Genomic DNA, 56387 nt, shown 5'->3' on the forward strand with positions numbered 1-56387 from the left:
ACGGCTGGACCGACAAGCGGGGCATCGTGACCTTCGACCGGCTGCGGATCTGAACGGGCCGGATCGCCCGTACCGCACATCAGGCCCACGGCGGAAGCCGCAGGCTGCCCCATCCAGCCCGGCGGACGCCCAGAGCGTCCAGAAGCCCGAACGGCCACGCGCCAGGCGGCATCGCCCGGAAGGCCGACGGTTCCCACCGAGGACAGCCGAAGCGTCGGCCGGGCGGGGCGTCGGGCTTCCGGGCGATGCCGTGGCCGGTCCTCGCTGTCAGGCGGTGGCGGGTTCGGCTTCGGCCGCTGCCGACGCTGCGACGCCGCCGCCCACGCTGTCGTTCCGGCCGCCGCCGCGTACGAGAAGGACGCTGAGTGCGGCGAGAATTCCGACCACTGTCAGGCCGACCAGGCCCCCCTTGGTGGAACCCGTCGTGGTCTCCAGGATGCCGAAGGCGGTCGGGGCGACGAAACCGCCCAGGTTGCCGATGGAGTTGATCAGCGCGATGCCCGGGGCGGCGGCGCGGGCGTCCAGGTAGTTCTGCGGAATGGTCCAGAAGATGGGGGAAGCCGGCTTGAAGCCGACCGCGGCGATGCAGAGGGCGCCGAGACCGAGCCACGGCGAGACGTACACGGCGAGAAGCGTGCCGAGGCTGCCGATCAGCAGCAGCGTGATCAGCAGGGGGCGGCGCTTGCCCAGGCGGTCGGAGATCCGGCCGGAGACCCAGACGGCGACGATCGCGCAGAGCCAGGGGACGGAGGTGAGCAGACCGACCTGGAAGTCCGAGAGGTCGCCGATGTCGTCGACGATCGAGGGGAGCCAGAACGTCACCGCGTACAGGGCGACGTTGATCGCGAAGTAGATCCAGAGGAAGAGCAGCATCTGCGGGTCGGCGAGCAGCTTCCAGCGGGAGACCTTCGCGGTGCCGCGCTCGTTCTCGCGGGCGGCCTGCTCGGCGTCGATCGTGGCGACGAGCCCCCGCTTCTCCTCGTCGGTGAGCCAGTCGGCGCTCTCGATGCTGTTGTCCAGGAAGCGGAAGACGACGAAGCCGAGGACGACCGAGAAGATGCCCTCGATGAAGAACATCCACTGCCAGCCGGCGTGGCCGAGCAGGCCGTGCATCTCCATGAGCGCGCCGGAGATCGGGCCGACGATGACGGTCGCCGTACCGGAGCCCATCAGAAAGATGGAGGTGGCGCGGCCGCGGTGGGAGTCGGGGAGCCAGCGGGAGAAGTAGTAGATGACCGCGGGGAAGAAGCCCGCTTCCGCGACGCCGAGGAGGAAGCGCAGCACGTAGAACGTCTCGGCGCTGTTCACGAAGGCCATGGCGGTGGCCACGACCCCCCAGCTGATCATGATCCGGGTGAGCCAGATCCGTGCGCCGAATCGCTCCATCAGGATGTTGGAGGGCACCTCGAAGATCGCGTAGGCGATGAAGAAGATGCCCGCGCCGACGCCGAACGCGGCGGCCGACAGACCGGTGTCGGCGCTCAGTTCGTCCTTGGCGAAGCCGATGTTGACCCGGTCCATGTAGTTCACGACGAACATGATGAAGAACAGCGGTATGACACGCTTGAAGATCTTCTTGATGGCGGACTCGACGGCCGGGGGGTGCTGCACGGCGCCGTTGACGGCGCTCCGGGGTACTGCGGACACGAGCGGCTCCGATCGTGAAAGCGGGGGGGAGGGCAGGGGCGGGAGTCGCCGGGGCGGGGAACGGGCTCCCGGCAGAGAACTCCCGCAACCAGAGCCGGGGGCCGGGAGGGACGGACCCCCCGGCTCCCGTCAGGCAGCTGGTGTCACCATCGGGGCACGGCCGGGGTTTCCCAGGCCGGGTCGGCGACGCGCATCGCAGCCGCGTCGTCGCGGTCGCGCATCGTGCCGTCGTCGTCCAGCCAGCGCTGGTGCAGGGCGGCGAGCCTGTCACGGTCGAGGGTGACGCCGAGGCCCGGGGCGTCGGAGACGGTCACCTTGCCGTCCGTGAAGGTGACCCGTTCGTCCAGCACGTCCTCGGACTGCCAGGGGTAGTGCGAGTCACAGGCGTGGTGCAGATTCGGGACCGTGGACGCCACGTGTGTCATCGCGGCGAGCGAGATGCCCAGGTGGGTGTTGGAGTGCATCGACACTCCGACGCCGAAGGTGCGGCAGATGGCGGCGAGGTCGCGGGTGTTGCGCAGGCCGCCCCAGTAGTGGTGGTCGGACAGGACGACCTGGACGGCGTCGCGGGTGAACGCCTCCTTGACCTCGTCGAAGGTCGTCACACACATGTTGGTGGCGAGCGGCACGTCGGTGCGGGCGGAGACGGCGGCCATGGCGGGCGTGCCGAGAGTGGGGTCCTCCATGTACTCCAGGACGTCCTGCAGCGCCTCGATGACCTTGATGGAGGTCTCGACGGACCAGGCGCCGTTGGGGTCGAGTCGCAGCGGGTTTCCGGGGAACGCCTCGGCTAGGGCGCGTACCGCCGCAATCTCCTGCTCGGGCTCGAAGACCCCGCCCTTGAGCTTGAAGGAGCGGAATCCATAGCGCTCGGTGAACTTGCGCGCCTGCTCGACGATGCCGGCCGGGTCGACGGCCTCGCCCCAGTCGTCCGGCTCGGAGTCGACGCCCTTCGGGTGCTCGCCCCACTTGTAGAAGAGGTAGGCGCTGTACTCGACAGCGTCGCGGACCTTGCCACCGAGCAGGGCATGGACCGGCAGGCCCTGTGCCTTGCCGAGCGCGTCCAGGCAGGCCACCTCGAAGCCGGAGACGATGGACAGCCGCAGCTTGTCGGCGGTCTGGACACCTCGCAGGCCGCCCACGTCCACCTGGTTCGCCACCCGCTCCTCGGCCACCGCGACCTCGTCCGCGACCGTGAACAGGCCGTTGAGGTCTGCGACGGACCGGCCGACCAGCTTCTCGGCGAACGGGCGGGCCAGCTCCAGGTACTTGGTGTCACCGTAGGTCTCGCCGAGACCGGTGATCCCGTCCGCGGTGGTGACCTCGATGATCAGGCGGGGGGTGTACGGCTGGTGCACGCCCTGGGTGTTGAGCAGCGGCGGGTCCGCGACGAGGATCGGGGTCAGCCGGACGTCGGTGATCGTCAGGTCGGTCATCGGGTGGCTCCAACGAGGTTCAGGCCGGTGGTGAGCAGCGCGTCGAGTTCTGCGAGGTCTGCGGGGGCCGGGTCGGTGAGCGGTGCACGAACCGGTCCCACCGGGCGGCCGCGCAGCCGGGCTGCCGCCTTGACCAGGGACACCGCATACCCGGGGCGTCGGTCGCGCAGTTCCACGAAGGGGACGTAGAAATCGGCGAGCAGCTTGTCGACGCCGCTGTCGTCGCCTGCCGACAGGGCCTGGAAGAAAGCGGTGGCGATCTCCGGGGCGAAGGCGTGGACGGCCGAGGAGTAGGCCGGGATGCCGACCGTCGCATAGGCGCGGGCCTGGAGCTCGGCTGTCGGGGCGCCGTTGAAGAAGAGGAAGCCGTCGGGGGCGGCGAGGGTGGTGCGCTGGAGCCGGTCGAGGTCGCTGTGGCCGTCCTTGAGGCCGATGACGCCGGGGATCCCGGCGATCCGGCGGACGGTCCCCGCGTCGTAGATCACCTGGTCGCGCTGGTACGCGACGAGTGGCAGCCGGGTGCCGTCGGCGATCCGACGGAGTTGCTCGACCAGGCCGTCCTGCGGGGCCTTGTTGAGGTAGTGCGGCAGGACGAGGAGCGCGTCGGCTCCGGCCTCTTCGGCGATGCGGGCGAAGCGCAGCGCCTGGGCGTAGCCGTAGCCGGTGCCGGCGACGACCGGAACACGGCCCGCCGTCACCTCCACCGCGGCCGCGACGACCCGGCCGTACTCGTCCTCGTCGAGGGCGCTGAACTCCCCTGTGCCGCAGGCCGGGAAGACTGCCCCGGGGTTCGTGTCGAGTTGTCCGGCCAGATAGCTGCGGAAGCCGTCGAGGTCGAGCGAGCCGTCGGCGTGGAAGCTGGTGAGCGGGAACGACAGCACGCCGCGGGCCATGCCGTCGCGCAGCCGCGCCGCAGTGTCGGCGAGGGTGGTCCGTGTCACGATGCTGTCTCCGTATGTAGATGACGTTCGCACATGAGGATGGACAGTAGGCCGGGGAAACCGCTCCGTCAATGGGTCCGGGCCGGCGGTTCCCCTGAAGCGGACGTGCGGACCCGCAGGTGGGGGCGGTACGTACGATCGACCCATGTCCGAATCCGTTGTGCCCGTCCCGCCGCATGAGTCCGGCGTGCGCGAGGTGAAATCGGCCGCTCGCACGGTCGAACTGCTCGAACTCCTCGCCGCCCGCGGCGACCGGCCCGCCCGGTTGCAGGAACTCGCCGCCGAGTTGGGCGTGCCGCGCAGCTCCATGTACGCGCTGCTGCAGACGCTGATCGCACGCGGCTGGGTGCGCACCGATGCCACCGGCTCGCTGTACGGGATCGGTCTGCGCACGCTGCTCACCGGCACCACCTATCTGGACACCGACCCGGTGGTCCGCGTGGTGCGCCCGTATCTGGACGATGCCTCGGAGCAGCTCGGCGAGACCATCCATCTGGGCCGCCTCGACGGCACGGACGTCGCCTACCTCGCGACCCGCGAGTCGCACGAGTATCTGCGCACCATCAGCCGAGTGGGGCGCTGGCTGCCCGCCCACGCGGGCGCACTCGGCAAGGCGCTGCTGGCCGAGCACCCGGACACAGAACTGCCGGACGCACCGTACGAGGCACTGACCCCATGCACCCACACCACGCTGGCCGCGCTGACCGCCGACCTTGCGCAGGTGCGGGCTCGCGGCTACTCGATCGACCGTGAGGAGGGCGTCACCGGGATCGTCGGATTCGGCTTCGCACTGCGCGTGAACCGCGAGGCGCCGGCAGGGGATGCGATCAGCTGCTCGGTGCCGGTGGCGCGGCTCACCGAGGAGCGCGAGCAGCGGATCGTGACCGTGATGCAGAAGGTGCGCGAGGAGATCGAGGCAGGACTGGCGCAGGGCGGGGGTGCGGGCGGGGTCGACTGGCGCTGAGCGGCCCGGCTCCCGCGTCCTCACCCACGGGTGGGAACCTCACCGCATCGGGTGATCCGTCCCGGCGTGTGCCGCAGCCCAGGAGCCATGACGAAGTCGCCGGGCCCGCCCGGACGAGCGACGGGACGCCGGAAGACAGCCGCCTGCCGGCAGCGCACTTCCGTCGCCTTCGCGTCGCACGAACTACGCAGTCCGATCATCCCCCTGCGCACCCGGCTGGAGGTGGGGGCGGCGCACGGTGTCGGGAGTACGCCGCCCTGGCGTGGGACGAACTGCAGGCCGCGGCCCGCAAGCTGCTGCCGCCTACTTCGGGTCGCGGTTGAACACCGACTTGGACCAGACGTAGCCGAGCACGGCCAGCCCCAGGCACCAGACCACGGCCAGCCACCCGTTGTGGCCGATCTCGGTGCCGAGGAGGAGCCCGCGCAGGGTCTCGATGGCCGGGGTGAACGGCTGGTACTCGGCGATCGGCTGGAACCAGCCCGGCATCGCGTCGACCGGGACGAAGGTGCTGGAGATGAGCGGCAGGAAGATCAGCGGCATTGCGTTGTTGCTGGCAGCCTCGGCGTTCGGGCTGACCAGGCCCATGCCGACCGCGATCCAGGTGAGCGCCGTGGCGAAGAGCACGAGCAGACCGAACGCCGCGAGCCACTCCAGGAGGGTGGCATCGGTGGAGCGGAAGCCGATGGCCACGGCGACGGCGCCGACGATGACGACGCTGATGATCGACTGCAGGACACTGCCGACGACGTGTCCGATGATCACGGAGCCACGGTGGATCGCCATGGTGCGGAAGCGGGCGATGATGCCCTCGGTCATGTCGTTGGAGACGGAGACCGCGGTGCCGATCGTGGTGCTGCCGATGGTCATGAGCACGAGGCCCGGGACGAGATACGCGATGTACTCGGAGCGGTCGGCGCCGCCGCCGCCGATGCCCGCGCTCATGATGTCGCCGAAGATGTAGACGAAGAGCAGCAGCAGCATGACCGGGGTGAGCAGCAGATTCAGCGTCAGGGACGGGTAGCGCCGCGCGTGCAGCAGATTCCGCCGCAACATCGTGGACGAGTCGCGCACGGCGAGGGAGAGGGAGCTCATCGGACATCCTCCTTGGTCTTGCTGGGCGTGTCGGAGCCGGTCAGGGCGAAGAACACATCGTCGAGGTCGGGGGTGTGCACGGTCAGCTCGTCCGCCTCGACGCCGGCCGAGTCCAGCCAGTCGAGGATCGAGCGCAGCTCGCGCTGGCTGCCGTCGCTGGGGATCTGCAACGACAGTGCTTCGTCGTCCCGGGAGGCCTCGCCCAACTCGGAGGCGGCCGACTGGTACGCCGCCGGATCGGTGAAGCGGAGCCGGATGTGTCCGCCGGGGATGAGCCGCTTGAGTTCCTCGGCGCTGCCCTCGGCGGCGATCTTGCCGTCGTTCAGCAGTGCGATGCGGTCGGCGAGTTCGTCGGCCTCGTCGAGGTACTGGGTGGTGAGGAAGACAGTGACACCGCCCGTGACGAGTTCGCGGATGATGCCCCACATGTTGTGGCGGGCGCGTGGGTCGAGTCCGGTGGTGGGCTCGTCGAGGAAGATGATCCGGGGGTTGCCGACCAGGGTCATGGCGATGTCGAGGCGGCGCTTCATGCCGCCGGAGTAGGTGGAGGCGGGCTTCTTCGCGGCCTCCACGAGGTCGAAGCGCTCCAGGAGTTCGGCGGCGACCTGCCGGCCCTCGCGCTTGGACAGGTGGTGCAGGTCCGCCATGAGGAGCATGTTCTCCTCGCCGGTGATCAGCCCGTCGACGGCGGAGAACTGGCCGGTGACACCGATCGCGGCCCGCACGGCCTGCGGGTCGGCGCCCAGGTCGTGGCCCGCGACCTGGGCCTGACCGCCGTCGGCGGAGATGAGCGTGGACAGGATCTTCACGGCGGTGGTCTTGCCGGCGCCGTTCGGGCCGAGCAGCGCGAACACGGTCCCGGCCGGGACGGCCAGGTCGATGCCGTCGAGCACGGTCTTGTCGCCGTACGACTTACGCAGCCCGACGGCGGAGACAGCGGCCGACGACTGCCGGCCGTCGCTCTGCCTGGGCGTGGGCATGACAGATGAAGACATGAGGCCTTCCCCTTCGAAGGAGTGGTGAGCGGTGAAGTGGCCTTGGCTGTAAGGCGGTCGGGCGGGTCAGGCCCGTGCGCGGCGGATGTCGATGTTGCCGTAGCGGGTGCGGGCCTTGACCTCGACGGTGTCCTCGGACTTGTTCGGACTGTCGGACGCAGTGAGCGCGTTGCGCACCTGCCCGTTGCCCGAGCTGGCGTCGAGCCAGGCGGCCGTGCCCTCACGGATGCCGACATCGATGGCGCCGTAGGAGGTCTCCAACTGGACGGTGCCACGGGCCACATCGCCCACGCGCAGGGTGCCGTGCGCGGTGGTCGCGGTGACCGAGCTCTCGGCGCGCTGGATGTCGATGTCGCCGTTGGCTCCGCTCACCCGCAGCTCGCCGATCGCGGCGCCGACGGTCGTGGTGCCGTGCGAGTTCTTCAGGACGGCCGGGCCGTCCACGACACCGACGCGCAGGCTGCCGGAACTGGTGGTGATTTCGGCCAGGCCCTCGACCTGGTCCACGGTGATCGATCCGTGTGACGCGGTCAGCTGCAGCGGGCCCGTCGCATCCAGGCGGACGTCACCCGACGACGTCTTCACGCGGACCTCGCCGAGCCGGCCCTCGCCGAGCACCTGGGTCCACGAGCCGGTCGTGTCGACGCGTGAGCCGGTGGGCAGTTCGACCGTCACGTCGACGCTGCCGGTGGGCCCGACGAGGTAGCGCCCCTTGGGTGTCCTGATGGTCAGCACGCCGCTCGCGTACGTGACCTCGGTCTGCTCGGCGACCCGCACGTCCTTGTCCTTCTTCGGGTCGCGGGGCCGCACTTCGACGACCGTGTCGAGGCGGTCGCTGGCGAAGAACTGGATGGAACCGGCGGCCACGTGAGCGGTGACCGAGATCGGCTGGGGAGTGTCGAAAGAAGGCATGGCTGTCCCGTCCTCTTGGGTCTTCGCGGCGTCCCTGCTGGTGGGACGTGGTGTGAGTGAAGTGGGGCGGGCGGGGCGCGGCTAGCGCACCCAGCCCGTGAAGCTCTGTCCGACGGTGCGGGTGGTGCGGGTCTTCTCCGACGTACGCGGCTGGGTGCCGCCGTCGACCGCGGCCGATACCGCTCGTACCAGCCACGCGTTGACCGACAGGCCCTCGCGGCTCGCGGCCTCCTCGGCGCGCGCCTTGAGGTGGGCGGGCAGGCGGAGATTGACGCGGGCGGTGCCGCCGTCGTCGCCGTCGGCGGGCGCGGGGGCCGGGGCCCTGAGCGGCTCGGCGGGCCCGCTCCTGTCCTCGTACGCCTCGTCGCCCGCCGGCCGCGTCACCACGAAGTCGGGGTCGAGCCCGCGCAGTCGTACGTCGACAGAGCCCGGGGCGAGTTCGCGGGTGATCTCGTCCATCGCGGCGGAGAGCACATTGAGCATCGTCAGTCGGGTCGCCGACTCCAGAGGAGCGGTGAGCCGCTCGGCCAGCTCGCGTGCTTCTTCGCCGCCGGCTTCGGCGGCCACCGCGAGTTCGCGGCGGAGGTTGTCGACATACGGCGTGAGGTCCATGACGCCATAGTGGCACCATTATGGCGTCACACGCAAGCCCGTCAGGGGATCGATTGCGGGTCAGGACCACCCCAGCGACGCCGACCTGCGAAAAAGCGCTGACATCAACCTGCATCGACGCGGCACCACACGGAATCCCGACACCACCGGACGCGACCATCGAGGACCTGACCACTTCCACTGGCATCAAGGGACCCACCGGAAGTGACGACTGGCTTCCGGCAGCCCATCACGGGCCCCCTTCAGTCGCGCGCCACAAGGGATCACCTTCACCCCTCGCCCGCAAATCCCCCGGCGATACATGCACCACAACCCTCGGCGCACACCCCGGCCGCGCCGAGTCACCGACCTGCACACTCGCGGCCCTCTTCGCACCATGACGCCATTAGTGGCACACATGCCGTCAGAAAGTGGCTCCCCATGGCGCCATATGTGTGCCACCATGACGCCATGGGGAGCGCAGCCTCGGCCCCGTAGCCGAGGAGTGCGCGTTTCACAGAGTGAGCCATCAAAGGGGTCGGACCATGGAGACAGCACAGAGCCAGCAGCAGACGGCACCCGGCGCCTTCACCGCCTTCGCCCGCTTCGTGCTCTGCGGCGGCGGGGTGGGAGTCGCCTCCAGCTTCGCCGTGGCTGCCCTCGCTTCCTGGCTTCCCTGGGTCGTCGCCAACGCTCTGATCACCGTGGTCTCCACGCTCCTCGCCACCGAGCTGCACGCCCGCTTCACCTTCGGCGCGGGCGGGCGCGCGACCTGGCGCCAGCATGTGCAGTCGGCCGGGTCCGCGGCGGCCGCGTACGCGGTGACCTGCGTGGCGATGCTTGTCCTGCAGCAGCTGGCGGCGGCGCCCGGCGTGCTGCTCGAGCAGGTCGTCTACCTGTCCGCCTCCGCACTCGCCGGTGTCGCGCGGTTCGCGGTGCTGCGTCTGGTCGTCTTCGCGCGGAACCGCTCGCAGGCCGCGGCGACCACCCGCCCCGTGCACGCGACCGTGGCCCCCGCCGCGGCCTCGGCCGACCCTGGAGTGCTCTGCTACGCCGCCTGACCGTTCCGCCGGACGGCGCACCGCACGGGCCGGAGGGCCGGAAAGCACCCCATAAGCCATGGGTTTGCAACTCCCCGAGGTGGCCGGCCGCCGAGAGCGGGCAGTCGCTGGACCTCGACGGCGACGGCGCCCGCGCCGCGGGAACCGTCGCCCATGCCTTCGACGCCAAGACCGGCGGCACCTGCTCGGTGCAGCTCCAGATGGCCGGGACAGCCGCGGAGGATCCGGTCGCACATGCCGTCCGTCGACCGCCCGTCCCGCTCGTACACGGTCTTCCAGTGCCCGAAACGCTCAGGCAGATCCCGCCACGGCACCCTGGTCCGCTCACGGAACAGGATCCCGTTGCCCCCGCAGGTGACTGACCCAACGCCCGACCCGCTGCCCTCACATGGGCAGAGGCGGCTTCAGCCGGGCCGCTCCGCAAGCGTCAGATCTCTTCGCCCCTCGACCATGCCAATGACGCGAACCGGATGACACGCATCATGCAGGCCGCCAGCTGTACATGTCAGCAACGCCGCGGGCACAGGAGATCGACGGGGAGACGCCGCGCCTGGCGGCTTCCACGGGCGGACGCCGACATCTTCGCGGCCCGGTCGCGTACGAGCTGACGCTGTCCGAGGCCATCCGGCGGCAGATCGGACCCCACTACCACATGCGTCTACGCAGACATCCGCGACGAGATGCCCACCGGGCGCCGCCGGGCGCGCAATGGGTGCCCCTCACATACGGGGTGCGCGGTCGGCTGTGTCAGCCGGCGCCTTCAACAGCCGGTCCAGTTCGTTCCCGGCCTCGTCGTACCCGGCGTCGGCGATGCGCTGCAGCTCGCGGAGGTCGCCGGTCGCGACCGCACGCCGAGTGAGCAGCAGCCCGGCACGCATGGATCCCTCGTCCAACAGCTCGCTCAACTCCTCGACGTCACCAGCCGCGTCGACCAGGTCGGCCAGCCGGTCCAAAGCGGCCTCGTTGCCCTCGTCGGCCAGCTCGCGCAGGGTCTCCCGATCACCATTCATGTTCGCCATGACGCCATGCTGCAACCCTGCCCCAGGGGCAGGGTCAAGTGCGACGATGACCGGGTGATCACCATCGGGCAGCTGGCCAGGTACGTCGGCGTATCGATCAAGACCATCCGCGTCTATCACGACAAGGGGCTGCTCCCCGAGCCCGAGCGCGACGCGTCCGGCTACCGACGCTACGGCGCAAACGACGTCATCGACCTGATCAAGATCCGCACCCTCGCCGAAGCCGGCGTTCCGCTGGCCCGCATCCGGGAGCTGAGAGCGGCGACCGCCGAGGACTACGAGCAGGCGCTGCAGGAGATCGACGACGAGCTCACCGCCCGCATCCGAAGCATCCGGGCCGTGCAGAAACGCCTGCACCGGCTCGCCACCGGGCAGCCGGCACCGCTGCCCACCGAGGTCGGAGCCCACCTGGAGCACCTGGCTGACTGGGGATTCTCCCGTCGCTGGGTGGAGCTCCAACGAGACCTGTGGATCCTCGTGTTCGCCACTCACCCGGACCGCGCGATCACCCTGTTCCACGACCAGGTCCAGAGCCTGTCCGACCCCGCTCTGCGGCAGCTCTTCCTCGACTACGACCACGCGCACGACCTCGTGCCCGACGACCCCCGCATCTCCGACCTCGCTCGCCGGATCGTCGAGGCGACCCGGCACCGCTACGGGTCCGACGAACCACCCGAGCTGGACGCCACCTCAGAGATCCCCGCCCTCATCCAGGGCACGGTCAACGCCTCGTCCCCGGCATGGCAACGCCTCGACACACTCATTCGCGCGCAACTGAAGACGTGACCTGACGTACGCGGTGAACGCGGTGCCGGCCGACCATGCCTGCTCGCCGCCTCCTCTCCTGCCGCCCCCTTCTCTGTCGCCCCCGGCGTCGCGCCTCCGCTACGGGGTGAAAGTTTGGGGCCGGTCCCGGCCGGTGCCACAGCCACTGGTTCCGGCCGGCGGCCGTAGCCTGCAAGGGCTTCGGGAATCGGCTCGATTCGCCACAGCACGAGAGCGGTCGCACCCGGCCTGCCGGGCGAGAGATACACCGTGGCGCCACGCGGATCCTGAACCACCCGCGCTTCGCTCTTGTCCTGGAATTCAGAGCATTATGAGCAGCCGTGTCTGCGGCTTGAGCTTTCTGTTCACCGAACGACTCTGCACGTACACCTCCAACTTGGGGTTGTTCCCTGCCTTCACGGAAACGGTCCCCCGGATACCCGTACCGAACAGAAGGCTGCGTGCCGCATCGCCCGTATAGGCGCGATCGGTGTCCTTCTCGACCACGATGACTTCCTTGTCGGGCTGAACTTGAACCCGGGTGCCCAGCTGGTAGTAACACGAACCGCGTTCGTACGTCACGCCCGGATGCGAATCGACGAAGGGTCGAATCTCGATCTCCTTGTCGACCTTCAGGAGTCGATACTTGTCGGCCGGAATCGGTTCGAGGTTCGCCCGCACCTCGTCAACCGATATGTCCTGGCCGACGGCGAACAGGTTCTTCGTGCCGCGTACCCCTTGCTCGCGGCCCCGGAGAAAGCTGGTGGCGGCAGCACGCACGGTGCCGATCGCCTCCTCGACACCCTGCTGGGAATCCGCATCCCAGATCGCGATGTTTCCGGCCGGGAAACCGTAATTCTGGGCGGTGCGCTTCGCCAGGGAGTTCGGGACGAGGATCGCGGACGTCCAATGGCCCGGAAGCCCGCCCATCTTCGCCGCGATCCTGTTGAGCCAGGGGCCGAGGATGGCCATGTCGCCGTCGTGCCGCCTGTCGCCACCGGAGGCGTTCTCCTCGCCGTCCGTCACCACGATCTGGAGGAAACTGTGCTCGCCGTATTCCTCCCATATATGACCCAGGTCGTCCAGGGACTTCAGAGAAGCCTCGATAAGGGCCGTAGCGCCATTGTTGACCCTGTACAGACCCCGCATGGACGGCAGATGCTTCACATCCATGTCCCAGACCAGGTTCTCCACCTTGTGGTCGAAGGAGTAAAGGCTGATCCGGGTCTCATGGCCGAGGCTGTCCGACTCGGCCTTCAGGCCCGCTACGAATTCGTCCACGACGCGGATGAGCTGACCCTGGTGCTGACGCATGGAACCCGAACAGTCCACTACCAGCGCGACGTGATTCACCTTGTGCTGGATCTTGTTGGCGGACACGTTTCTGCTCCTTCTCCGAGGCTCCCCAAGTAACGCTCGAACTCTATGGGCAGGCACTGACAACGGCGTTTGACGCACGATCACCTGCCGCCGCCGGACGACGTGTTCGGCACCCAGGAGACGTACGCCCATGAGGTCGGATCAGCGTGGTGCGGCCCGTCAACACCTACGGCCCACGGCAGAGGCGGTCACGCCGCACGGATAGCCGGAGATCCGCAAGGCCTAAGGGCTGACCGGGGCGCCGGACGAAGGCCGTGGTGGCAGCGAGCGCCTCACCGCCGCCGCCAGGCGCGCATCGCCGGCGCTCGCGGATACCGGCGACGAGGTCGACGGCGACGATGCCGCACAGCTCCCAGGAAGGCCGCCAGGGCGAGGAGGCACGATCCGTACGGTCCTCCCCCGACTGGCCACGGGCGACTTCCCCGAGACGGTCCCCGCTCTGGGTCCGCCGGACGAGCACCGCACGCCGACGTCCTGACGCCGGCACCGGTGCGGACGGAGGGGCGGGCACCACCAAGGTGGCACCGACGACGAGAAGTGCGGATCGGCGCGCCCTGTCGGCAGCCTCCCGGATCTCCAACGCGCCCATCGGAGTCGGCTCCTCCGCGACCACGGTTCGCATGCTTTTGATTCACGTCATTTCGATGACGCGCCACGTGGCGCGGCGATCCTGGAGCCTGGTGGCAAGGGGGCCCGACCTGCGGCTTTCGAATTTTCGGTGGTCCGCTTGACGTGTTTTTGCGGTGGACAACAGGTGAAGGCGGACGGAGTCACCTGACCAGCTCTTTCGCCAGGGGCGCTGAGTGGCGCGGCGGTGACGCCACCGGATCGCTCGGAGTCGTGACGCACGAATGACGCCGGCGGTACCCAAGGGCAAAACAGACGCGAGGTCGATGTGCGATACGGGCGCTACGTGTGATCTCTTGACGCACGCCCCAACCCAGGATGAGCGCCCCTCAGGGGTGCCGCGGCAGGGGCGCGGAAGCAAAGACATCGCCGTATGGCATTCGAAATGCCATACTCGTCCCATGGCTGACGAAGACACCGAATTCCCCCCCGGCGACGGCCCCAGCAACGGCATCTCCGTCTCCCTCAGCGCCGGCACCCTGCAGGCGATCCGCGAGCGGGTCGGCAAGCGGGGCGTCTCCGCGTACTTGGAGAAGGCCGCGCAGCGGCAGATCGAGCGCGACAATCTGGACGAGCTGATCGCCGACTTCGACAAGGCCAACGGACCGACCGATCCGCAGGCCGTAAGCGCCAAGCGCGCCAAACTCACCTGCACCACCACCTCCGGCGCCGAGGCGGCCGCGTGAGCGGCGCCCTCATCCTGGACAGCGAGGGCCTGGCCAAGGCAGTGCAGCGTGACCGCGAAGTCCACGAGTGGCTTACCGCCGCCCGCGACGCCGACCTTCCGGTCATCACCTCGGCTGCAGTGCTGGTCGAGGTGATCCACCCCCGGATCGACGACGCCGCACTGAGATGGACCCTGTCCCGGCTGCGCGTAGAGCCGGTCACCCAGCCCATCGCCCAGTCCGCCGCCACCCTGCTACGCACGGCAGGACTGCACGGCCACAAGTACGCCATCGACGCCATGCTCTGCGCCACCGCCGTCGCCCATCCCGGCCGTGTCACGATCCTGACCTCCGACGTCGAGGACATCACCATGCTCACAGCCGAGCATCCCCGCGTGAGCGCCGAGAAGGTCTGATTCACGCAGTCGCACGCTCTGCACGACTGCTCACCCTCAAACGGGCCCGACACGGACTGCGACCACGAGAAGGGGCACGGTCAGGTCGACCTCGACAGGAGCATCGATTTTCGCCCGGCGCTCGCCGCGCGCCCAGTAGATCAGTGGCTCACAGGAACGCGACTCCGTCGCCTCAAAAACTCCTTAATGAATCCGACCTCGGCAAGAGGGCCGCGACGCCCCGCCCGCCGCTTCACGCTCCGGGCAGGAGGACGACCCCGTCCCCGTCCGCGTGCGGCACGTCCCCGGCCGTAAACCCGTCACGGCCTCCGCCGCCGCTGAGTTGCTCGCCTCTCCGACCCAGGAGTGGTTCTTCGAGGCCCGTCGAGTCCGAACGAGTGCCACCGGGACGAGGTGCTCGCCGCCGCCCGGGCGGTGCTCGGTCGGTTCGGTGCCGACGCCGACTTCCGCACCTCCTCCGACCTGGCCCGGACCTCCGCCTCGCCGGACTTCCTAGTGCTGTGACCGGAAAGGTCTGCCGGGAAGCTCGCGGCGTCCGGTGCGGTGCATCGCAAGGCGGAGCATCGCCCGCGTACGGGATGTACTCAGGTGATGCGACAACGCGGCGAGGTGCCGCACCGGGCGGCGGCGCGAGCCGGTGAACCTTTCCGGTCACAGCACCAGCCGGCGAACTCGCCGGCGGCCGGGCCTTCACCGGCCACCTGATGGACCTCGGGTTGATCGCCGTGAGCGCGGACGAGGCCGGGGTCTTCCGGTCGTTCAACGCAATTGAGACTACGCACAGGGACCAGGGCGGGCCGAACGCCAAGGTGCAGGATGTGAACGGCATCGACACGCGCACCCGGTACAACAGCAGCCGCAACCCGGAGAACGAAGCCGCGGGTGGTCTCGTTGACCCGCTGGCCCTGCGAGGCGGCGTACGAACGCATGTGACGGGGCAGCGGGCTCGACATGGCGAACCGTGTCCGGACGTAGCTGTCGGGGAGGCCGTCGGCCGTATCAGCGAAAGCAGTGGGGGTTCCGCCTACGGCAGAAAGCCCGGCTGAGCCGTGGCACCGCGAGGAACGTCAACTGCCCTCGTACGACCACCAGATGCCGGCCGCCCTGATCGGTCACCGTGATCCCCTGGCCCAATGACACGAACCGTCTCCATCAGATCAGCGCGCGTCCGAGGCCGGGCCGTACCGGGCGTGGCTGACGGTCCGGAGCGGCCGGCTTCCCGGGTCTTTCGAGCACGGCCTGGAGCATGCGCTTCGGCGCGTGCCCATGCGCCTCCGCATCCCAGGCAGGTCCCCTATACCCGGCCCCCGCCGCCGACGGGGGTGGATCACTTGATTGTTCACGCACCGCTTCCTCAATCATCACTCGCTTCTCGGCACGGCGTGGCCAACGGCGCGTCAACTGTGCGACGACCTTGACATTTCGCACAGAAGGAAGTCACCAAGTGCCGCTCCCCCATGACCTCGCCCTCCCGCGGCCGCGTTCCGCCGCACGGCGCGGCGCTGTTGTCCTGGCCCTGGCCACCGCTCTCAGCATCGGCGCCGGGATGATGACGACCGCCCAGGCGCTCGCCCCCGAGCACCTGATGCCGGTGTCCGCCGGAACGCCGAAGCCCGGCGCCCCCGTTCAGAGCCTGATCCCCAGCACCCCCGGGCAGTCCATCATCACCCGTGAGACCCGCACGCCGATCGCACCGGGGCTCAACCTGACCCGCTTCGACCGCTTCGAGGCGGACGGCTGGGTGCGCGGGCAGGTGCTCGTCGCGAACCTCGCCGAGAAGCGGCTGAAGGTGGACTACATCTCCTCCGGGACGGTCACCGGCAAGTCCCGCGTGACCGAGCAGGCCAAGCACACGGGGGCGATCGCCGCGATCAACGGCGACTACTTCGACATGAACGACACCGAGGCCCCGATCGGCGCGGCGGTGTCACGCGAGGACGGCCTCGTCAACTCGCCCACCGAGGGGCGCAATCAGACCGTCGCCGTCGGCGCGGACGGACTCGGCAGGCTCGCCCAGGTGTTCCTGCAGGGCGAGGTCACGATCGGCGGCGGTCAGCCCCTGACGCTCTCCGGTGTCAACTCTCCCACTCTGGCCTCCGGCGGCATCGGCCTGTTCACCGACCAGTGGGGCGCATCGCCGCGCACCAAGCCGGTCAGCGGCGCCGACCGGATCACCGAGGTGTGGCTGCGGGACGGCAAGGTCACCGAGGTGCACACCTCCGTCAGCAGCAAGCAGGTACCGGCGGGCACCAGCGTGCTGCTCGGTCGCGAGGCCGGTGCCGACGCGCTGGCCGGTCTCGTACCGGGTGACACTGTCGACGTCGCCTACCGTCCGCGCGCCGACTTCGGCGACGTGGCGGTCGCGGTCGGCGGCGGCCAGGTCCTGGTCGAGGACGGCGTGGTGAAGCACTACACCGACGGCGACACCGTCACCGCCACCTCGCGGACCAGCGTGGGCTTTTCCGCCGACGGCCGCACGATGTACCTGGTCGCGATCGACGGCAAGCAGACCGACAGCCGCGGCATGGACCTCAATGAACTCGGCGCCTTCATGAAGGGCCTCGGCGCCGTGAACGCCCTCAACATGGACGGCGGCGGCTCGACCACCATGGCCGCCCGGCTGCCCGGCGAGAGCCCGACCGGCCTCATCAGCAGCCCCTCGGACGGCTCGGAGCGGGAGGTCGCCAACGGGCTCGGCCTCTTCGCCGCCCCCGGGTCCGGCACCCTGCACGGATTCCGCGTCCTGCCCGCGCTGACCGCCGACGGCTCCGACAAGGTCTTCCCCGGACTTCGCCGCACCGTGCGCGCCCGTGCCCACGACGAGACGTACGCGCCGGTGCCCTCTGGGCGTGTGCACTGGCGCGAGGAACGCCGGGGTGGCGGCAGCGTCTCGGTCGACGCGGGCAACGACGGCACGGCCGTGGTCACCGGCCGGCGCTCCGGCATCACCCGGGTGGTGGCCTCGGGCGGTCACCGGGCCGAGGGCACGACCGAGCTGACCGTGCTCGCACCTGCCGTGCGGATCGCGCCGAGCAGCGGGCTGGTGGCACTCGACGCCGCCGGGGACACCGCCCGCCTCACCGTCACCGGCTACGACGCCCTCGGTGACTCCGCCCCCATCGAGGCGTCCGACGTCAAGGTCACCGGTGGCGACGGCGTGGTCGCCCTGGACAGCGCGACGGACGGGACGTTCACCGTACGCGGCCTGACCGACGGCGCCTCCACGACGCTGCACCTCACCGTCGGGAAGATGACCACCGACGTGGCCGTCACCGTCGGACTCTCCGAGAAGACCTTCGCGGACCTGTCGGACGCGGCCTCCTGGACCTCGGCGAACGACCGCGCCCCCGGCGGATCGGTCACCCCGGCCGAAGGTCACGACGGCGCGCCCGGCGTGAAGCTGACGTACGACTTCACCCGGTCCACGGCCACCCGCGGCCAGTACGCCGTGCCGCCGCAGCAGATCCAGCTGCCCGGCCAGCCGCAGGCCGTCACCATGTGGATCAACGGCGACGGCAACGGCGCGTGGCCGCGGCTGCAGTACCGCACCGCCGCTGGTGTCACCGCCAACCTCGACGGCCCGTTCATCAACTGGACCGGCTGGCGGAAGGTCGACTTCCCGGTGCCCGTCGGCACCCCCTACCCACTGACCTTCCAGCGGGTGCGGCTGCTGGAGACCAGTGCCGCCCGCTCCTACACCGGCCAGGTCACCGTCAGCGACCTGAAGGTCAAGGTCGCCCCCGACGTGGAACTGCCCGTCCAGCCGAAGATCGCCGACCCGGTGGTCGTCACCAACGGCACCGTCGACGACCGTCCCCTGCGTGTGGCCGTCATGTCCGACGCCCAGTTCGTCGCGCGTGACCCGGAGAGCCCGCTGGTGCAGGCCGCCCGCCGGACGCTGGCCGAGATCGCGGACGCCGAACCCGATCTGCTGGTCATCAACGGCGACCTCGTCGACGAGGGTTCGCAGGCCGACTTCGCGCTGGCCCGCAAACTCCTCGACGAGTTCGACGCCCGCACCGGCGGGAAGATCCCCTGGCACTACGTTCCCGGCAACCACGAGGTGATGGGCCCCGGCACGACGGTCAACTTCAAGGCCGAGTTCGGGGACACCACGTCCGTCTTCGACGCCGAGGGCACCCGCTTCATCACCCTGGACTCCTCCAGCGGCACCCTGCGCGGCGGCGGCTTCGCCCAGCTCCAGATGCTGCACGACCAGCTCGCTGCGGCGGAAACGGATCGTTCCGTCAGCGGTGTCGTGGTGTTCGAGCACCACCCCACCGAGGACCCGCTGCCGGACAAGGCCAGCCAGCTGGGCGACCGCAAGGAGGCCGCACTCGTCGAGCAGTGGCTCGCCGACTTCCGGGCCAAGGGTCACAAATCCGCCGCGTTCGTCTCCGGCCACGTCGGCTCCTTCTCCGCCACGTCGATGGACGGCGTCCCGTACCTGGTCAACGGGAACTCCGGCAAGAATCCGGCCAGCACGCCCGACAACGGCGGCTTCACCGGCTGGACGATGCTGGGCATCGACCCGCGGAACGGGCGCATCGACGACCCGTTCGACGTCCCCACGCGCGAGTCCGAGACCTGGCTGCGTGGTGAGGTGCACGTGCGCACCGACGCGGTGGACCTCAGCGCGCCGGAAACCCTCAAGGTCAGCGACCGGTCCCACGCGTCGGCGACGGTCACCCAGGACGGCGATCGCACCGTCCCGGTGGCCTGGCCGGTCAGCGCCACGTGGTCCGGCACCCGGGTGGAGGTGACCGGGACCGGGTACGACCACCGCAGCGGCGCTGCTGTCGTCTCCTACGACCCGGCCTCCGGAACGCTCAACGCACTACGGTCGGGCACCGCGGTCCTGCGCGTGACCGTCAACGGCATGACGACGGAGCGGACCATCACGGTCGGGCGCTGACCCCTTACCTGACCCCGGGTGCGCCGCCTCCGGCGAGGCACCCGGGGTCAGGGACCTGACGATCGGTCTTGGCATGGTGCGCGACCTGCAGCTTCAACAACATGACACCCCGTCAGGAAGAGCGTCACAAGCGTCATTTCAGCGTCGAGACATCGGCCGTGACGCCCACACCACACATTACGCGCACACAAAACCGCAGGTCAGGCGCCCTTCTCAGCCGGCTCCAGAATCGCGACGCACTCCACATGATGCGTCATCGAAAAGACGTCACAGACAGCGAGACGAGAGAAACCGCAGGTCAGACCGAGTTTCGTAACTAGGTGGGCACCCCTCAGGAGCCCGGAGCGTCAAATGAGCGTCACAGTCGGGCCGTACCCCCTCGTGTAGCTACAAGGATCGCCGCTGCCGGGAGTTGATGTGCCGCGCACACGTCGTGCGACTGCATTTCTCCCTGGAAGAGGAGGACTCGGGGCACTGCTCCATACGTGCGCACGCCCTTCGTACGCGGACAGATCTGGCCACGCAATGCCCGAAACGCAATATATTGACCCGAATGTTCCTTGCAGACTCGCTGGAGGAGGTCCCGTGGATGTTGGGCTGATCAACGGCCTTCCCAGCCATCCGCTCTTCGTTCATGGCGCAGTCGTGTTGGTCCCGCTGACGGCGTTGGTGCTGGTCGTCTGTGTGCTGTGGCCTTCGGCAGCGCGCCGGCTCAGCTGGGTGCTTCCGGTCCTGGGGCTGATCACTCTTGCTTTGGTGGTGCTGGCCACCGAGTCTGGTGAGTGGCTGGAGGAGCGGGTGCAGGAGAGTGCGCTGTTGGAAGAGCACGCTGAGATGGGTTCCGGTCTCACTCCGTGGGCGATCGCCCTGGTCGTGCTGACGGTCGCCGTCTGGCTGCTTGGCCGGGCGGGCCTTCGCCGGCAGCGTGGGCGCAGTGGTGCGGCCGACAGCCCCGCCGAGGGCGGGGTGTCCGCCGTGGCTCGACTGGCCTCTTCCGTTGCGGTGCGCGTTGCGGTGCTGGTGATCGCCCTGGTCGTGGCCGTCGGTGCGGTCATTGACGTGTACCGGATCGGTGATTCGGGTGCGAAGGCGGTCTGGCATGGCCGTTTCTCAACAAGCGAGTCCGACGACAGGGGGTGACGCGGCAACAGCCGCGCCAGTGGCGGCCCAGGCGACCCATGGGACGGGTCGACCGGCCGGACGTGCTTGCCTTGTGTCCGGCCGGTCTCGCGGCTCAGCCCGGGGGGTCAGTGCAGTTGGTTGAGTGCCTGCTGGAAGGCGGCTGCGTGCTTGGCCTCGTCGGCGGCGGTGTCGCGGAAGTAGCGGGCGGCGGCGGTGTCGCCGACGACGGTGGCTTGCTTGGCGAACCCCGGGTACAGGTTGTTCGCTTCGTTGCGCTCCCCGGTGATGGCCTTGCGCAGGTTGTCCTTCGTCGGGCGGACCAGGCCGGCCAGGACCGCTTCGCTGGCGAAGTGTTCGTGCAGTTCCACCCCGGCTGTGCCCTCGAACAGGCGGGCCAGCGCGGGGTTGCCGGTCTGCCGCGCGCGGGCGGCGAAGAGCATGTACTTGGCGTGGGCGAGCGCCTCGCCGTGCATGGCGGTGTCCAGGTTGGCCTTCGTGCGGGCAGCCTTCACCTTCGGCAGGCCGGCGGGCACCGACACCGTGTCCGCCTTCGGCGGCGCCGGGACAGTGCCGCGGCCGGTGGTCACGACCGTCAGTGCCGTGCGGTAGGCGTCGCGATGGCGGCCCTCGTCCGTGGCGATCTCGGTGAACAGCTTGGCGGCCTCAAGGTCTCCGTCCTTGCGGGCCTGGTCGGCGAAGCGGCGATACATGACCTGGTGCTCGTAGGTCTCGCCGTTGATGGACTGGCGCAGGTTGGCCGCGTTCGTACCGACCACGCCGGCCAGGGTGGCCGCCTGCTTCAGGTGCTCGTTCAGCTCGGTCTGCGCCGTGGCGCGGAAGAGCTTGCCGACGGCCGGGTGGGCCTCGCGGTCTGCTTGAGCGCCGAAGAGGCTGTATGAGGCGTAGGCGAACGCCTCTCCTTTCATAGCGGTGGTGAGGTCGGAGAGCGTCTGCTGGCGCAGTGCCTGGGCGGCGGGCGCCGCCGTGTGCGGCTCGGCCGGTACGGCAAGGGCCGCGGCTGTGGCGGCCTGCGATGCCGCGGTCAGCGTGCACAGGCCGACCAGAAGCGTGCGTATCGAGTGGCGGAACATGATGTCCTCCTCTGGGGCCTCTTGAGGAAAGCGCCCCTGCCATACGACCCGTACGCCTGCACTCCCGCCCCTTCACGTCACCCTTTCGAGTGATTACGCAGCGTGCCGCTGAGTGCCCGGCACGCACCCGCACCGTCCAGGAATGGATGGCCCCACTGACCCCCATCCCTGGCTGCACGGCCGGACGGATGCCGAACCAGCCACTGCCGCTCATCCCGTGCGGTGGTCGCGCCAGTCGGGATCACCTCGATGGCAGCCCCATGGGCGGTCCCCTTTGCTTGCCTCCACGTCGCCGCCGCACCGGGCCGGCGGCTTGGTCCGTCCCGTCCGAGGCGGCGAGCCGCAGCCCCCTGGTGTCTTCGTCCGCTTGGCGTGCGGTGGGCGGCCCCGTCGCGCACGCTTCTGTGTCCGGGGTCAGTGCGCGAGGGAGAAGTAGTTCTCCTCTTCCTGGGTGAAGTGCAGGCGCAGCACGCTGTAGAGGCCGTAGAGGCAGGCGCGGAGGTCGTCGATCTGTTCTGGGCGTAGGCGGCCGTGGTTGGCGTCGGCGAGTTGCAGGTGGGTGGTGATGCGGCGGGCGAGGCGTTGGATCTCGGTGTGGGCGCGGCTCATGGTGGCGGTGGCTTCGGGGCCGCCGAGGGCGGGGGCGAGGGCGGGGTAGAGCTGGTGTTCCTCGGCGTACTCGTGGGGGAGGAGGCGGTCGGTGAGGAGTCGGTCGACATGGCGCACGGCGTCCAGGGCCTGCGGGCCGGTGGTTTCCGACAGCCGGTCGGCGGTTTCGCGGACGGCTTCGATGACGTCGCGCAGGTCGTCGTGTTCGGCGGCGAAGCGTTGGATGAGCTGCTCGGTGGCCGGTTCGATCGCCACCTGGGCGGTGCGGTCGACGCGCAGGGCGCGTAGGGCGTTGAGGATGACGGCGACGTCGATGCCCTCTTGGAGCAGGGCGCCGGCGGCGGGCGGCAGCAGGCCGTAGGCGGCGGCGGCCATGGCCGCGAGGGACATCAGCATGCCGCCGAGGGAGCTTTGGACGGCGATGCGTCGGGCGCGGACGGCAATGGTGGCGGCATCCGCGAGGCGGTCGACGCGGTCAGTGGTCAGGACGATGTCGGAGACTTCGGAGGAGGCGCTGGAGCCGCGGGCGCCCATAGCGACGCCGACGTCGGCGGCGGCCAGGGCCGGGGCGTCGTTGACGCCGTCGCCGACCATGACGGTGACCGCACGCTCGCGTTCGGCCTGCACGGCGGCGACCTTGTCGGCGGGGCTCTGCTGGGCGCGGACGTCGTCCAGTCCAAGGACGGCGGCGATCTCGCGGGCCGGCTCGGCTCGGTCTCCGGTGAGCATGAGCAGGCGCTGGATGCCGGCCTCACGCAGGCGCCGCAGGGTGCGCGGAGCGTCGTGACGCAGCGGGTCGCGCAGCAGGATCGCTCCGCTGAGCGTGCTGTCAGTGGTGAGCCAGGCGACGGCGGCGCCGTCCAGGGTCGCGCGGTTGTCTGCGGCGCGGGCCCAGGCAGGCAGGGACGTGCCGGCCTGCTTGCCGACGCTCACCACCCTGCTGCCGACGCGGCCGGTGGCGCCGCGCCCGGGCTCCTCCGCGATGTCGCGCACCGGCGCGAGCGCCAGGCCACGGGCATGGGCTTCGTCGGTGATCGCCCGGCCGAGGACGTGGGGAGAGTACTGGTCGACGGAGGCGGCCAGGGCGAGAACCTCGGCGGGGGTGTGGCCGGGCGCAGCGGCGACGTCGATCACGCGGGGGCGGCCGGTGGTGAGAGTGCCGGTCTTGTCGAGGATCAGGGTGCGGGCGCGGCCGAGGGTCTCCAGAGCGGCGCCGTCACGGATCACCACGCCCTGACGGGCGGCGCGGGACAGCCCGGAGACGATCGCGACGGGCGCGGCGAGCAAGAGTGGGCACGGGGTGGCGACCACCAAGACAGCCACCGCCCGCACGGCCGAGCCGCTGACCAGCCAGGCCAGCCCCGCCACGGCCAGCGACAGCGGCAGGAACCACGCGGCGTACCGGTCCGCCAGCCGGATCACCGGGGCACTCTCGGCACCGGCCTGCTGGGCGAGGCGGACAATCTCGGCGTAGGTGCTGTCCCGCTCGGTCGCACAGGCGCGCAGGTCGAAGGCGGTGCCGGCGTTGACGCCGCCACTGCGTACCGTCTCGCCTGCGGTTCGTTCGACTTGGAGGGACTCCCCGGTGAGGACGGACTCGTCCAGGACAGCGGTGCCGTCCTCGATGCGCCCGTCGACGGGGACGACCTCGCCGGGACCGACCACCAGCAGGTCACCCACCCGGACCTCGCTCAACGGCACCGTCCGCACTTCGTCCCCGGTTCGGCGGCGGGCCGACCGCGGGGCGTGCTCCAGGAGATGGCGCAGGTCGTGCGAGGCGCGGCGTTCGGCCGCGGCGTCCAGCCAGCGGCCGGTGGCGAGCATGAGCGCGATCAACGCCCCGGCCAGATACTCGCCCGTGGCCAGGGTGCCGGCCAGAGCGAGGACAGCGATCAGGTCGACCCCGGCCCGGCCGCGCCGCAGCGCGCCGATCACCCAGGCCAGGGCCGGGAGGATCGCTGCGGCGGTCCCAGCCGCCCAGCACGCGGCCGCGACCGGCCCGGATCCGCCAAGCCACGCGATACCGCCCGCCATCAGGGCACCGGCGGTGACCGCGAGCAGTACCGGCTCCAGCCACCCGCGGGCGGGAGCACTCGCCGTCCGTGCATCGGTTCGTTCGTCATCCCGTCGGTTCACCGTGCACTCCGTTCGCCCCGGCTCCCTCTGTCCAGCACGCCGCACCAGCCGGTGCTCCCGCCAGAGCCGTTCGGTCCGCGCAACTGGGCCCTGTGGAGTGCGGGGACCAGCTGAAGGCCGCCCTCGCATTCGGCGCATACACATCTGGCATCGAACGTTCAGGTCGACGCTCGCGGCCAGATCCCTCAGAAAACAAGTCGAGCGGACAACGGTCAGTGTGGTCGGCGCCCGTCGTCCTACCGCCTAAAGGTACGGATCTACTCCGACAGTGCCTCCGAGCCCAAGGATCGCGCCCCCGGGACGGTCTCGCATGTTCGACCGGGCGCGATCCCCCGGTGCCGGGGCGGGGCGTACGCGACGGGCAGGTCATCGACGAACGTGTCAACCAACGCAACGGCTACCGCCCACGTGAGTGGGACACCCAGGCCGGGACCGTCGAACTCGCCATCCTCAAGCTCCGGGCCGGGAGTTATTTCCCGACCTGGTTGCTGGAGCGTCGCCGCAGGGCCGAGCAGGCTCTGATCTCGGTGATCGCCACCGCCTATCTGCTCGGAGTCAGTACCAGGCGGGTGGAGAAGGCGGGTTGCAGGCGCCGAGGATCAGATACGGCTCCATGTCGTGATCGAGCTTGCTCTTGAGGGTGGCCTGGACGTCGATCTCGGTCAGGACGCCGAAACCCCGATCTGCCAGGGCCTGGCGAACAGCCTGCACGGTCTCCTCGAACGTCCCGTCCATGCTCACGGTGCGGTCGTAGGGCACGGTGTCCCATCTCGTTCTCGTTCTTGTCATCGCCGGCGAGCCAGGTTCGCTTGTGACGGCTACCACACCCGAAATATACCCCCGGGGGTAAGAGTGTTAGGGTGGATGTCATACCCCAGGGGGTAATTTTCGTGCGAAGGGAGTATCCCCGTGTTCTTCGTTGACACCATCGATCTGGAGGGCCTGGGCAACCGCAGCTACCTCGCCGGTGGCGAGCGGGCGGCGGTGGCGGTGGACCCGCCCCGTGACATCGACCAGGTGATGGCTGCTGCAGCCCGGCGGGGGGTGCGTATATCCCATGTGGTCGAGACGCACATCCACAACGACTACGTGACCGGCGGCGTCGAACTGGCGCGGACCACCGGAGCCAAGTATCTGGTTCCGGCCGGTGCGCGCGTCGCGTTCGCCCGCACCGCAGTGGCCGACGGCGACACCGTCGCCATCGACACCGGTCTGGCCCTGACAGCCGTGGCGACGCCTGGGCATACACCGCACCACACCTCTTACGTGCTGAGCGAAGCCGGTCGGCCTGTCGCGGCGTTCACCGGTGGCTCTTTGCTCATCGGTACGGTCGGCCGCCCGGATCTCGTCGAGCCGCGCCTGACCGAGCAGTTGGCCCGCGCCCAACATGCTTCTGCCCACCGCCTCGCGGACGCCCTGCCCGACGAGACCGAGGTGCTGCCCACTCACGGCTTCGGCAGCTTCTGCTCCTCCGCGCAGGCCGACGGGGACGCCACCACGATCGGCAAGGAGAAAACCGCCAACCCGGCCCTCACCGTCGACGTGGACACCTTCGTCGCCGATCTCCTCGCCCGCTTGGAGGACATACCCGCCTACTACACGCACATGGGCCCCGCCAACGCCGGCGGACCCGCGCCCGTCGACCTGACTGCGCCGGCCGTCGCCGACCCGGACGAGATCGCCGCCCGACTCGCGGCGGGAGAGTGGGTGGTGGACCTGCGCAACCGCATCGCCTTCGCCGAAGGGCACGTGGCGGGCTCGTTCAACTTCGAGGCGGACGGCAAGCTGGCCACCTACCTGGCCTGGATGATCCCGTGGGGCAAGCCGGTCACCCTGCTCGCCGAGTCCACCGAGCAGCTCGCCGTCGCCCAGCGGGAACTGGTCCGGGTCGGCATCGACCGCCCGGCCGCCGCCGCAACCGGCGGGCCCACCGACTGGCTCCGCGACAACGACAGCGCTGCGTCGTTCCCCCGCTCCACATTCGCGGACCTGGCAGGGCAGGACAAGGACCGGATCGTGGTGCTGGACGTGCGCCGCGACTCCGAACGCGCCGGCGGCCGGATCGAGGGATCGGTCCACATCCCCATCCACCAGATCCACCGCCGTATCGGCGAGGTGCCCGACGGTACGGTCTGGGTCCATTGCGCCGGCGGCATGCGCGCCGGCATCGCCGCATCACTGCTGGACGCGGCGGGGCGACATGTGGTCGCCGTGGACGACGGATTCGACGCCGCCACCAAGGCCGGCCTGACCATCGTCACCGGCTGAACCAATCCAAGAAACGCCCGGCCGAAACGGGTTGATCCCACCCGAACACGAAAGGTGACGTCGACGATGTTCCTCTTCCGCAAGAGCGAACAGCGCCTGTCCATCGACGAGGCGCGCACCCGCACCAGCGGCGACCGGCCCGAAGCCGTCCTGCTGGACGTCCGGGAAAGGCCCGAATGGAAAGCTGGTCATGCCCCCGGTGCGGTGCACGCACCGCTGACAGGGCTGGTCGCGGGCGCCGCGCTTCCTGAAGTGGCGCAAGGCCGTCCGCTGGTGGTGATCTGCCGCAGCGGGCACCGCTCGCAGCAGGCCGCGAAGCTCCTCGCCGAACGAGGCGCGGACGCGATGGACGTCAAGGGCGGCATGAACGCGTGGGCCGCCGCCGGATTCCCGGTCGTCGACGAGCGCGGGAACAGCGGCTCGATAGCGTGAGTACCCTGATCCTCGCTCTGATCGCCGGGGCGGTCATCGGTTTGGCCCTGGGTGCCCTCGGTGGCGGTGGCAGCGTTCTGGCGGTTCCGGCACTGATCTACCTGCTGGGGTTCTCACCGGCGGCGGCGACCACCGCCAGCCTGATCATCGTCACCGCGACCTCGGCTACTGCCCTCTACGCCCACGCGAGAGACGGCAACGTGGCCTGGAAGACCGGGATATTGTTCGCGGCCGCAGGCGTCGTTCCGGCGTTCCTCGCCGGAGCCGCTGCCGGTCACCTCCCGACAGTGGCACTGACTGCGGCTTTCGCGGTCATCGCCGCGCTGGCTGCCCTGCGGATGCTGAGGCCCTCCAGCGCTGAGCCGCCAAAGCGGATACGTCCCGTCAAGGCGGCGGGAGCGGGTGCCGGACTCGGGGCCGTGACCGGATTCCTCGGAGTGGGCGGCGGATTTCTTGCCGTCCCCGCCCTGGTGAGCGTTCTGGGACTACGCATGAAGCAGGCCGTGGGCACCAGCCTGTTGGTCATCACCGTCAACTCTCTGGCGGCGCTCACCGCACGGACGGGAACCGGCGGGGACCTGCGATGGGAGGTGATCGCACCGTTCACCGGGGCTGCGATCCTCGGAGCCTGGGACGGCAAACGCCTCGCGGCGAAGATCACCGGGCAGGCCCTGCAGAGGGTTTTCGCGTTCGTATTGCTCGCGGTGGCGGCCTTCATGCTCGTCGACGTGATCGCCTGAGCATGCAGGCCGCCACAAGATCAGGCCAGGGACAGGAAAAGCTTCTCCAGCCGGCCGCGCATCTCGTCACGGTCCTCACCGGAACGGCCGCCGTCCTCCATCTCGGTCAGGCACTGCTGGAGCCCGGTCGCGATGATCGCGAAACCCGCCCGGTCCAGCGCACGCGACGCGGCCGCCAGCTGTGTGACGACCTCCTCGCAGTCCCTGCCCTCCTCGATCATCCGGATCACCCCGGAGATCTGCCCCTGAGCCCGGCGCAGGCGGTTCAGGACCGCCTTCAGTTCCGCGCCCGCCAGATCAAGCTCCATCATCACTCCTCATAAATACCCCCAGGGGTAATAACATTACTCCCCTCGATGGGAGCCCCACTGGCAGAAAAGGATGACACCTGCCATGACCACGCCCACCGCCCTCGGCACCGGCGAAGCCCGCACCCGACTGCACGAACTGACGGTCATCGACGTCCGCACCCCCGGCGAATACGCCGGCGGGCACCTCCCCGGGGCGCTGAACATCCCCCTCGACCAGATCCAGCGGGCGCTACCCGACATCAGCCACGCCGCCGACCGCGGTGACGTCCTGGTCGTCTGCGCATCCGGCGCCCGTTCCGAGAACGCCTGCCGCATCCTCGCCGAGAACAACATCACCACCGCCACCCTCTCCGGCGGTACCGGCGCCTGGGCGGCCGACGGCTACGACCTCCAACGCCCCCAGGGCGGCGCCACCCGCGCCACGTGGGGCATGGAACGACAGGTACGCTTCACCGCCGGCACCGTCGTCCTCCTCGGCCTCCTCCTCGGCCTGCTCGTGCACCCCGCCTTCCAGATCCTGTCGGCGGGCATCGCGGCCGGACTGGTCTTCTCAGCGCTCACCAACACCTGCGGCATGGCAGCCATGCTGGCCAAACTCCCCCACAACCGCCCCCGCGCCGCCGACCTCGACATCACCCTGACCGAACTACGCAACCGCTGATACAAGTACGCACACAAGGCAAGGCCACCCGCAGGTGACGCGGAGGGCTCGCCCCATCGCCCTTCGCGGCCGGCCTGGTGCATCTCGCCCATCTCGATCAACCGGGCCGGCCCGCAGGCATCGGATAGCGTGATCACGATGACGAAGAACATACGCTCGAGGAAAAGCGCCACTCCCCCATCGCAGCCCGATGACGACGCGCCCGGCTTGTCCGCACCGGCCTTCGCCGGGCTGATGGGATGCGGACTGATCATGATCGCCCTGTTTGCACTTCTTGGCGGATGGGCGGGACTCGCAGGAATCGTCGCGACCGCCACCATCGCGACGGGGTACGGGATTTCCAAGGGGTAGCAAGAAAAACGCGGGACAAAACGCACTCAGCCTTCTGCTGCCCGGGAGCAGACGCGAGGAACAAGGAGAAGCCGCAGGTCAGATGCCCCTTTCTGCAGCTTCAAGAATCGCCACGCACTCCACGTGCGAGGTCATCGAAAAGACGCCAGAGACGGCGGGACGAGAGAAACTGCAGGTCAGGCCGGGTTTCGCGGCTCGGCGGGCATCCCTCAGGCGCCCGGAGCGTCAAATGAGCGTCACGGTCGCGCCGTACCCTCGCGCTCGCTACAGGATCGCCGCTGCCGGGAGTTGCTCCATACTTTCGCCCCTCGGAGGGCTAGCCCGGCGATGCCGAGTGCCAGAGACAGGGCGGCTGCCGCGTGGGCGCTGCCCAGCGGCCCAGCGTGTCCGCTGCCCCAAGCGCGGCACCTGCTCCGGACACCTCACAACCAGCCGTTCGCCTGAGGATGAGCCCGTCTCCCAGGCAATATTCCGCCGATGCCGCTCGGGGAGCAGTCCCTGACGCGGTGAGCCCCTGACATACTTTGCATAATGCAAAAGTAAGGAAGGGGAAGAAATGCGCACCACGCAAGCGGTCCGGAGCAGCGAGCGGACCACCAGCACCATCGCGGGAAACGCCGGGCCCCCTCGACGGCCCACGGGACTCCGCACCGCTCCCTGGGGGCTGTTGGCGCTGGCGGTGACAGTCGGCGCCGGTGCCGGAATGGGCTCGATCGTCTTTCGCTGGTGCATCCAGACCTTCACACGTCTCTTCTCAGGCCACACCGACTACGCGGCCTCACCCGGAGCCGACAACCCGCATGCGCCCTGGCTCGGCCCCTACTTCGTCGTCCTCGCCCCGGCCATCGGCGGCCTGCTCTACGGCCCACTGGTCAACCGATTCGCGAAGGAGGCGCGCGGGCACGGTGTGCCCGAGGTAATGCTGGCCGTCGCGCAGCGCGGCGGGCGGATCAGCCCGAAGGTCGCGATCGTCAAGACGCTCGCCTCCGCCCTGACCATCGGTTCGGGCGGCTCGGTGGGCCGCGAGGGGCCGATCGTGCAGATCGGATCCGCACTCGGCTCGACTCTCGGCCGGATGGTACGGCTGACCGAGGAACGGCTGAAGCTCCTGGTCGCCTGCGGCACCGCGGGCGGCATTGCCGCGACGTTCAACGCGCCGCTCGCCGGGGTCTTCTTCGCCATGGAGTTGATCCTGGGCACCTTCAGCGCGGAGGCGTTCGGCGCGACCGTCCTGGCCAGCGTGACCGCCAGTGTGATCGGACGCGCAGCTTTCGGGGACGTGGCCTTCCTCGGCCTGTCGGCCTTTCACGTCGTCGGCGTCGCCCAGTACGGCCTGTTCTCCCTGCTCGGCGTGATCGCCGCCATCGTCGGGGTGGGTTTCTCCCGTGTGCTCTACCTGATCGAGGATGCCTGCGACTGGGCCTGGCGCGGCCCGGAATGGCTACGCCCGGCTGTCGGCGGGCTGGCGCTCGGCCTGGTACTGCTCGCTCTCCCGGAGATGTACGGGGTCGGCTATCCCGTGCTGCAGAAGGCGACCGAGAGCGGCTACACGGTCGGTTTCCTGCTGCTCTTGCTGGTCGGCAAGATGGTGGCCACGAGTCTGACGATCGGCATCGGTGGCTCAGGAGGGGTGTTCGCGCCCAGCCTGTTCATCGGAGCCATGCTCGGATCCGCCTACGGCATGGTCGCGCACGGCCTGCTGCCGGACACCGCGGGCGCCGTGGGTGCATACGCCTTGGTCGGCATGGGCGCCGTCTTCTCCGGCGCGTCCCGGGCGCCGATCACCGCCGTGGTGATCCTCTTCGAACTCACCGGCGAGTACTCGATCATCCTGCCGCTGATGCTCGCGATCGTGCTGGCCACCGTCACCAGCCGTCTGCTGTCCCACGACACCATCTACACGCTCAAGTTGCGCCGGCGCGGCGTCGACCTCGAAGGCCCGGCCCGTGGCGCGCAGATCGGCTCCCAGCACGTCGGAGCGGTCATGGAACCCCTGCCCTCGCCGCTACCGGCGTCGACGGCACTCGCCGACGCCGCCGACCTGCTCAGCCTGTCCGGCCACGGCGCACTTCCGGTCATCGACACCACCGGCCAATTCATCGGCACCGTCACCGCCCAATCCGTGGCCGAGGCTCTTGCGGAAGAGCCGGAAGCAGCACCAACGCGGGTCGGGCAACTCGCCGATCCACCCCCACCCGTCAGGACGGACCAGACCCTCGCGCAGGCTCTGCACGCCCTGCTCTCGGCAGGGGGAACCGGGGTGCCGGTCCTGGATCCTGAGCACGGAAAGCCGGTCGGCTGGCTCAGCCACCAAAGCGCACTACGGGCCGTGCACACCGTCGCGTAAGGAGGCGCCCCGACACGCGCGCCTCCCTCGGATATCCGGTCGACGGCCTCGGCGCCGCGCGGGCCATCCACCCACCCGCCGTCGACGGATTTCACACGTCCAACCGGGCGCCGGCGGGAGGCCGTCGCCCGCCCGTGCGCACGACCATCCATCAGGCCGGCGCCTGGGGCACGCTCGCAAAGCCCTATCTGTCCCGCGAAGCCTGGCGTGCCGAGAGGCCCACCCTTCGGGGGGGACGACGGGAGTTCGCGGGCACGCCCCGGCGCTCCAGGCAGGACCTGCAGGCCCGTGCGAAATGGCGCCGAAGCGATCGACCAGCATGGCGAGTTGGCCCTGGCCATAACTGCCACGAACCGTTCCGCATCGCCACGCGACTATTGCGTGACCCACAACACATAGCAGGATGCAAATTTTACCCAGCGCAATGATGAATCCACCCGACGCGTCCGTACCCCCTGGCGTGCAGAACCACTCACGCCTGGAGGCAGCATGCCCAACTCGCGCAACTGGATAGGAACCGCCATGGTGGTCGGGGCGCTGATCCTGACCCTCGCTGCGCTCGCCTATCCCGCCATGCTCGGCGTGCAGAACGCGACCACGTCCACATCGCGCATCATCGCCAACACCCGGTACGGTCCGCTGACCGAAGCCGACCGGGACTTCGTGGTCAAGGTCCGCTCGGCCGGACTGTGGGAGTACCCCCTCGGTGAAATTGCGATGCAGCGGGGCACGACAGCGGCCATGAAAGAGGCCGGCGCACACCTGGTCGTCGGGCATGCCGGCCTCGACGAGCTATGCCGAAGGATCGCCCCCGAGCTGAACATCACCCTCCCCAACCAGGCGACCCCGCAGCAGCAGCAGTTCGTGGCAACCGCCGACTCCAAGAACGGCAAGGAGTTCGACTCCACCGCGGTCAACATCATGCGCGTGACCCACGGGCAGATTTTCCCGGTCATCGCCAAGATCCGCGCGAGCACCGAGAACATTCTGGTGCGCCAGCTGGCCGACCTGGCCAACGACACCGTTCTGGATCACATCACCGTGCTGGAGAAGACCGGCCTGGTCAACTTCGACCAGGTCAACTTCCAGCAGACCACCCCGCCGAAACTTCCCAAGGCCCAACTCACCCCGCCGCCACCGCAGCCCGGAACACCGGTCCTCGCCCTCAGAGCGCGTCCGGACCTGAACGTGCATACGCCGTCACCGACACCCATGACGGGCTGATCACCTGCGGTCGGCTGGACGGTGACCGGACACATCTGCATCGGTGAAGGGGTGTGACGGAGCGGAGAGCGTGTGGGTGAGGCGGTAGGAGCGTACGAGCGCGATCACACATCCGGCGACGAGCGCGGCGGCCAGGGCGGCGAGGCCGCGAAGTGGTCCCGTCGCCGTCGCCCCCGCTTGCACTCCGCGCGGCGATACCCGCCCCTCCGGGTCGTAGACGACGGCGAGCGCGTCACCCGGCCGGGTGGTCCGGCCACAGCCGCGCCAGATGCGGACCTTGAGCGGTACGCCGTCCTGGTCGGCCACCGAGCACAGGTAGCGGCTGCGGCCGGCGGCAGCCTGCCGACCGCTGTCGACGGATGTGACCACCACGGACTGCACGCGCCCCCGGTCGGCCAGCACGACGCCCGCCGCGGCCTGCGGAGCACGGAGCGCCAGACACACGCCGAGCACCGCGACAATGCCGATCAGCGCCCGCCCGGCCCGCACGAAGGCGAGATAGAGGGCCAGGGCGCCGGCACCCACCAGGCCCGCCTCGCCATCAGCCAGCGCGGACGCACCGGTCCAGATGCCGACGGCCCCTGTGCCGACGATGATCAGGACACCGAACCCCCCGGCAAGGATCCCCTCCCTGACCAACCCCCAGGGCGGCAGGCCGACGAATTCGGCAGGCCCCCACACCGTGGTTCGCAAGTGGGTCGAAAGGTGGGGTTCCGCCGCGCGCGGGAAGTGACGCAGTCGGCGCACGCGTGTCCCACCCCCTAGCGTCGTTTCTCGTCCGTCAACGGCCTCGCATCTTGCCGCTCGGGGTGGGAATCCACCCTGCCCCGGGCCGGACACGGTCGCGTGGCCGACGTTGCCGGATCTCGGCAGTGAAGCCTCCCGCTCACTCTTCCTTTGCATTATGCAAAATAATGCGGTGACAGAGAAGAACCGGGGTGGCGACACCGGTGTGTCACGTGGGCGTCAGGAGTCCTGCGCCGCCGCTGCGAAAGTTCCCGGCATGGAGAAGAGCCGACCGACCGGAAACCGGAGTCTCAGCCGCAGACGGTCACGCGTCGTGCACCATCGCGCCGTCCACGATCCAGCCGAGCGGGTGCGGCTCCGGGTCGTCCGCGGCAGGGGCCAAGGGCTCTCCGCCCGCCTCGTTGAAGGCGTTGAGGGCCTCGACGAGCGCCAGCCGCTGCGTCGGACGGAGCCGTGCGACGACGGCGGCGATCTCGGAACGGCGCCGGGCGGTGACATCCTCGACGGTGCGTCGGCCCTCCTCCGTGAGCTGCAGCAGCGTTTCGCGGCGGTTGCCGGGGTTGGTCTGCCGGTCGGCCAGCCCGGCCGCGATGAGCCGGTCGACCATGCGCATGGCGGTCGAGGGTGCCACCTGGAGCAGATCGGCGAGCCCGACCAGTTTGGTGGCACCCCGCGTGGAGAGCACGACCAGCATCCGGAACTGCGGCAGGGTCACTCGCTCCTCGACCTCGGCGAGAGAGCGGGCGGATACCGCCACGAGCAGCCGTGACGCGGTCAGGACCGCCCTCGTCACAGCATCGACATCATCCATGGCCCCAGCAGGGGTCTCGCGCTCCGGCATACGTCCTTTCTACCGTGCCGAACTCGCTGCCCACTCACTCGATGGGAACAGATTTTCCTTCCCCATGTCCGTGATAGCGGAGCAGCAGCATCGCGGCATCGTCGTGCAGCGGCCCGGCCGTGTGCCGCATCAGGTCCGCGCGCAGGGCCTCCAAGGCGCCGTGTGCGTCAGGGTCTTTGAGGAGGTGCGCCCGCTCACCAAGGGGGTAGAACGAGCCGCTCTCGTCACGGGCCTCGGTGACCCCGTCCGTGTACAGGAGCAGCTGCTCGCCGGGGGCGAAGGCCACCCGATGCGGCTTGGGCCCCTCGATCCCGTGTGCGCCCAGGCCCAGTGGAAGCGCGTAGGAGGGCGGCTGCGGAAAGTCCAAGGTCCCGTCCTGGCGTACGACCATGGGAGCCGGGTGGCCGTAGTTGAGGAAGACGACCTCGCGGTCCGAGGCGATCTCCGCGAGGACGGCAGTGACGAATTTCTCCCCCTCCAGCTCCCGGGCCACGCTGCGCTCCAGTCGCTCGCCGAGTCCGACCAGATCGGGCTCGTCATGCGCCGCCTCCCGGAACGCGCCCAGCACCACGGCCGCCGTCTCCACCGCGGTCAGCCCCTTGCCCTGCACGTCCCCGACGATCACCCGCACACCGTGTGGCGAGGCGACCACCTCGTACAGGTCACCGCCGATGCGTGCCTCCGCCACGGCGGAGGTGTAGGACACGGCCGCCTGCAGCGACCCCGCAGTCCGTGGCACCGGCCGAAGCAACACCCGCTGAGCCACTTCCGCGATCGACCGCACATTGGCCAGCTCCACCTCCCGGCGGCCCCGCATCACTGCTGCCGCGATGCCCACACCGGTGACGCCCGCCACCGACGCCATCGCGGTGAACCCCCGGCGCTCCTCGAACAACCCGTCGTACAGCCCGAGTCCGACGCAGAGCACCAGAGCCACCGCGCCGATCAGCGCCGTACGCCGCCAACCGCCGAGCAGCCCGGCGAACGCCGGCCCGAGGGACACCAAGGGCAGAAAACCCACTCCCGGTCCGGCGAGCACATCGGCAGCCGCCACCACGACCATCGCCGCCACCGGCATCCAGGACAGCACAGCGGAACTGGACGTCGGCCTCTTCAGGGTCATGACGTTCTCCATCGGTGTCGCATCGATCGAGAGCCGCCCTTGCGGCGGACGCCCCCTCCTTTAGACTATGCAAAGGTTTCTTTGACGAAGCGCCTCTCGGCCCGACCCTTTACCCAATCGAGGCCGGGAGCAGACATTTCAGTCCCCCGGGAAGGGCGAAAATGCCTCAGACCGACCCCAAGCCGTCCCTACTCCCGGCCGGATGGCGACGCCAGGCCGCACGGCTGCCGATCCACCTCTTCCGTATGGGGCTGGCGCCGGTGTTCGGCAAGCGACTACTCCTGCTGCACCACACCGGCCGGGCCACCGGGCTCGACCGCCGCGCGGTTCTCGAAGTCGTGGCGCACGATCCGGCCGGCGGCAGCTGGACCGTGGCCTCCGGCTTCGGGCCACGATCGGACTGGTACCGGAATCTGCGCGCAGAGCCGAAGACGGTCATCCAGTTCGGCAACCGGCACCACGCCGTCACCGCCTACTTCCTCACGCCGGACGACGGAGCCGAGATCATGGCACGCTACGGTCGGCGGCACCCCCGGACCGCCCGCCGACTGTGCGCCTTCTTCGACCTTGCCGCCGACGGCAGCGAGGCCGCATTCCGAGACGCCGGCGGCGCCATCCCGTTCGTACAACTGGACGACGCCGGACCCCGGTCGTTCTGAACACTGCAACACCACGGGTCCGGCGCGACTCCTGGAACGAAATCCTTCGCCCTTGGGGCCATCATCATTCGTCTCTCACTCCCGTGAGGGGACGCCAGCACTCCCGTGAGGGACGCCGGTCATCCGTTCGGTGTCCCGCAAGGCGGCCCACAGGCGCTGCCCCGTTCGGCGGAGGTCCGCTGGCCGTCGGTGGTGCTGACGACCACGCTCGACCTGGTGGGGCCATGCCTACGTGAGCTGGTCTGCCGCTCGCTGTCGATGGGCGCCAGATCCGGTCGTGTCCTGGTTCGAAGGGCAAAAGTCTCATGGCACTACTGTCGCCGACGAGGATGACTGGTGACCAGCGGTTGATCGTTGTCGGCGTGGACGGTTCCGAGGTGAGCAAGAAGGCATTGCGGTGGGCAGCGCGGCATGCCGAGACCACTGGGGCCGTTCTGCGGGTGGTCACCGCGTGGCGATTGCCGCCAACCTACGGATACCTGCCCGATTACTCGGACGTGGACTTCGCGGCAGGCGCTCGCGAGACGCTCGACTCCGCGATCAACGGAGTACTGGGCCCGACTCCGCAGCTCTCCGTCGACGCCAGGGTCGAGGAGGGCCATCCTGCCCCGGTGCTTCTCGCGGCAGCGCGTGAGGCGGACCTACTCGTCGTCGGCAGTCGCGGGCACGGCCGGTTCGCCGAGATGCTCCTGGGCTCCACCGCTCAGCACTGCGTCCACCACGCGCCCTGCCCCGTCCTGGTCGTACGCCCGCAGACAACGTGACGCGCGGCCAGAAGCCCGCCGTTTCGAGAGCACCGACCTCCGTGTGAAGCCCTGGACTTCGCTACTGGAAACATTGAGCGCCGGGAAGGTCACGGCCAGGCGGTGAGCACGACCGAGGTCTAGGTCATCGACAGGGCCTCCGTTGCAGAAGGGACATCATGCCGACCACGTTTTCCAGCTCACCGCACGTGATCCCAGTGCGCATGCGGTCGTCAACGGGGCACACCGAACCTGCCGCGGGGTAGGGACTCGAGCCTTCGCGCCAGCCATAGGCGTGGGGTGATGTCAGTCCCGTGCCGCCGCAGCGGCCGGGGTGGCTTGCTCCACGCGGGCCCGCAAAGTGGCTTCGAAGTCCTCGGCCCGGACGAGCTGGACGCGCAGTTTCTGGACCTGTTCGGCCGCGGCCTCCTGGTAGGTGTGCACGCGCTCCAGGAGCGCCTCGCGTTCGGCGGCCTCGAGACCGGTGCCGGCGTCGAGGCGGTCGGTGGCGTCCAGGAGGTCGCGCATCTGGTCCAGGGTGAAGCCGAGGGGCTTCATGCGGCGGATGACCATGAGGCGGGCGACATCGGTCTCGGTGTAGAGGCGGAATCCGCCCTGGGAGCGGGCGGAGGGGATGACCAGGCCGGTCTCCTCGTAGTGGCGGATGGTGCGCAGGGACAGCTCCGTCCGCGCGGCGACTTCGCCGATCTGCATGTGCTTGTCGTCCACGCCCGTGGTCCTGGCCTTTCCCGTCGTGGCGGGGCGCGTCCCGTACGGCCTCGCCAACCTCTACTCTAACGTTAGGGTAGAGTTGGTGTCGGTGAGGGCGGCCCGGTTGCCCCGCCACTGCCGTTCCGGGGCCGATGGCGCCCCCGGCGAATATCCCATTCTTGCAGGAGAGAGCGTGCGCGAGCCGATGACACCGATCGCCGCCGCCTGCCCGCCGTGACCCTCCGCCCCCGGATGTGAGCCGCACGGCCGCGCGCCCGCGCCAGGCTCCGGCTCCATCGTTCCCCTTCGACTTCCGGTCCGTTTGGGCCGTCCGCGGGGTGCCGGTCCGGCCCCTGCGTGTCCTCCCCGCACACCCGGCCCGCCAGTGGGGTGTGCCTGAGACCGACAGGTACGCATCTCCTTGTCTTCTTCCGCAGTGACACCCGCCACGCGGCTGCGTGGCCTGCGCCCCGACTGGCTGAACAACCCGGAGGTCTGGCGCACCGAAGTCCTGGCCGGCCTGGTCGTCGCCCTCGCACTGATCCCGGAGGCGATCTCGTTTTCGATCATCGCCGGTGTCGACCCGGCGATCGGTCTGTTCGCCTCGTTCACCATGGCCGTCACGATTTCCATCGTCGGCGGGCGCCGCGCGATGATCTCGGCGGCCACCGGCGCGGTCGCCCTAGTGATCGCTCCTATGAACCGTGACCACGGTCTCGGCTACCTGATCGCCACCGTCATCCTGGCCGGTGTCTTCCAGGTGGTCCTGGGTGCGGTCGGCGTGGCCAAGCTCATGCGGTTCGTGCCTCGCTCGGTGATGACCGGGTTCGTCAACGCCCTCGCCATCATGATCTTCATGGCGCAGGTGCCCGAGATGCACGACGTGCCCTGGGCGGTCTACCCCCTGATCATCGGCGGCTTGGCGCTGATGGCGTTCTTCCCGAAGGTCACCAAGGTGATCCCGGCGCCGCTGGTCTCCATCGTCATCCTCACCGTCATCACCATCGCCGCTGGGATCGCGGTGCCCACGGTCGGCGACAAGGGTGAACTGCCGTCCTCACTGCCGGTGCCGGGCCTGCCGGACGTGCCGTTCACCCTGGACACCCTGACCACCATCGCCCCCTACGCCCTCGCGATGGCGCTGGTCGGCCTGATGGAGTCCCTGATGACGGCCAAGCTGGTCGACGACATCACCGACACCCACTCCTCCAAGACCCGCGAGTCCATCGGCCAGGGCATCGCCAACATCGTCACCGGCTTCTTCGGCGGCATGGGCGGCTGCGCCATGATCGGCCAGACAATGATCAACGTGAAGGTCTCCGGCGCCCGCACCCGCCTCTCCACTTTCCTCGCCGGCGCGTTCCTGATGGTGCTGTGCGTCGTCTTCGGCCCGGTCGTCTCCGACATCCCCATGGCCGCCCTGGTCGCCGTCATGGTCATGGTCGCCTTCGGCACCTTCGACTGGCACTCCATCGCCCCGAAGACGCTTCGGCGGATGCCCGTCGGCGAGATCACTGTCATGGTCATCACCGTGATCGTCGTGGTCGCCACCTCCAACCTCGCCATCGGCGTCGTCGTCGGCTCCCTCACCGCCATGGTCATCTTCGCCAAGCGCGTCGCCCATCTCGCCCACGTCACCGCCGTCACCGACCCCGACGGCACCAGCGTGGTGTACTCCGTGACCGGCGAACTGTTCTTCGCCTCCTCCAACGACCTCGTCGGCCAGTTCAACTACGCCACCGATCCGGACAAGGTCGTCATCGACCTCACCGCCGCCCACATCTGGGACGCCTCCTCCGTCGCCGCCCTCGACGCCATCGAGACCAAGTACACCCAGCGCGGCAAAACCGTAGAAATCATCGGCCTGAACGACCCCAGCGCCGACCTCCACGGCAAGCTCAGCGGCGAGCTCACCGGCAGCCACTGACCCGTCCTGCACCCCGCACAGCACAGCAGGACCCCGGCACACCGCCGGGGTCCTTTGCTCTGCAGGGTCCGTCCCAACCGCCTAGTCACTCGTGCTGGTTGAGTGCCTTGGTCAGCTGACGGTTGACTTCTCGGGCGGCCTCCAGTTCGGCTTCGCGCTCCTCCAAGGCGACGGTCAGTTCGGTGGTGCCCTGTTCAAGCCGGGTGATTGTCTGTTGGAGGCCCTCGATGTCGGCGGGGGCACCCAGGCCGGACTCGCGCCAGACCTGCTGCCCCAGAGCCTGGGACAGGCGCTTCCCCGGCTGCTGGATAGGGGCAACGAGAGGGGTGTTGCGGGCCTGGGCGTTGGCCAGGCCGGCCTGCAGCGAGGCACGGCTGACCGGGGTGGAACCCGCTGGATTCTGTTCGGAGAGCTCGAGTTCGGAGGCGTGCACCAGAGCGAGCAGGTCCCGCTGGCAGTACTGGAAGGCCGGGTCCGCCCCGGCCCGCCGGGCGATGGAGGACGCGCTGATGGGCGCACCGCTATGGGCCGCCGCCCTGAGAGCGCTGGTCACGCGCTGCCGTCGCCGGTCGGTGTCCGCTTCGTTCCGTCGTCGCCGCCGACGGCGCCGAGGAGTTCGTGCAGCAGGTGGGCGGCGGTGATCACGCCGAGCAGGTGGGTGCCGTCCTTGGCCTTCTCGGCCACGGCCACCAGCGGGCTGCGGACCTGGGCCATGAGCGCTGCCACTTCCAGTGCGGTGTCGTCGGGGGCGGCGATCGGTGGCGGGGACGCGGCGGTGGGCAGGCAGTCGCCGACAGTGCGTCCGACCAGTGCCTGGCACAGCCGGTCGGCGTGCTTCTCGTCGACGACCGCGGCCAGTGTCGGGTCCTCGATCACATACGCGGGAACCAAGGCCTTGACCATCTGGGAGGCCGGGAGGATCCCTTTGGGCTCGCCGTGCTGGTCGAGCACCAGGAGGCCCGGGAGTTTGTGCTCGGCCATCAGCCTGGCCGCCTCCAAGGCGTCGCTGTCGACGCTCACCGATTCGTACTCAACTGCCAGGTCTCGTGCGTGCACGACCGGCTCCTCGTCTGTTCAGAATGTGCCTGTAACCAGCGTCGTCCATATCCGAGATTCCGGCGATGACCCTGACGCGAAATATATGGGTCCAACGGCGCAAGACTCAGCAGCTCTCCCGCCGCCGGCTTTGCCGGTCCCGGTCCGACAGATCCCGAGCCGGTCGACGATGAAAGCGGTCAAGATCCCGCCCAGCAGCGCCCATGCCGCATGGCCCGGACTCAATTCAGTCACGGCCACCGCCGAACCGAGGCCAGCAGCGGACAGGACGCCCGCCGCCACCGCCGTCGTGTTGGCCAAGGACCGCAATTGCTGTCGGGCGGTGCCGGGTTGGCGGATCTCGCCGAGTGCGGTGCGTATGACGAATGCGACAACGACGATGCCGCATCCGAGTCCCGCCTGTGCCCAGGTCGTCATCGGTCAGGCCAGGGCGAAGTAGCGCAGCCAGACGTACACCGCGGAGATGGCCACGGTGACGACGGTGACGACGAGGCCGTACTTGGTGAATTGCCAGAAGGAGATCGGGGTGCGGTTGCGTTCGGCGATGCCGAGGACGACGACGTTCGCGGAGGCGCCGATCGCGGTGGCGTTGCCGCCGAGGTCCGCGCCGATGGCGAGGGCCCACCACATGACGTGGTTGGTGTCGCCGCCCATCGCCTGGACGAGGTCGCTGGTGATGGGGGCCATGGTGGCGACGTACGGGATGTTGTCGATGATGCCGGAGAGCACGGCGGAGGCGCCGAGCAGCAGCATGGAGCCGCCCAGTTCGTTGTCGCCGATCGCGTTCGCGAGGGCCCGGGATACCTCGCCGATCACGCCGGTCTCGATCAGCCCGCCGATCATGATGAACAGTCCGGCGAAGAAGGCCAGCGTGGGCCACTCGACCTCTTTGAGCACATCACTGGTCTCGGCCGTGGACAGGGCGACGAGCAGGCCGGCGCCGAGCAGGGCGACGACGCTGGGCGCGTAGTGCAGCACCGGATGCAGCACGAACCCGGCGACGACCAAGGCGAGGACGACCAGACCCTGGACGAGGAGCCGGGGGTCACGGATGGCTTCGCGCTCCTCCAGTTCCATCACCTCGGCTGCGCGGTCCTCGTCGTAGAGGAAGGACTTGCGGAACAGGAAGCGGCACAGGGCGATCAGGACCGCGATCAGTAGCGCGGACAGCGGGGCGAGGTGGACGAGGAAGTCGTTGAAGGTCAGTCCGGCCCGGCTGGCGATGATGATGTTCGGCGGGTCGCCGACCAGGGTGGCGGTGCCGCCGATGTTGGAGGCAAAGACCTCAGCGATCAGGAACGGTGCCACGGGCAGCGCGAGACGCTCGCACACCAGCAGGGTCACCGGGGCAATGAGCAACACGGTGGTGACGTTGTCGAGGAGCGCCGAGGCAACCGCGGTGATCACGATCAGCATGACCATCACACGGAAGGGTCTGGCTTTCGCTCTTTTGACGGACCAGATGGCCAGGTACTCGAACATGCCGGTCTTCTTGAGCACGCCGACGATCATCATCATGCCCATGAGCAGAAAGATGACGTTCCAGTCGATGCCGGTGTGCTCCGAGTAGAAGGCCGACTTGTCGTCGGTTGCCCCGATCGCCAGCATCAGCCCGGCGCCACCGAGGGCGGCCGCCACGCGGTGGATCTTCTCGCTGATGATCAGGGCATACGTGCCGACGAAGACGGCGATCGAGGCCCAGCTCTGCCAGTCGTTCACATTTCTCCGATGAGTCGTTCCATCAGGCGGGCGGCCGTGAGGGCGCCCACCAGCCGGCCTTGGTCCCCGTCCCGCTCGACGGCGACCAGCGGACTGCGTGTCCGAGCCATGAGTGTCGCCACCTGCAGGGCTCCCGCGTCGGGCCTGGTGTACGTCCGAGGTGGGAGCCACTCGATCTCGGTCCTGCCCGCGATGTTCTTCGTGGCCTCGGCGAGGGGCCGGTCATCGATCACGGCGGCGACGTAGTCGTGTACCAGCTGCTTGATGAGCTGGGAGCCCGGCACCATGGCGTACGGCCGCTGGTCCGTGTCGGGCACGAGCGGCGTGGGCAGCTGCCCGGCGAGCAGCCGTGCCGTATCCGCCGCCCGCTCTGCGGGGTCACGCGCGAACATGGCCGGCCTCCCTGCCGTGGGGAACTTCCGCTGCGTCGTGGTCGGCGGGGATGCCTGCCAGGTCCTCGACATTGAAGAGGCGGGCGATCGGGACGTCGGTGCTGCTGTGCGCGATGATCGAGGCCGCGATGCAGACCGCGATCAGTGTGTACGCCTCCTGGCCCTGCGGGATGCCGGATTGCAGCACCAGCAGGCCGTACACGACCGACGCGAAGCCCTTCGGACCGAACCAGGCTGCGACCAGTTTCTCCCTGCGGTCGAACCGCGTCCCGATCAGCGATATCAGCAGCGATACCGGGCGGATGAGCACGATCGCCAGGACCACGGCGAGGTACCCGCCGTAGGAAAGGTCGCCGAGGAGCCGCGGGGTGAGCAGGGCTCCGAAGACGAGCAGCGCGGCGAACTTGGCCAGCTCCGCGAGCGCCTCACCGAGCGGCTCGAATGCCGTCCTCGCCTCCGGAGAGGCCGCGGCGAGAACCGCGCCTGCGGAGAACGCCGCGAGGTAGGGGTTGGCGTGGGTGAGGTGGCACAGCCCGTACACAGTGATCCCGATGGCCAGCGGCAGCAGTGGCTGCAGCTTGGGCTCCGCGCCGAGCAGTCGGAAGCGGACGAGGCTGACGACGAGCAGCGGGAGGATGATGCCGAGGGCGAGTCCGAGGCCCAGCTCCAGGGCGATCTTGCCGAGCGAGGCTTCGGCGTGGCCGGCGGTGGGGCCGGCGGCGGCGATGAGGACGAGGACGATGGGTAGTGCGAGGCCGTCGTTGATGCCGCTCTCGACATTCAGCAACTGCCGCAACTTGGCCGGGACTTCCTTGCGCCCGACAATTGCCGAGGCGAACACCGGGTCGGTCGGCGCCAGTACCGCGCCGACCAGGAACGACGTCGTCCAGTCCAGCCCCACCACGTAGTGCGTGACCAGGGCCATCCCGACGAACGCCAACGGCATGCCCAGGCCCAAAGCCCGCGCCGGGTTCTTCCAGTTCGCGCGCAGCTTCGGGAAGGAGACGTGCATTCCGTCGGTGAAAAGCACCGCGAACAGAGCGAGATCCGCAGTGACCGCGACGATGTCACTGTCCGGCGTGATGTGAATCAGACCGAGGAAGCCGTCGCTGACCAACGCCCCGCCGACGAGGAACAGCAACGACGTGGACAGGACCGTACGAGCGGCCAGCCCGGACAGCAGCACCGCGACGAGCAGTGCGACTCCAAAGACAGCAACGAGCACCATGAGGGTGTCCCCCGATCGGTAAAGAGAGCTCTCTCGAATTCGCCGACCAGGCTTCCCGGCACACCACGGCGGACTTTACACGTCCCATACGCGTTGCTGACGGGTTGCTGACGGACGCCTTGGACGGCTCACGATTGCCGGGACCCGGCAACGACTGAGGCCGAGGACGCCGCTCGAACGCGTACATGACACGCAGCACAGGGGCAGTGCGGCAACGATCAGCAGTCACACCTGCGCGTCGAACGACAGGAGCCAGGGCGTCAGAAAGGGGCCGAGGATCCTCTGGTGATTCATACCGAACCCCAAGGATCCGTAAGGCGGGCCTTCCCTCAGAGTGCAGTCGACGCTGACGTCGACAGCGGATCACCGCAGGAGCGTGACCAGGCTGGTTGCCGCGTGCAACTCGAGGTCGAGCTACGTGCTGTCCGACGGATCACGAGAGCTCGCCGTAGTCCTACGCCATGGGAGGGGGTTAAGCTCTGGCCATGGGATCGGCGCGAGAAGGCTTCGGGAGCCGTTGGACCGTCGTGACCAGGACAGCCATGAAACGTCCGTGGCTTCTCGTGAGCTGGCTCGTGCTCGCCGTTTTGGCAGTTGGCGCCCAAAAGACCGTGCCTCAGCCATGGTCAGCGGGCGTCCATTCCGTCGCTCAGCTTGTCGCGGTGTTGCTCTTCTCCCGGGCGTCAGTGCAGAAGGATTGAGCTCGCTCAGAACCAGTGCCGGATCGCTGCAGTCGTAGCGGTGCCGTGGGAACACATGAACCAGGGCGTGGCGTACGCGGCCAACGGGCAATGGCGCAATGCCGCCGGTTCCGCGTTCGCCGCAGGAATGTCCTACGTCGGCGGGCGGCACCTGCGAGCCACCAGCAGAACACGCACGTTCCGCAGTTTCGGCAGACGGGGCCAAGGCTTCTTTCGGCACCACGTCTCCTACCATCGGACCCTCGCCGGAAATATCGGCGCGGCGCGCAACAACGGGGCTACAGGAGCCGATACGGAGGTCTTTGGTGAGTCCATGGACGATCGTGGCGGTGCTCGGGACCGTTGCTCTGCCACAGCTTCTGCGCACACGGCTGCCTGCCCGGCAACTTCGCCTGTGGGCTCTCTCTCCGCTTGCGGTGGCCGCCGTCGTGGCGAGCATGCTGCTCACTCAGGCGTGGGGGACCGTGCTCTTCGCGCTCGCTGTGAGTTCGGCCTTCGTCGTGGAAGCAGGACGCCACAACGTGATGGAGGACTATGAGCAGCGCAAGGAACTGGGGCTGCCGCCCTTGATGCCGAAGGGAGACCCCTACACCCGGCGTCTGTTCGATTCGGCGTGGCTCATCCAGTACCGCCTCAGGATGCGCACGCATCCCCTTGACGGTGAACGCCCCTCCGAGTAGCACGACCGACCGCCGCGTCGCGGAGTACCACCCGCGACGCGGCGGTCCTTTGTCGGGTCACGCAAAAGCTGACGCAGACGTATCTGGAAAACTGCGGCCTTCAAGGATTGCCCGGTGCGCGAATCTTTCGGAGCCCAGAGGCGAATCGTATTGTCGCTACGATCCGGGCAGGTGAGCCAGGAAGTCTTCCAGCTCCCCGCAGGGCCCTCAGTCTTGGCGAGCGCTGGAAGGCCCGGGCGTCGTGAGAGGTGGTCCCTGCGGATAGCTCGGACCACGAACAACAACGATCCGATCATCGGGCCGGATGCGACGTGGCTATTGGAAGGCGGGGCCTGCCTGTCTCCGCGGGGCTCAACGTCCCTGGACTTCAGAAATGGCTCCGACCATCAGAGCGCGGCGGCGTCGGACGGTGCCGGGGACCGACTCAAATAGGGATCCACTCCCTGGGCTTCTCTGCGGTTCTCCCGGCACCGGCCGCTACGAACCGATCCTCGCGGTCTACCGAAAGAGCTATCACTCGGGATTCGGATAGCGATGACTCGCTTCGCCGCCCATTAGGATTCGGACCTGTCAGATCCCCCTTTTCAGGGCCCGCATGTTCACCGACTCGATCGCGCAGCGCGACCAGTCCAACTCGCCGCGGGCACCGAGTTCGTCGAGGACCAGGCGGTGGAGCTCGGCCCACACCCTGGCCTTCGTCCACTCGGAGAAACGCCGATGAGCCGTAGCCCCCGATGGCCCGAACGAAGCAGTGGGCAACTGCTGCCACGTGCAGCCTGACGTGGCCACGAACACGATCACGGCGAGTCACAGCCCACATGGAGCATGAGGTCGACGAGCTCGTCAGGAGTGGTGCCCTCCCGGTGGAGTACACCTTCGAACCGGGTACGCAGTTCGCCGTCTTCCCACCAGGAGAACAGGGTGCTGGCGTCAGGACTGCGGAAGTGGGAGACGGCCAGGGTGCCACGGGTGGCGTCCTTCATGCCGTCGGTCTCGATGCCGCCGTTGATTTCCAAGGCGAGGACCAATCAGCGTCTTTGCCCAGGACGCGGGTGGCGCCAACGAACATAAAGTCGCCCCAGTCCGTCTGATCTTCCTGGAACTCATCATCTCGGGCCGCAAACGCTTCGAAACCATCAAAATCTCCGGTCGGATTGGCACCGATGCGGTCGAGGAACTCTTGTGGGGAGATCCCCCGGACCAGTGTCAGGGTGTATCCCTCAAGAAGGTAGCCACCGTGGAAGTCCCGAAGCCAGGAGCGACTGGCCGACTCAGCGTTCATGAGCGGCCATGCTGCCAGGCGCCTGTGACAGATGACTACCCAAGTCCTTGGGCGACTGGCAGGTGTTGGGCATTGCTGTGGGGGTGGATCGGGTCCCCCGTCAGGCGGGGTGGCGGAAGGGGTTGGGGCTCGCGGCGGCAGCGTCTGCGACACCCTTCACGCAGAAAGCGCCCTCTGCTTAGACTGATAGAACCCCTTGGCAGAGCTCATACTCCATGCTCAGAAGGCACTTTTGCGTTCACGGCACGGTGACCACCGGCGCCCCAACTGAAAGGCCGAGGCTAGTCGGTGATCTCAACCGCTCCGTTATTGACGGGTGTGTTCGCGTTCGGGCTCTTCTTCTGCGTGATGCCCTGGAGCAGCTGCGCCAGGTCGACTCCGGTGGTGGAGCTGAGGAGTTCCATGCCCTGGGCGACGTTGTCGGTGACCGTGCGGGACAGTTGGCTTGCCCCGTCGGTGGAGATGACTGTCATCTTGTCGATGGCGGACAGCGGCTCGGCCGCCTTGCCGACGACCTGCGGCAGCACTTCGACGAGCATCTGGAGCACGGCCGCGTCGCCGTACTGGGCGAAGGCATCGGCTTTCTTCCGCATGGCCTCGGCCTCGGCCGATCCCCTCGCGGCGATGGCTGCGCCCTGCGCCTCGCCCTCGATCCGTACGGCGTCGGCGAGGGCGGCGCGGTGGGCCTTTTCGCCCTCGCCGGTCAGGCGGGCGCGCTGGGCGTCGGCCTCGGCCTCCTTGACCTGGGCGATCCGGCGGGCCTCGGCCTCCTGCTCGGCCTGGTAGCGGGCGGCGTCGGCGGGCTTGCGGACCTGGGTGTCCAGTTCACGGTCGGTCAGCGCGGCCTGGCGCTCGGCGACCTTCTCCTGCTGGCTCAGAATCTCCTGCTGGCGGTCGGCCTCGGCGAGCGGGCCGGCGGCGGCAGCCCTCGCGGCGGCCTCGTCGGTCTCCGCCTTGATCTCGGCCTGCTTGAGTGCGAACGTCCGTTGCGCGATGGCGATCTCTTCCTCGGCCTTCAGCCGCGCCTGCTCCGACGCACGCCGCGCGACGGCCTCGGCGATGTCCGCCTCCTGCTTGGCGCGGGCGGCCTCGGGCCGTCCGAGGTCCTCCAGGTAGGAGCCCTCGGTGGTGATGTCCTGGATCTGGAAGGCGTCCAGGACCAGGCCCTGCCCGGACAGGCTCGCCTCGGCCTCCTCCGCGACCTGACCGGCGAACGCCGCCCGGTCTCGGATGATGTCCTCGACCGACATCCGGCCGACGATGGACCGCAGTGCGCCGGAGAGCACTTCCTGGGTGAATCCGACGATGCCGTTCTGCTGCATCAGGAATCGCTGGGCCGCGGCGCGGATGGAGTCCTCGGTCCCGCCGACCTTGACGATCGCGACGCCCTCAAGGTTGGCCTTCACCCCGCGCAGGGTGACTGCGCCGCGCACCGCGACCGGGATGTGCCGGCTGGACAGGTCCAGGGTGAACTTCTGCTGGACGAACGGGACGACGAAGACACCTCCGCCGACCACGACCTTCTGCCCGCTCTGGTCGGTGAAGACCCGGCCGGTGGCCGGATCGGTCGCCTTCTTGCCGCGGCGGCCGGTGATGATGAACGCCTCGCTGGGCCCTGCGACCTTGTAGCGGGTGATGACGACGAGGGCGAGCAGTACGACGAGAACGACGATGCCCACCACAGCGGTGAGTACAGGGCTCATGGCGAATCCCCCTTGATTCGGAACAGTTGGAAGAGTCAGAAAACGACCGGCACACGGACAGTGCGGTGATGAGACGGTCAAGCGGTCAACGGTCGACGGGGCGGACCACGACGGAGGTCGCGGTGAGCACCGACTCGACCCAGATCTCGGTACCGCGAGCGATCGGGGTGGAACTCTTCACCGCGAACTTCAGCGGCTGCTGGCCCAGATACAGCAGCACCTCGCCGTATCCGTCGACGGGAACGGCGGTGACCACGGAGCCTGAACTGCCCACGAGATCTTCGCCGCGCGGCGTGTCCGAGGCATCGTCGCGCATCAGAGCCCGGCTGAGCTTCCAGGTCAGCCATCCCGTGCCGACCCCTGCCACCGCGCCCACACCGGCGGCGACTCCCGCTCCAAGGCCAGTGATCCCGAGCGTGATCGCTCCGGCGAAGCCGAGCATCGACACGAATCCGGCGATCACCGGCAGCGACAGGAACCCGTCCAGCGCGCCGCTCAGCCCGTCGAAGACCCCTTCCAGCACCCCGTCGAAGAGCAGGGACAGTACGAGCAGCACCACGCCCGCGATGCCGAGACCAAGAAACCAGCCCATGTGCGCCACCCCATCCCCTACGCGAGCGCCCGACGGTACGGAGATGCTTTCATGCATCCGCACACAAGTTCACTGCCGGAACCCGGCAATTTTTACACGTTCTTGATGCCGAACCCCGGCCGAAGAACAACCGGCTGCGACATGCCACCCTGGTCCTCATCGCGTCAAGAACGCGTCACCAACGCATCAAAAACCGGGGGCCACGTGGCAGGGCAAACGATTCCGAAGGAATATCTGGCGGGCTACGCCCAGATCCTGGCCGAGGTCGCCGCGACCGGACGTCGACTCACCCGGGACGAGTTGCGTTCCCGGCGTGCGCTCGGTGAACAGGCAGCCGAGGCCGGGCACAGCCTGCGCGCCCTCGTCGTCAGACACCTCGCCGTGACACGGGAAACCTGGCCCGACACCGCCGCCACCAACGTTCTCGCGGCTGTCGAGCAGGCCATCGACGCCCTTGCCGAAGGCTACGAAGGCGCCCAGCGACTCGCCGTACGCCAGGAAGAAGCCGCGCGCCGCGAGTTCATCGACGACCTGCTCTACGGCCGCAGCGACCTGGGCCGGCTCGCCGAGCGGGCCGAGCGCTTCGGGCTGCGGCTCTCCCACGCCCACGCCGTCGCAGTAGCCGGCGACCCGGCCCCGTACGACGAGACCGGCACCGTCTTGCGCAAGGTGGAACAGGCCGTCCTCACCCGCTTCGGAGACCGCAGCATCCTGCTCACCACCAAAGACGGCAGACTCATCTGCATCGCACCCGGCGAACAAGACGAAATCCTGACCTACTTCGCCAAACACGCACACGCCGCCACCGACGGCGGCCAAGTCGCCATCGGCCGACCCCACCCCGGCCCGGGCGGCGTCGTCCACTCCTACGAGGAAGCCCTCAACGCCCTCGACCTGGCAGCACGCATGGACCTGGACAGCCCGGTCCTGCACGCCGCCGACCTCCTCGTCTTCCCCGTCCTCACCCGCGACCGCGCCGCGATGGCCGACCTCGTACGCAACATCCTCGGCCCCCTCCACAACGCACGCGGCGGCCCCGGCCCCCTCCTCAACACCCTCACCGCCTACTTCGACGCCGGCTGCGTCGCAACCGAAGCAGCACGCCAGCTCAACCTCAGCGTCAGAGCGCTGACATACCGCCTCACACGCATCCACAGCCTCACCGGCTCCAACCCCGCCGACCCCCTGCACCGCTACGCACTACAGACCGCAGTCATCGGAGCCCGACTGCTCGACTGGCCGGCCAAGAACCTCGGGCCATGAAACCCACGCCCCTGGCCACAGGACCCCGGCGAGCGAAAACCCTCGGTGGGCGGACACCGCCGGATCGATCCGCCCCTCGCGCTCGCGGTCGAGGTCGGCACCTCGCAGGATGCGCGGCGCGCCGACCAGAGCTCATGGTGATCAGGTGAGCTGGTCTTAGGTGTTCCAGCCGCTGCCGATGCGGGTGCGGGCGGCGAAGGGGGCGCTGCTGTTGCCGGTGCCGCGGTAGAGCCAGAGCACGCCGCCGTGGTCGCGGGCCAGGAGGTCGGGCTTGACGTGACCTACACCATTGCCGTCCTCGGTCTGCTGGCCTTCCTCTTCCCGCCGGCCGCACCCGTTCTGGGTGTCCTGGCCGCTCTGATCACCATCATCGGAGCGTCCATCCAGTTCATCGCCCAGTGGGCGGCGGCGAGAGGCCAGTGTCTGCACATCAACGTCTACACCAGGTGGTGGATCCCGCGCTACGCCTACGGCAGGTACGCCTACCCCTGGCGCGGCGGCTGCTGATCAGCCACCACGCCTGAGTGAACCCGTAACACCGCGGCCGGTGAACGAGACCATCGTTCCCCGGCCGCACCGACACCCGCCCCACCGACCCAAGGGAGGACGCATGTCCGTCCACCACCGCGCCGCCACAACCTTTGCCCTCCTGGGCGCTCTTCAGGCCGTCATCGGCATCGTGTTCACCGCCGCCTTCGACCGGGCCTTCGGCGCGCCCCTGTTATGGACCGCCACCGGCAGCTTCGCGCTCGCCTGGCACTTCCAGCGCAAGGCAGCCGACAACGCCTGACCTGCCCGCCGACGGTGCCTGCCCCGCGCCTAGACTCCGCAGCGTGAACAACACCTTCCGGTGCACCCACTGTGGCACCGTCGGCCTCGAACCCGGCTTTGTCGAAGACGCAGGCCAGCACTCCCGCGGCTTCGCCCGGTGGATCCAAGGAGCTCTCGAACGAGGCCCCTTCGGCGGCGCCAAGCGCATGGGGAAGCCCACCTGGCAGATCGACGCCTACCGCTGCCCCAACTGCGCCCACCTCGAACTCTTCGCCGGCACTCGCGCCTGAGCCCTCCGGGTTCGATCACGCCGGTCCTGATGACGTATCGCCCCGGGCCAGCAGCCGACGGTCGACGACGCGCCCCTCGCCATCGACCTGGACGATGTCGTCGCGTTTCACGAGACAAGGCACCAGGGGTTTCGTCGTCATGGTGCTCACCGGTCTGCCGCGCCGTGCGTCGACACCCGCGTTGATGAGCTCCGCGAGCCGGGCCGCGAAATCGGCATTGCACCCGCCGAGTTCGACGAACCCGTGACCATTGACCGGCTGCGAGGACCGCAGCGAGGGCAGGATCAGGCCGACGCGTGCCAGCGCAGCCTTGAGGGCCGCCGTCGCCTCATCGCCCGGCTGCTGAGCGTTGCGCAGCCGCTGGGCTTGCTCTCGCCGTTCCTTCGGTGTGAGTTCGGAGGAGGTGGTCATGAGGCAGCCGCTCTTTCGTGTGCGGAGGCGACGAGTACGAGCATCGACATCACGATCCACAGGGCGTAGACCATGTCCGCTCACCTTTCCTTCGAAGAGACACGGGCTACGAGCAAGGCAGCGAGGCCCACCCAGGGCAGGTACGCCGGGCCGGAGATCGTCCAGCTCACGGCGGAGAGCACCGAGGCCGTGGCCAGGAAGGTGACCGGACCTCGCCGCTCCCGCAGGAACGTCCATTCGTACCGGGCGCTGCCCGGTTCTTTCATCTCACGCACGGCGGTGCGGATGACCAGGAGGGCGAGCACGACACCCGCGCCGCGCAACGCCGCGGGCGCACCCTGCCCGTTCACCCCGCGCTGCCAAGCCGCGCACGGGACGTGGAGATGTCGGGAATGCCGTCGGCGTCGTCGTCGCGGTCTTCCTCTTCGCACAGGCGCCGGTAGATGAGGTTGCGGCGTCGCAGCAGAACAGCAGCCAACGCCGCGCCGACTCCGCGAGAGGCTCCGCGCGGCGCGCGCGGGCGTCCTGGAGCGGCTGCTTGCGTGCCGTGAAGGCGTCGTAGATCTCGGTCCGTTTCTCGGCGATACTGTGCAGGAAGCCGTCGTGCTCGGCGAAGCGGGACTCCAGGCTTTCCAGCATGAGCATCAGGCGGCGAGCCGTGAACACGGAGGCCGCCACCGAGACGGGCACCCGGCGGAGGCGCAGCGCCTGCGTGTCCACGTCGGAGTCGAAGGTGTCGCGCTCCGCGCCGAAGCCGGTGTTGAGGATCTCCTCCATGCCCCTCCCCCACACGCATCGCAGTTTCCGTCTCCCGGCATCGGGGCCACGCCCATACCGTCCCGCCGAACCATCCTGGAGCAGGCGTACGCCGCTTGGCATTGCCGTAACCGGGCAGTCTTTGACGTCTTCTTGATGCCGGTGGAGAGCTCCTGCGAGCGGCGTCTCAGTCTTGGTCCCGGCGCGTCAAGGACTGAACTCGTCAGAGAGTGTCGGGAATCCGGGAGGGCCCGGAACGGAGAGGGAGCCAGCCGAGGAGCACGTGTTGGGGTACGCCGAGATCCTGGCGAGTGTGTGCGCGACCCGCCGCAGGCTTACCCGCGAGGAACGGGAGACGCTGCAGGGGAGCGGGCCGCGCAGGCCCACATCGGGCTGCGGGCCCTCATCCGCGCTCGCCTCTCCGCCGCGCAGCGGGTCCGCCCGGATCTGCCTCAGGCCGCCGCCCACCACCTCCTCGCCGCCGTCGAGCAGGCCGTCGACGCCTTCGCCGAAGGCCACGAAAGAGCCCAGCACATGGCGATGTGGCAAGAAGAGGCCGCCCGGCGGGAGTTCATCGCCGACCTGGTGTGCGGTCGCAGCGATCTCGAACGCCTCGCCCAACGCGCCGAACGCTTCGACCGGCTCCTGTACCACGCCAACGACGTGGCCGTCGCCCAGGCCCTGAGCCGTACAGCAACGGTTACGCGTCACTCGTACCGTCGAGTCCAAGCATCGGTGGCTGACCGGCAGCGAACTGGGCCTCAGGTTGCCGATCTCTGGCATCACGGACTGTCTGCATCCTTGCGTAGTGTGCACCTGTCGAACAGCCCCTGCAGTCTCGGTGCCTTGGCAAGCCGTGCCGCCTCGTCTCAGCACGGTCCCGTACGGCGTGACACCCGCGGCACCGAGCAGGCGGGCCAGGGTGTCGGCCCCGGCGAGGCGGCTCGGCGTGCAGCCCAGCAGGACGGCGATGCTCGACGCCACAAGCAGTGCCCCACCGCCGAGCAGCAGTGTCCAGCTCGCCCAGGTACTCACATGTGAGCCTCGGGGCCGTCCGCGCGGGAGGAACGCGCCCGGTGGGGACGGAGCTCGAATAGGCCGATCCCCGCAGTGGCCAGGTAGAGGGGGAAGGCGAGTGCCTCGGCGACGATGGTGGTTCCGGTGGCTCGGCTGAGGCTGGCTGCGAGCGCGGTGCACAGCAGCAGCCCGGGCAAGGCTCGTCGCCAGAGTGGTAGCCGGCTGATCCGCCAGACTCGGACGCAGACGACGGTGTTGAACGTGAAGAAGGCGAGCGCCCACAAGGCGAGCACGACAAGAGTGAGGGGCATGGCCAGGAGCTCCGGGGCAGGCGGAAAACTGTGCCGACCAGACTTCCCGGCTCACCGACGGCTGATCCTAGTCGTCAGGACAGCTATGTGAAGGGCTCCACGACTCCGGTCTTGCCCGCGACGACGATGATGTCGCCCTTCGACGACCGTGTCGGCGGTGGCGTAGGGGACAGGGCTCATGGAGCGACCCCCTCGGCCTCGGCGGCGCCCCGGGCGGAGATGGCCGCGGACTGGGCCTCGCCCTCGATGCGTACGGCGTACGGCGAGCGCCGCACGGTGGGCCTTCTCACCCTCACCGGTGGGCCTGGCCCACTGGGCGTTCGCCTCAGCCTCCCTGACGAGGCTGATACGGCGGCTTGCGGACCTGCGTGTCGAGCTGGCGGCCAGTGACCTGGGCGGGCGGCGACCTTCTTCTGCGCGGTCAGGATGTCCTGTTGGCAGGCGGCATTGTCGGTCTGGGCCCTGATCTCGGCGTGCTTCAGGTAGAGGGTCCGCCGCTGGACGATCGCGATTCTCTTTTCCGCCTTCAGCCGGGTCTGCTCGGCCGACCGGCCGGCTCGCTTCTGGTCATCTCGGCACTCGTACCGGTACCGGGCCCACCGCTCATCAGCCGCACGGGGCTGCTCCTGGGCGTCAGCTTCGTAGCGATCCGAAGTGTGCCTGCGCATTGCCTGGTTCACCGTCGAAGCCGTGCGCGTGCGGCAAGGTCGCGGGCCCGGCGGCTGGGTTCGCGTCGCCGGGAGTGACGGGTGGAACGAACTGGCGGAGTTCAGCGGGGTCGGGCCGTCGCCCTGAAGAGGTGCGTCCGGAGCTTCGCGCGGCAGGTACGGTCTGGCGCGGTGAGATCGTCACCAGGTCCGCGCGCGATACTCACCAGCACACGTCTGACCATCCGGTGGACAGCCCCATCGCGATGGCCTGTGCAGCGCTGCTGCTGCTTCTGACCGGGGTACTGGGTGCATACGCCTGGTGCTGGTGGCTCCGGCACACTGAACGCTGTCTCGTCGAGAGCCCGCCCGATCTGTTCAAGGCCAGACTCACCGCCTTCGGTGTGGGGCGTGACTTCCTGCTGCGGCGCTTGCGACGTGGAGTGCCAACCGGGTGGCTGGCCTGCGCCCCAGTCACTGACGCTCATGGCCGCCCGGCGCTGCAGATGGTGCACAAGTTGCGCCAATGGCCGGTCGGTTGATGAAGTTTGGGTGCGAACGGGCCTTCTACCAGTCGAGATGCCCAGCAAGGGGGGAAGGAAATACATGCCGGTGCTGCCGCCGCAGAGTCATAGAGGACATCAAGTCGGCCACATGGTGGTCTGCGGGGATGACGGGCTCGCCCAACGTCTGGCCACTGAACTGCGGGACGTCTATCGCGAACAGGTTGTCCTTGTCGTCCCCGGCGACCGTGCCGAAGGCCGCCTGGAGGAGCAGCCCGCCGCGCAGTGGCGCGCGGCCGGCTTGATAGGCCGGTTCAGCTCGACAGCCAGAGGTTCCGCCGGCGCCGCACCGGACGACACGAGCGGCGGAGTCCTCCTGCCGATACGGGAGGTCATGTCCGGCTCCCCCACGGAGGCAGCCCTCCTGCGTGCTGGAGTCGACCGTGCCGCGGCGTTGGCCCTGCTGTACGAGGACGACGAGACGAACCTCCGCTCGGCGCTTCTCGCCCGCCGTCTCAACCCCGGTCTTCGGCTCGTGGTGCGCATGTACAACCGCAAGCTTGGTCAGCACATGGAAGAACTCCTCGACCAGGCCGCCCTCGTGGCCATGCCCGGCATGGACCGGGCAGTCCTGGAAGCCTCCACGACAGTGCTCTCGGACGCGGACACCGCCGCACCCGCGCTCGCCGCCACCGCCGTCGCCGGAACCAGCAAGGTCGTCCAGGCAGACGGCTTGCTCCTGCGCGCGGTGGAACGGACACCGCCCGGTCGGGGCGAGGTGCCGGACCCCGGTCTGTGCACGCTGGCGCTGCTGTCGTCGACGACAGCCGATCCCGCGGGTGCCGAGGGCTCCGACGCGAGCGGCACCGTGGGACCGCTGCTCCTGCCCGACGACCGGACCGTGCACACCGCCACGGGACGTGGCACCGTCATTCTGGAAACCGTCCGGCACGCGGCCCCCGCCAGGCCGCTTCGACGTCTCTCCCTTAGGGGCGCTGCGTTCGGCGACCTGTTCTCCGGCCGGCTGCGCTGGGCGCTCGCCGGCATCGTCGCCTCGGTGTTTGCCCTGACCGTGACCACCATCCTGCTCACCGACGCCGACCCCGTGCACGCCGCCTATCTGACCCTGCTCGACCTCTTCTCGATCAACGACCCCGCCGTCGGTGAATCGACCGCCCGTCAAGTCCTGCAACTCCTCTCCGGCCTTGTCGGCCTCGCCCTGCTCCCCCTCCTTGTCGCCGGCGCCCTCGAAGCCCTTGGCACCTTCCGCGCCACCGACGCTCTGCGTCGACCCCCGCGCGGCCTGTCCGGGCATGTCGTGCTGCTCGGTCTCGGAAAGATCGGCGCCCGCGTCCTCGTTCGACTGCGCGAGCTCGAGATCCCGGTTGTGTGTGTCGAGGAGGACCCCGACGCCCGCGGCATCGCGCTCGCCCGCGGCATCGGCGTGCCCGTCGTTCTTGGCGACGTCACTGAAGAAGGCGTCCTGGAAGCAGCCAAGATCCACCGCGCACACGCCTTGCTCGCACTTACCAGCTCGGACACCACGAACCTGGAGGCCACCCTCTCCGCACGCACTCTCAAGACCGACCTGCG

At 69.0% G+C, this 56387-nt stretch carries 53 protein-coding genes and 7 pseudogenes (2 of these 60 only partly in view); 27 read left to right on the top strand and 33 right to left on the bottom strand.

What is annotated here, in order from left to right:
* Window positions 1-53: the 3' portion of an alpha-N-acetylglucosaminidase gene (locus OG878_RS10350; protein WP_328886516.1), read on the top strand. 3058 nt of this gene lie to the left of the window's left edge; 53 of the gene's 3111 nt are visible here — the last part of the coding sequence; the start codon falls outside the window, past its left edge; its stop codon occupies window positions 51-53.
* A 214-nt stretch (window positions 54-267) separates the two neighbouring features.
* On the opposite strand, the gene OG878_RS10355 is transcribed toward OG878_RS10350, so the two are convergent.
* From OG878_RS10355 to OG878_RS10365, 3 genes are all read right to left on the bottom strand, one after another.
* Window positions 268-1647 carry an MFS transporter gene (locus OG878_RS10355; protein WP_443049087.1) on the bottom strand — a complete coding sequence of 460 codons (1380 nt, stop codon included), beginning with the start codon at window positions 1645-1647 and terminating at the stop codon, window positions 268-270.
* 143 nt (window positions 1648-1790) lie between these two features.
* Window positions 1791-3083, bottom strand: coding sequence for a glucarate dehydratase family protein (locus OG878_RS10360; RefSeq protein WP_328886517.1), 1293 nt, complete (start codon window positions 3081-3083; stop codon window positions 1791-1793).
* On the bottom strand, window positions 3080-3976 hold the full coding sequence (locus tag OG878_RS10365; protein WP_443049248.1) for a 5-dehydro-4-deoxyglucarate dehydratase: 897 nt from the start codon (window positions 3974-3976) through the stop codon (window positions 3080-3082). Before OG878_RS10365 ends, OG878_RS10360 begins: the two co-directional genes overlap by 4 nt.
* Window positions 3977-4169: 193 nt before the next feature.
* On the opposite strand from OG878_RS10365, the gene OG878_RS10370 reads away from it, so the two are divergent.
* Together OG878_RS10370 and OG878_RS10375 are read left to right on the top strand one after the other, a co-directional pair.
* Complete coding sequence (locus OG878_RS10370; protein WP_328886519.1) at window positions 4170-4988, top strand: IclR family transcriptional regulator; 819 nt, start codon at window positions 4170-4172, stop codon at window positions 4986-4988.
* Between the two features lie 38 nt (window positions 4989-5026).
* Window positions 5027-5225: pseudogene (locus OG878_RS10375) on the top strand (two-component sensor histidine kinase); the annotation flags it as partial.
* A 66-nt stretch (window positions 5226-5291) separates the two neighbouring features.
* Here OG878_RS10375 and OG878_RS10380 read toward each other — a convergent pair.
* The 4 genes from OG878_RS10380 to OG878_RS10395 form a co-directional block, all read right to left on the bottom strand.
* Entirely contained in the window at window positions 5292-6083 is a 792-nt protein-coding gene (locus OG878_RS10380; RefSeq protein ID WP_328886520.1) for an ABC transporter permease, read from the bottom strand.
* On the bottom strand, window positions 6080-7063 hold the full coding sequence (locus OG878_RS10385; RefSeq protein ID WP_443049249.1) for an ATP-binding cassette domain-containing protein: 984 nt from the start codon (window positions 7061-7063) through the stop codon (window positions 6080-6082). Before OG878_RS10385 ends, OG878_RS10380 begins: the two co-directional genes overlap by 4 nt.
* 81 nt (window positions 7064-7144) lie before the next feature.
* Complete coding sequence (locus tag OG878_RS10390) at window positions 7145-7990, bottom strand: DUF4097 family beta strand repeat-containing protein (protein ID WP_328886522.1); 846 nt, start codon at window positions 7988-7990, stop codon at window positions 7145-7147.
* 81 nt (window positions 7991-8071) lie between these two features.
* Window positions 8072-8602 (bottom strand): hypothetical protein, encoded by a 531-nt coding sequence (locus tag OG878_RS10395; RefSeq protein WP_328886523.1) that lies wholly within the window; start codon window positions 8600-8602, stop codon window positions 8072-8074.
* 524 nt (window positions 8603-9126) lie between these two features.
* Between OG878_RS10395 and OG878_RS10400 the strand changes: the two genes are divergently transcribed.
* Entirely contained in the window at window positions 9127-9642 is a 516-nt protein-coding gene (locus OG878_RS10400) for a GtrA family protein (protein ID WP_328886524.1), read from the top strand.
* Between the two features lie 215 nt (window positions 9643-9857).
* Here the strand turns inward: OG878_RS10400 and OG878_RS10405 are convergent.
* Window positions 9858-10032, bottom strand: a pseudogene (locus OG878_RS10405) (transposase); the annotation flags it as partial.
* Window positions 10033-10361: 329 nt separating this feature from the next.
* Window positions 10362-10661 (bottom strand): hypothetical protein, encoded by a 300-nt coding sequence (locus OG878_RS10410; protein ID WP_328886525.1) that lies wholly within the window; start codon window positions 10659-10661, stop codon window positions 10362-10364.
* 54 nt (window positions 10662-10715) lie between these two features.
* Between OG878_RS10410 and OG878_RS10415 the strand changes: the two genes are divergently transcribed.
* Window positions 10716-11447, top strand: coding sequence for a MerR family transcriptional regulator (locus OG878_RS10415; protein ID WP_328886526.1), 732 nt, complete (start codon window positions 10716-10718; stop codon window positions 11445-11447).
* A 300-nt stretch (window positions 11448-11747) separates the two neighbouring features.
* Here OG878_RS10415 and OG878_RS10420 read toward each other — a convergent pair whose 3' ends face one another.
* Entirely contained in the window at window positions 11748-12806 is a 1059-nt protein-coding gene (locus tag OG878_RS10420) for a vWA domain-containing protein (protein WP_328886527.1), read from the bottom strand.
* A gap of 1028 nt (window positions 12807-13834) precedes the next feature.
* On the opposite strand from OG878_RS10420, the gene OG878_RS10425 reads away from it, so the two are divergent.
* From OG878_RS10425 to OG878_RS10445, 5 genes are all read left to right on the top strand, one after another.
* Window positions 13835-14119, top strand: coding sequence for a hypothetical protein (locus tag OG878_RS10425; protein ID WP_328886528.1), 285 nt, complete (start codon window positions 13835-13837; stop codon window positions 14117-14119).
* Window positions 14116-14514: a type II toxin-antitoxin system VapC family toxin gene (locus OG878_RS10430; RefSeq protein WP_328886529.1), complete on the top strand. Its 399-nt coding sequence runs from the start codon at window positions 14116-14118 to the stop codon at window positions 14512-14514. The genes OG878_RS10425 and OG878_RS10430 overlap by 4 nt, the downstream gene beginning before the upstream one ends.
* Window positions 14515-14859: 345 nt before the next feature.
* Complete coding sequence (locus tag OG878_RS10435; RefSeq protein ID WP_328886530.1) at window positions 14860-15018, top strand: hypothetical protein; 159 nt, start codon at window positions 14860-14862, stop codon at window positions 15016-15018.
* A gap of 940 nt (window positions 15019-15958) precedes the next feature.
* Window positions 15959-19429, top strand: coding sequence for a phosphodiester glycosidase family protein (locus OG878_RS10440; protein ID WP_328886531.1), 3471 nt, complete (start codon window positions 15959-15961; stop codon window positions 19427-19429).
* A 585-nt stretch (window positions 19430-20014) separates the two neighbouring features.
* Window positions 20015-20569: a DUF2231 domain-containing protein gene (locus tag OG878_RS10445; RefSeq protein ID WP_328886532.1), complete on the top strand. Its 555-nt coding sequence runs from the start codon at window positions 20015-20017 to the stop codon at window positions 20567-20569.
* A 107-nt stretch (window positions 20570-20676) separates the two neighbouring features.
* On the opposite strand, the gene OG878_RS10450 is transcribed toward OG878_RS10445, so the two are convergent.
* Together OG878_RS10450 and OG878_RS10455 are read right to left on the bottom strand one after the other, a co-directional pair.
* Window positions 20677-21642: a ferritin family protein gene (locus OG878_RS10450; RefSeq protein WP_328886533.1), complete on the bottom strand. Its 966-nt coding sequence runs from the start codon at window positions 21640-21642 to the stop codon at window positions 20677-20679.
* A 414-nt stretch (window positions 21643-22056) separates the two neighbouring features.
* Window positions 22057-24285, bottom strand: a complete 2229-nt coding sequence (locus tag OG878_RS10455; protein ID WP_328891199.1) for a heavy metal translocating P-type ATPase — start codon at window positions 24283-24285, stop codon at window positions 22057-22059.
* A gap of 479 nt (window positions 24286-24764) precedes the next feature.
* Between OG878_RS10455 and OG878_RS10460 the strand changes: the two are divergent.
* A pseudogene (locus OG878_RS10460) lies at window positions 24765-24965 on the top strand (transposase); the annotation flags it as partial.
* Here the strand turns inward: OG878_RS10460 and OG878_RS10465 are convergent.
* A pseudogene (locus OG878_RS10465) lies at window positions 24964-25146 on the bottom strand (DUF302 domain-containing protein); the annotation flags it as partial. The pseudogenes OG878_RS10460 and OG878_RS10465 sit on opposite strands and share 2 nt — an antisense overlap.
* A 150-nt stretch (window positions 25147-25296) precedes the next feature.
* Between OG878_RS10465 and OG878_RS10470 the strand changes: the two are divergent.
* From OG878_RS10470 to OG878_RS10480, 3 genes are all read left to right on the top strand, one after another.
* The gene (locus OG878_RS10470) at window positions 25297-26655 is read left to right on the top strand and encodes an MBL fold metallo-hydrolase (RefSeq protein WP_328886534.1); all 1359 of its coding nucleotides are present in this window, start codon (window positions 25297-25299) and stop codon (window positions 26653-26655) included.
* Window positions 26656-26721: 66 nt separating this feature from the next.
* Window positions 26722-27087: a rhodanese-like domain-containing protein gene (locus tag OG878_RS10475; RefSeq protein WP_328886535.1), complete on the top strand. Its 366-nt coding sequence runs from the start codon at window positions 26722-26724 to the stop codon at window positions 27085-27087.
* Window positions 27084-27827, top strand: coding sequence for a sulfite exporter TauE/SafE family protein (locus OG878_RS10480; protein WP_328886536.1), 744 nt, complete (start codon window positions 27084-27086; stop codon window positions 27825-27827). The genes OG878_RS10475 and OG878_RS10480 overlap by 4 nt, the downstream gene beginning before the upstream one ends.
* A 20-nt stretch (window positions 27828-27847) precedes the next feature.
* On the opposite strand, the gene OG878_RS10485 is transcribed toward OG878_RS10480, so the two are convergent.
* Window positions 27848-28135: a metal-sensitive transcriptional regulator gene (locus OG878_RS10485; RefSeq protein WP_328891200.1), complete on the bottom strand. Its 288-nt coding sequence runs from the start codon at window positions 28133-28135 to the stop codon at window positions 27848-27850.
* Between the two features lie 85 nt (window positions 28136-28220).
* On the opposite strand from OG878_RS10485, the gene OG878_RS10490 reads away from it, so the two are divergent.
* From OG878_RS10490 to OG878_RS10505, 4 genes are all read left to right on the top strand, one after another.
* Window positions 28221-28799: a rhodanese-like domain-containing protein gene (locus OG878_RS10490; RefSeq protein WP_328886537.1), complete on the top strand. Its 579-nt coding sequence runs from the start codon at window positions 28221-28223 to the stop codon at window positions 28797-28799.
* 138 nt (window positions 28800-28937) lie between these two features.
* Entirely contained in the window at window positions 28938-29150 is a 213-nt protein-coding gene (locus OG878_RS10495; RefSeq protein ID WP_328886538.1) for a hypothetical protein, read from the top strand.
* Window positions 29151-29817: 667 nt separating this feature from the next.
* Complete coding sequence (locus OG878_RS10500) at window positions 29818-31497, top strand: chloride channel protein (protein WP_328891201.1); 1680 nt, start codon at window positions 29818-29820, stop codon at window positions 31495-31497.
* A gap of 489 nt (window positions 31498-31986) precedes the next feature.
* A complete protein-coding gene (locus OG878_RS10505; RefSeq protein ID WP_328886539.1) occupies window positions 31987-32721 on the top strand; it encodes a DUF4142 domain-containing protein in 735 nt (244 codons plus the stop codon).
* Here OG878_RS10505 and OG878_RS10510 read toward each other — a convergent pair whose 3' ends face one another.
* The 3 genes from OG878_RS10510 to OG878_RS10520 form a co-directional block, all read right to left on the bottom strand.
* Window positions 32722-33414: a hypothetical protein gene (locus tag OG878_RS10510; RefSeq protein ID WP_328886540.1), complete on the bottom strand. Its 693-nt coding sequence runs from the start codon at window positions 33412-33414 to the stop codon at window positions 32722-32724.
* Between the two features lie 358 nt (window positions 33415-33772).
* Complete coding sequence (locus OG878_RS10515; protein WP_328886541.1) at window positions 33773-34309, bottom strand: MarR family winged helix-turn-helix transcriptional regulator; 537 nt, start codon at window positions 34307-34309, stop codon at window positions 33773-33775.
* Between the two features lie 34 nt (window positions 34310-34343).
* Complete coding sequence (locus tag OG878_RS10520) at window positions 34344-35432, bottom strand: PP2C family protein-serine/threonine phosphatase (protein ID WP_328886542.1); 1089 nt, start codon at window positions 35430-35432, stop codon at window positions 34344-34346.
* A gap of 161 nt (window positions 35433-35593) precedes the next feature.
* Between OG878_RS10520 and OG878_RS10525 the strand changes: the two genes are divergently transcribed.
* Both OG878_RS10525 and OG878_RS10530 read left to right on the top strand, forming a co-directional pair.
* Window positions 35594-36091, top strand: coding sequence for a nitroreductase family deazaflavin-dependent oxidoreductase (locus tag OG878_RS10525; protein WP_328886543.1), 498 nt, complete (start codon window positions 35594-35596; stop codon window positions 36089-36091).
* 329 nt (window positions 36092-36420) lie between these two features.
* On the top strand, window positions 36421-36855 hold the full coding sequence (locus OG878_RS10530; protein ID WP_328891202.1) for a universal stress protein: 435 nt from the start codon (window positions 36421-36423) through the stop codon (window positions 36853-36855).
* 285 nt (window positions 36856-37140) lie between these two features.
* Here OG878_RS10530 and OG878_RS10535 read toward each other — a convergent pair whose 3' ends face one another.
* Entirely contained in the window at window positions 37141-37563 is a 423-nt protein-coding gene (locus tag OG878_RS10535; RefSeq protein ID WP_328886544.1) for a MerR family transcriptional regulator, read from the bottom strand.
* A 403-nt stretch (window positions 37564-37966) separates the two neighbouring features.
* Between OG878_RS10535 and OG878_RS10540 the strand changes: the two genes are divergently transcribed.
* On the top strand, window positions 37967-39472 hold the full coding sequence (locus OG878_RS10540) for a SulP family inorganic anion transporter (protein WP_328886545.1): 1506 nt from the start codon (window positions 37967-37969) through the stop codon (window positions 39470-39472).
* Between the two features lie 85 nt (window positions 39473-39557).
* Here OG878_RS10540 and OG878_RS10545 read toward each other — a convergent pair whose 3' ends face one another.
* The 5 genes from OG878_RS10545 to OG878_RS10565 all read right to left on the bottom strand — a co-directional run bounded on the left by OG878_RS10545 (window position 39558) and on the right by OG878_RS10565 (window position 43867).
* On the bottom strand, window positions 39558-40025 hold the full coding sequence (locus OG878_RS10545; RefSeq protein ID WP_328886546.1) for a hypothetical protein: 468 nt from the start codon (window positions 40023-40025) through the stop codon (window positions 39558-39560).
* A complete protein-coding gene (locus tag OG878_RS10550) occupies window positions 40022-40528 on the bottom strand; it encodes a CBS domain-containing protein (RefSeq protein WP_328886547.1) in 507 nt (168 codons plus the stop codon). Before OG878_RS10550 ends, OG878_RS10545 begins: the two co-directional genes overlap by 4 nt.
* 420 nt (window positions 40529-40948) lie before the next feature.
* Complete coding sequence (locus OG878_RS10555; protein ID WP_328886548.1) at window positions 40949-42247, bottom strand: ArsB/NhaD family transporter; 1299 nt, start codon at window positions 42245-42247, stop codon at window positions 40949-40951.
* Window positions 42244-42639, bottom strand: coding sequence for a hypothetical protein (locus tag OG878_RS10560; protein WP_328886549.1), 396 nt, complete (start codon window positions 42637-42639; stop codon window positions 42244-42246). Before OG878_RS10560 ends, OG878_RS10555 begins: the two co-directional genes overlap by 4 nt.
* Window positions 42626-43867, bottom strand: a complete 1242-nt coding sequence (locus OG878_RS10565; RefSeq protein ID WP_328886550.1) for a cation:proton antiporter — start codon at window positions 43865-43867, stop codon at window positions 42626-42628. Before OG878_RS10565 ends, OG878_RS10560 begins: the two co-directional genes overlap by 14 nt.
* 1006 nt (window positions 43868-44873) lie before the next feature.
* On the opposite strand from OG878_RS10565, the gene OG878_RS10570 reads away from it, so the two are divergent.
* Window positions 44874-45248: a hypothetical protein gene (locus tag OG878_RS10570; RefSeq protein ID WP_328886551.1), complete on the top strand. Its 375-nt coding sequence runs from the start codon at window positions 44874-44876 to the stop codon at window positions 45246-45248.
* A 499-nt stretch (window positions 45249-45747) separates the two neighbouring features.
* Here OG878_RS10570 and OG878_RS10575 read toward each other — a convergent pair.
* The 4 genes and pseudogenes from OG878_RS10575 to OG878_RS10590 form a co-directional block, all read right to left on the bottom strand.
* Window positions 45748-46055: pseudogene (locus tag OG878_RS10575) on the bottom strand (transposase); the annotation flags it as partial.
* A pseudogene (locus OG878_RS10580) lies at window positions 46046-46530 on the bottom strand (DUF6461 domain-containing protein). The pseudogenes OG878_RS10575 and OG878_RS10580, both read right to left, overlap by 10 nt.
* Window positions 46531-46811: 281 nt before the next feature.
* Entirely contained in the window at window positions 46812-48233 is a 1422-nt protein-coding gene (locus tag OG878_RS10585) for a flotillin family protein (protein WP_328886552.1), read from the bottom strand.
* 85 nt (window positions 48234-48318) lie between these two features.
* The gene (locus tag OG878_RS10590; protein WP_328886553.1) at window positions 48319-48825 is read right to left on the bottom strand and encodes a hypothetical protein; all 507 of its coding nucleotides are present in this window, start codon (window positions 48823-48825) and stop codon (window positions 48319-48321) included.
* A 204-nt stretch (window positions 48826-49029) separates the two neighbouring features.
* Between OG878_RS10590 and OG878_RS10595 the strand changes: the two genes are divergently transcribed.
* From OG878_RS10595 to OG878_RS10610, 4 genes are all read left to right on the top strand, one after another.
* Entirely contained in the window at window positions 49030-50088 is a 1059-nt protein-coding gene (locus OG878_RS10595; RefSeq protein WP_328886554.1) for a PucR family transcriptional regulator, read from the top strand.
* Window positions 50089-50364: 276 nt separating this feature from the next.
* Window positions 50365-50595 (top strand): hypothetical protein, encoded by a 231-nt coding sequence (locus OG878_RS10600; protein ID WP_328886555.1) that lies wholly within the window; start codon window positions 50365-50367, stop codon window positions 50593-50595.
* 103 nt (window positions 50596-50698) lie between these two features.
* On the top strand, window positions 50699-50878 hold the full coding sequence (locus OG878_RS10605) for a hypothetical protein (RefSeq protein WP_328886556.1): 180 nt from the start codon (window positions 50699-50701) through the stop codon (window positions 50876-50878).
* Window positions 50879-50921: 43 nt separating this feature from the next.
* Window positions 50922-51149, top strand: coding sequence for a hypothetical protein (locus tag OG878_RS10610; RefSeq protein WP_328886557.1), 228 nt, complete (start codon window positions 50922-50924; stop codon window positions 51147-51149).
* Window positions 51150-51164: 15 nt separating this feature from the next.
* On the opposite strand, the gene OG878_RS10615 is transcribed toward OG878_RS10610, so the two are convergent.
* The 6 genes and pseudogenes from OG878_RS10615 to OG878_RS10640 form a co-directional block, all read right to left on the bottom strand.
* Window positions 51165-51560 (bottom strand): hypothetical protein, encoded by a 396-nt coding sequence (locus OG878_RS10615; RefSeq protein WP_328886558.1) that lies wholly within the window; start codon window positions 51558-51560, stop codon window positions 51165-51167.
* 80 nt (window positions 51561-51640) lie between these two features.
* On the bottom strand, window positions 51641-51835 hold the full coding sequence (locus OG878_RS10620; RefSeq protein ID WP_443049088.1) for a hypothetical protein: 195 nt from the start codon (window positions 51833-51835) through the stop codon (window positions 51641-51643).
* Window positions 51828-52337 carry a hypothetical protein gene (locus OG878_RS42240; protein WP_443049089.1) on the bottom strand — a complete coding sequence of 170 codons (510 nt, stop codon included), beginning with the start codon at window positions 52335-52337 and terminating at the stop codon, window positions 51828-51830. The genes OG878_RS10620 and OG878_RS42240 overlap by 8 nt, the downstream gene beginning before the upstream one ends.
* 186 nt (window positions 52338-52523) lie before the next feature.
* Entirely contained in the window at window positions 52524-52970 is a 447-nt protein-coding gene (locus tag OG878_RS10630; RefSeq protein ID WP_328886560.1) for a hypothetical protein, read from the bottom strand.
* Between the two features lie 377 nt (window positions 52971-53347).
* Window positions 53348-53644: a hypothetical protein gene (locus OG878_RS10635; protein ID WP_328886561.1), complete on the bottom strand. Its 297-nt coding sequence runs from the start codon at window positions 53642-53644 to the stop codon at window positions 53348-53350.
* Window positions 53645-53829: 185 nt separating this feature from the next.
* Window positions 53830-54240: pseudogene (locus OG878_RS10640) on the bottom strand (flotillin family protein); the annotation flags it as partial.
* A gap of 705 nt (window positions 54241-54945) precedes the next feature.
* Between OG878_RS10640 and OG878_RS10645 the strand changes: the two are divergent.
* Window positions 54946-56387 carry the 5' portion of an NAD-binding protein gene (locus tag OG878_RS10645; RefSeq protein ID WP_328886562.1) on the top strand. 469 nt of this gene lie beyond the right edge of the window, so the window shows 1442 of its 1911 coding nt (coding positions 1-1442); the start codon lies at window positions 54946-54948; its stop codon lies beyond the right edge, outside the window.

Origin of the sequence: Streptomyces sp. NBC_00316 (assembly GCF_036158715.1) — a bacterium.
Taxonomy (GTDB): Bacteria; Actinomycetota; Actinomycetes; order Streptomycetales; family Streptomycetaceae; genus Streptomyces.

What these genes read in the sequence shown, in the direction of transcription:
- OG878_RS10360 (WP_328886517.1), bottom strand. Translation starts at nt 3,083, where the DNA reads ATGACCGACCTGACGATCACCGACGTCCGGCTGACCCCGATCCTCGTC.
- OG878_RS10365 (WP_443049248.1), bottom strand. Translation starts at nt 3,976, where the DNA reads ATGGCCCGCGGCGTGCTGTCGTTCCCGCTCACCAGCTTCCACGCCGAC.
- OG878_RS10370 (WP_328886519.1), top strand. Translation starts at nt 4,170, where the DNA reads ATGTCCGAATCCGTTGTGCCCGTCCCGCCGCATGAGTCCGGCGTGCGC.
- OG878_RS10380 (WP_328886520.1), bottom strand. Translation starts at nt 6,083, where the DNA reads ATGAGCTCCCTCTCCCTCGCCGTGCGCGACTCGTCCACGATGTTGCGG.
- OG878_RS10385 (WP_443049249.1), bottom strand. Translation starts at nt 7,063, where the DNA reads ATGCCCACGCCCAGGCAGAGCGACGGCCGGCAGTCGTCGGCCGCTGTC.
- OG878_RS10390 (WP_328886522.1), bottom strand. Translation starts at nt 7,990, where the DNA reads ATGCCTTCTTTCGACACTCCCCAGCCGATCTCGGTCACCGCTCACGTG.
- OG878_RS10395 (WP_328886523.1), bottom strand. Translation starts at nt 8,602, where the DNA reads ATGGACCTCACGCCGTATGTCGACAACCTCCGCCGCGAACTCGCGGTG.
- OG878_RS10400 (WP_328886524.1), top strand. Translation starts at nt 9,127, where the DNA reads ATGGAGACAGCACAGAGCCAGCAGCAGACGGCACCCGGCGCCTTCACC.
- OG878_RS10410 (WP_328886525.1), bottom strand. Translation starts at nt 10,661, where the DNA reads ATGGCGAACATGAATGGTGATCGGGAGACCCTGCGCGAGCTGGCCGAC.
- OG878_RS10425 (WP_328886528.1), top strand. Translation starts at nt 13,835, where the DNA reads ATGGCTGACGAAGACACCGAATTCCCCCCCGGCGACGGCCCCAGCAAC.
- OG878_RS10450 (WP_328886533.1), bottom strand. Translation starts at nt 21,642, where the DNA reads ATGTTCCGCCACTCGATACGCACGCTTCTGGTCGGCCTGTGCACGCTG.
- OG878_RS10455 (WP_328891199.1), bottom strand. Translation starts at nt 24,285, where the DNA reads ATGGCGGGCGGTATCGCGTGGCTTGGCGGATCCGGGCCGGTCGCGGCC.
- OG878_RS10475 (WP_328886535.1), top strand. Translation starts at nt 26,722, where the DNA reads ATGTTCCTCTTCCGCAAGAGCGAACAGCGCCTGTCCATCGACGAGGCG.
- OG878_RS10485 (WP_328891200.1), bottom strand. Translation starts at nt 28,135, where the DNA reads ATGGAGCTTGATCTGGCGGGCGCGGAACTGAAGGCGGTCCTGAACCGC.
- OG878_RS10490 (WP_328886537.1), top strand. Translation starts at nt 28,221, where the DNA reads ATGACCACGCCCACCGCCCTCGGCACCGGCGAAGCCCGCACCCGACTG.
- OG878_RS10495 (WP_328886538.1), top strand. Translation starts at nt 28,938, where the DNA reads ATGACGAAGAACATACGCTCGAGGAAAAGCGCCACTCCCCCATCGCAG.
- OG878_RS10505 (WP_328886539.1), top strand. Translation starts at nt 31,987, where the DNA reads ATGCCCAACTCGCGCAACTGGATAGGAACCGCCATGGTGGTCGGGGCG.
- OG878_RS10515 (WP_328886541.1), bottom strand. Translation starts at nt 34,309, where the DNA reads ATGCCGGAGCGCGAGACCCCTGCTGGGGCCATGGATGATGTCGATGCT.
- OG878_RS10520 (WP_328886542.1), bottom strand. Translation starts at nt 35,432, where the DNA reads ATGACCCTGAAGAGGCCGACGTCCAGTTCCGCTGTGCTGTCCTGGATG.
- OG878_RS10525 (WP_328886543.1), top strand. Translation starts at nt 35,594, where the DNA reads ATGCCTCAGACCGACCCCAAGCCGTCCCTACTCCCGGCCGGATGGCGA.
- OG878_RS10530 (WP_328891202.1), top strand. Translation starts at nt 36,421, where the DNA reads ATGACTGGTGACCAGCGGTTGATCGTTGTCGGCGTGGACGGTTCCGAG.
- OG878_RS10560 (WP_328886549.1), bottom strand. Translation starts at nt 42,639, where the DNA reads ATGTTCGCGCGTGACCCCGCAGAGCGGGCGGCGGATACGGCACGGCTG.
- OG878_RS10565 (WP_328886550.1), bottom strand. Translation starts at nt 43,867, where the DNA reads ATGGTGCTCGTTGCTGTCTTTGGAGTCGCACTGCTCGTCGCGGTGCTG.
- OG878_RS10585 (WP_328886552.1), bottom strand. Translation starts at nt 48,233, where the DNA reads ATGAGCCCTGTACTCACCGCTGTGGTGGGCATCGTCGTTCTCGTCGTA.
- OG878_RS10590 (WP_328886553.1), bottom strand. Translation starts at nt 48,825, where the DNA reads ATGGGCTGGTTTCTTGGTCTCGGCATCGCGGGCGTGGTGCTGCTCGTA.
- OG878_RS10605 (WP_328886556.1), top strand. Translation starts at nt 50,699, where the DNA reads ATGTCCGTCCACCACCGCGCCGCCACAACCTTTGCCCTCCTGGGCGCT.
- OG878_RS10615 (WP_328886558.1), bottom strand. Translation starts at nt 51,560, where the DNA reads ATGACCACCTCCTCCGAACTCACACCGAAGGAACGGCGAGAGCAAGCC.
- OG878_RS42240 (WP_443049089.1), bottom strand. Translation starts at nt 52,337, where the DNA reads ATGGAGGAGATCCTCAACACCGGCTTCGGCGCGGAGCGCGACACCTTC.
- OG878_RS10635 (WP_328886561.1), bottom strand. Translation starts at nt 53,644, where the DNA reads ATGCCCCTCACTCTTGTCGTGCTCGCCTTGTGGGCGCTCGCCTTCTTC.